Source organism: Staphylococcus sp. GDY8P47P (assembly GCF_016892225.1).
Lineage (GTDB): Bacteria > Bacillota > Bacilli > Staphylococcales > Staphylococcaceae > Staphylococcus > Staphylococcus borealis.
The window spans coordinates 1-57671 of sequence record NZ_JAFENV010000005.1 but is presented as its reverse complement, the minus strand read 5'-3'; the positions used below and the strand labels follow the sequence as shown (position 1 = coordinate 57671).

46 protein-coding genes and 3 pseudogenes are annotated in these 57671 nt (G+C 33.7%); 47 read left to right on the top strand and 2 right to left on the bottom strand.

Features of this window, described 5'->3' with window-relative positions:
- The first annotated feature begins 24 nt into the window (after positions 1–24).
- The 25 genes and pseudogenes from JVV30_RS00310 to rny all read left to right on the top strand — a co-directional run bounded on the left by JVV30_RS00310 (position 25) and on the right by rny (position 30825).
- Positions 25–4341, top strand: a complete 4317-nt coding sequence (locus JVV30_RS00310) for a PolC-type DNA polymerase III (RefSeq protein WP_204192906.1) — start codon at positions 25–27, stop codon at positions 4339–4341.
- Positions 4342–4516: 175 nt separating this feature from the next.
- Positions 4517–4984 carry a ribosome maturation factor RimP gene (gene rimP, locus JVV30_RS00305; RefSeq protein WP_070855537.1) on the top strand — a complete coding sequence of 156 codons (468 nt, stop codon included), beginning with the start codon at positions 4517–4519 and terminating at the stop codon, positions 4982–4984.
- Positions 4985–5004: 20 nt separating this feature from the next.
- A complete protein-coding gene (gene nusA / locus JVV30_RS00300; protein ID WP_053029313.1) occupies positions 5005–6237 on the top strand; it encodes a transcription termination factor NusA in 1233 nt (410 codons plus the stop codon).
- A 25-nt stretch (positions 6238–6262) separates the two neighbouring features.
- Positions 6263–6547, top strand: coding sequence for an RNase P modulator RnpM (rnpM, locus tag JVV30_RS00295; RefSeq protein WP_011275933.1), 285 nt, complete (start codon positions 6263–6265; stop codon positions 6545–6547).
- Positions 6544–6861: a YlxQ family RNA-binding protein gene (locus tag JVV30_RS00290; RefSeq protein WP_053029325.1), complete on the top strand. Its 318-nt coding sequence runs from the start codon at positions 6544–6546 to the stop codon at positions 6859–6861. The genes rnpM and JVV30_RS00290 overlap by 4 nt, the downstream gene beginning before the upstream one ends.
- A gap of 4 nt (positions 6862–6865) precedes the next feature.
- Positions 6866–9019, top strand: a complete 2154-nt coding sequence (gene infB / locus JVV30_RS00285) for a translation initiation factor IF-2 (protein ID WP_070855538.1) — start codon at positions 6866–6868, stop codon at positions 9017–9019.
- A gap of 478 nt (positions 9020–9497) precedes the next feature.
- Positions 9498–10094, top strand: a complete 597-nt coding sequence (locus JVV30_RS00280) for a DUF5780 domain-containing protein (protein WP_070855539.1) — start codon at positions 9498–9500, stop codon at positions 10092–10094.
- Between the two features lie 136 nt (positions 10095–10230).
- Entirely contained in the window at positions 10231–10581 is a 351-nt protein-coding gene (gene rbfA, locus JVV30_RS00275; RefSeq protein WP_053029328.1) for a 30S ribosome-binding factor RbfA, read from the top strand.
- 316 nt (positions 10582–10897) lie between these two features.
- A complete protein-coding gene (gene truB / locus JVV30_RS00270; RefSeq protein WP_053029329.1) occupies positions 10898–11815 on the top strand; it encodes a tRNA pseudouridine(55) synthase TruB in 918 nt (305 codons plus the stop codon).
- Positions 11816–11829: 14 nt separating this feature from the next.
- A complete protein-coding gene (locus JVV30_RS00265; RefSeq protein WP_204192904.1) occupies positions 11830–12801 on the top strand; it encodes a bifunctional riboflavin kinase/FAD synthetase in 972 nt (323 codons plus the stop codon).
- A 112-nt stretch (positions 12802–12913) separates the two neighbouring features.
- Positions 12914–13183, top strand: a complete 270-nt coding sequence (gene rpsO / locus JVV30_RS00260; RefSeq protein ID WP_053018906.1) for a 30S ribosomal protein S15 — start codon at positions 12914–12916, stop codon at positions 13181–13183.
- 135 nt (positions 13184–13318) lie between these two features.
- Positions 13319–15421, top strand: a complete 2103-nt coding sequence (gene pnp / locus JVV30_RS00255) for a polyribonucleotide nucleotidyltransferase (protein ID WP_204192902.1) — start codon at positions 13319–13321, stop codon at positions 15419–15421.
- 386 nt (positions 15422–15807) lie between these two features.
- Positions 15808–17481, top strand: a complete 1674-nt coding sequence (gene rnjB, locus JVV30_RS00250) for a ribonuclease J2 (protein WP_053029332.1) — start codon at positions 15808–15810, stop codon at positions 17479–17481.
- Between the two features lie 239 nt (positions 17482–17720).
- Positions 17721–18531: pseudogene (locus tag JVV30_RS13520) on the top strand (cell division protein FtsK); the annotation flags it as partial.
- Positions 18532–18680: 149 nt separating this feature from the next.
- Positions 18681–20138 (top strand): annotated as a pseudogene (locus JVV30_RS13515) (DNA translocase FtsK); the annotation flags it as partial.
- A 3-nt stretch (positions 20139–20141) separates the two neighbouring features.
- Positions 20142–20858, top strand: a complete 717-nt coding sequence (locus JVV30_RS00240) for a GntR family transcriptional regulator (protein WP_070855674.1) — start codon at positions 20142–20144, stop codon at positions 20856–20858.
- 25 nt (positions 20859–20883) lie between these two features.
- The gene (yfmF, locus tag JVV30_RS00235; protein WP_204192898.1) at positions 20884–22158 is read left to right on the top strand and encodes an EF-P 5-aminopentanol modification-associated protein YfmF; all 1275 of its coding nucleotides are present in this window, start codon (positions 20884–20886) and stop codon (positions 22156–22158) included.
- The gene (gene yfmH / locus JVV30_RS00230) at positions 22158–23447 is read left to right on the top strand and encodes an EF-P 5-aminopentanol modification-associated protein YfmH (protein WP_053029335.1); all 1290 of its coding nucleotides are present in this window, start codon (positions 22158–22160) and stop codon (positions 23445–23447) included. Before yfmF ends, yfmH begins: the two co-directional genes overlap by 1 nt.
- Positions 23447–24151, top strand: coding sequence for an elongation factor P 5-aminopentanone reductase (gene ymfI, locus JVV30_RS00225; protein ID WP_070855543.1), 705 nt, complete (start codon positions 23447–23449; stop codon positions 24149–24151). The genes yfmH and ymfI overlap by 1 nt, the downstream gene beginning before the upstream one ends.
- 129 nt (positions 24152–24280) lie before the next feature.
- Entirely contained in the window at positions 24281–25111 is an 831-nt protein-coding gene (locus JVV30_RS00220) for a YmfK family protein (protein WP_016930681.1), read from the top strand.
- Between the two features lie 21 nt (positions 25112–25132).
- Positions 25133–25525: a helix-turn-helix domain-containing protein gene (locus tag JVV30_RS00215; protein WP_070855544.1), complete on the top strand. Its 393-nt coding sequence runs from the start codon at positions 25133–25135 to the stop codon at positions 25523–25525.
- A 33-nt stretch (positions 25526–25558) separates the two neighbouring features.
- Complete coding sequence (gene pgsA / locus JVV30_RS00210; RefSeq protein WP_070855545.1) at positions 25559–26134, top strand: CDP-diacylglycerol--glycerol-3-phosphate 3-phosphatidyltransferase; 576 nt, start codon at positions 25559–25561, stop codon at positions 26132–26134.
- Between the two features lie 157 nt (positions 26135–26291).
- A complete protein-coding gene (locus JVV30_RS00205; RefSeq protein ID WP_070855546.1) occupies positions 26292–27434 on the top strand; it encodes a CinA family nicotinamide mononucleotide deamidase-related protein in 1143 nt (380 codons plus the stop codon).
- Positions 27435–27609: 175 nt separating this feature from the next.
- Positions 27610–28653, top strand: a complete 1044-nt coding sequence (recA, locus tag JVV30_RS00200; RefSeq protein WP_204192895.1) for a recombinase RecA — start codon at positions 27610–27612, stop codon at positions 28651–28653.
- A 612-nt stretch (positions 28654–29265) separates the two neighbouring features.
- Positions 29266–30825 (top strand): ribonuclease Y, encoded by a 1560-nt coding sequence (rny, locus tag JVV30_RS00195; protein ID WP_070855547.1) that lies wholly within the window; start codon positions 29266–29268, stop codon positions 30823–30825.
- A gap of 327 nt (positions 30826–31152) precedes the next feature.
- Here rny and JVV30_RS00190 read toward each other — a convergent pair whose 3' ends face one another.
- Positions 31153–31368: a hypothetical protein gene (locus tag JVV30_RS00190; RefSeq protein ID WP_053029342.1), complete on the bottom strand. Its 216-nt coding sequence runs from the start codon at positions 31366–31368 to the stop codon at positions 31153–31155.
- Positions 31369–31527: 159 nt separating this feature from the next.
- Here JVV30_RS00190 and JVV30_RS00185 point away from each other — a divergent pair, with 159 nt between their 5' ends.
- From JVV30_RS00185 to hfq, 17 genes are all read left to right on the top strand, one after another.
- A complete protein-coding gene (locus JVV30_RS00185) occupies positions 31528–32322 on the top strand; it encodes a TIGR00282 family metallophosphoesterase (RefSeq protein ID WP_053029343.1) in 795 nt (264 codons plus the stop codon).
- A gap of 133 nt (positions 32323–32455) precedes the next feature.
- A complete protein-coding gene (locus tag JVV30_RS00180) occupies positions 32456–34216 on the top strand; it encodes a 2-oxoacid:acceptor oxidoreductase subunit alpha (protein ID WP_070855548.1) in 1761 nt (586 codons plus the stop codon).
- Positions 34217–35083: a 2-oxoacid:ferredoxin oxidoreductase subunit beta gene (locus tag JVV30_RS00175; RefSeq protein WP_053029345.1), complete on the top strand. Its 867-nt coding sequence runs from the start codon at positions 34217–34219 to the stop codon at positions 35081–35083.
- 219 nt (positions 35084–35302) lie between these two features.
- A complete protein-coding gene (locus JVV30_RS00170; RefSeq protein ID WP_070855549.1) occupies positions 35303–35929 on the top strand; it encodes a poly-gamma-glutamate hydrolase family protein in 627 nt (208 codons plus the stop codon).
- A 45-nt stretch (positions 35930–35974) separates the two neighbouring features.
- Positions 35975–36271: a thiamine-binding protein gene (locus JVV30_RS00165; protein ID WP_053029347.1), complete on the top strand. Its 297-nt coding sequence runs from the start codon at positions 35975–35977 to the stop codon at positions 36269–36271.
- A 314-nt stretch (positions 36272–36585) separates the two neighbouring features.
- Complete coding sequence (miaB, locus tag JVV30_RS00160) at positions 36586–38130, top strand: tRNA (N6-isopentenyl adenosine(37)-C2)-methylthiotransferase MiaB (protein ID WP_070855550.1); 1545 nt, start codon at positions 36586–36588, stop codon at positions 38128–38130.
- Positions 38131–38496: a YlbF/YmcA family competence regulator gene (locus tag JVV30_RS00155; protein WP_070855551.1), complete on the top strand. Its 366-nt coding sequence runs from the start codon at positions 38131–38133 to the stop codon at positions 38494–38496. It abuts the gene before it with no gap.
- 21 nt (positions 38497–38517) lie between these two features.
- Entirely contained in the window at positions 38518–39009 is a 492-nt protein-coding gene (gene thiW, locus JVV30_RS00150) for an energy coupling factor transporter S component ThiW (protein WP_053029350.1), read from the top strand.
- A gap of 258 nt (positions 39010–39267) precedes the next feature.
- Positions 39268–41916 carry a DNA mismatch repair protein MutS gene (mutS, locus tag JVV30_RS00145; protein WP_070855552.1) on the top strand — a complete coding sequence of 883 codons (2649 nt, stop codon included), beginning with the start codon at positions 39268–39270 and terminating at the stop codon, positions 41914–41916.
- A 12-nt stretch (positions 41917–41928) separates the two neighbouring features.
- Positions 41929–43962: a DNA mismatch repair endonuclease MutL gene (gene mutL / locus JVV30_RS00140; RefSeq protein WP_070855553.1), complete on the top strand. Its 2034-nt coding sequence runs from the start codon at positions 41929–41931 to the stop codon at positions 43960–43962.
- A 14-nt stretch (positions 43963–43976) separates the two neighbouring features.
- Entirely contained in the window at positions 43977–44510 is a 534-nt protein-coding gene (locus tag JVV30_RS00135) for a glycerol-3-phosphate responsive antiterminator (protein WP_053029353.1), read from the top strand.
- Positions 44511–44738: 228 nt separating this feature from the next.
- A complete protein-coding gene (locus tag JVV30_RS00130) occupies positions 44739–45557 on the top strand; it encodes an MIP/aquaporin family protein (protein WP_053029354.1) in 819 nt (272 codons plus the stop codon).
- Between the two features lie 117 nt (positions 45558–45674).
- Positions 45675–47174: a glycerol kinase GlpK gene (glpK, locus tag JVV30_RS00125; protein WP_053029355.1), complete on the top strand. Its 1500-nt coding sequence runs from the start codon at positions 45675–45677 to the stop codon at positions 47172–47174.
- A 152-nt stretch (positions 47175–47326) separates the two neighbouring features.
- Entirely contained in the window at positions 47327–49000 is a 1674-nt protein-coding gene (locus tag JVV30_RS00120) for a glycerol-3-phosphate dehydrogenase/oxidase (RefSeq protein WP_053029356.1), read from the top strand.
- Between the two features lie 456 nt (positions 49001–49456).
- Positions 49457–50380 (top strand): alpha/beta fold hydrolase, encoded by a 924-nt coding sequence (locus tag JVV30_RS00115; protein ID WP_204192893.1) that lies wholly within the window; start codon positions 49457–49459, stop codon positions 50378–50380.
- Positions 50381–50395: 15 nt separating this feature from the next.
- Positions 50396–51394, top strand: coding sequence for a tRNA (adenosine(37)-N6)-dimethylallyltransferase MiaA (gene miaA, locus JVV30_RS00110; RefSeq protein ID WP_070855555.1), 999 nt, complete (start codon positions 50396–50398; stop codon positions 51392–51394).
- Positions 51348–51590, top strand: a complete 243-nt coding sequence (gene hfq, locus JVV30_RS00105; protein ID WP_053029359.1) for an RNA chaperone Hfq — start codon at positions 51348–51350, stop codon at positions 51588–51590. The genes miaA and hfq overlap by 47 nt, the downstream gene beginning before the upstream one ends.
- Before the next feature lie 186 nt (positions 51591–51776).
- Here the strand turns inward: hfq and JVV30_RS00100 are convergent, their stop codons facing one another.
- Positions 51777–52253 (bottom strand): glutathione peroxidase, encoded by a 477-nt coding sequence (locus JVV30_RS00100; protein WP_070855556.1) that lies wholly within the window; start codon positions 52251–52253, stop codon positions 51777–51779.
- Between the two features lie 121 nt (positions 52254–52374).
- Between JVV30_RS00100 and hflX the strand changes: the two genes are divergently transcribed.
- From hflX to JVV30_RS00075, 5 genes and pseudogenes are all read left to right on the top strand, one after another.
- Positions 52375–53604, top strand: coding sequence for a GTPase HflX (gene hflX / locus JVV30_RS00095; protein ID WP_371106765.1), 1230 nt, complete (start codon positions 52375–52377; stop codon positions 53602–53604).
- 16 nt (positions 53605–53620) lie between these two features.
- Positions 53621–54859, top strand: a complete 1239-nt coding sequence (locus JVV30_RS00090) for a methionine gamma-lyase family protein (RefSeq protein ID WP_204192891.1) — start codon at positions 53621–53623, stop codon at positions 54857–54859.
- Positions 54860–55245: 386 nt separating this feature from the next.
- Entirely contained in the window at positions 55246–55611 is a 366-nt protein-coding gene (locus JVV30_RS00085; protein ID WP_053029363.1) for a MerR family transcriptional regulator, read from the top strand.
- A gap of 20 nt (positions 55612–55631) precedes the next feature.
- The gene (gene glnA, locus JVV30_RS00080) at positions 55632–56972 is read left to right on the top strand and encodes a type I glutamate--ammonia ligase (protein ID WP_070855558.1); all 1341 of its coding nucleotides are present in this window, start codon (positions 55632–55634) and stop codon (positions 56970–56972) included.
- A gap of 123 nt (positions 56973–57095) precedes the next feature.
- Positions 57096–57671, top strand: a pseudogene (locus JVV30_RS00075) (minor capsid protein); the annotation flags it as partial.

Below are 57671 nucleotides of genomic sequence, written 5' to 3'. Positions count from 1 at the left end.
TAAATATAAGGGTGGTTATCTGTCATGGCAATGACGAATCAAGAAAAATTTAAAGTACTTGCGGACCAAATTAAAGTTTCCAATCAACTTGATCAAACAATTATTGAACAAGGTGAATTAACGCGAGTAGATGTGTCAAATAAAAATAGAACGTGGGAATTTCAAATTACATTGCCATATTTTCTATCACACGAAGATTATTTAATTTTTACAAATGCAATTACTGAAGAATTTAAAGACATTGCCAAAGTTGATTGGCATTTTACAATTCAAGATACAAGTAACCAAGATGAACATGCCATTAAATATTTTGGTCATTGTATTGAACACACTGCACTATCGCCTAAAGTGAAAGGTCAGCTTAAACAGAAACGTTTAATTATGTCAGGCAATGTGCTCAAAGTAATGACCTCAAATGACATCGAAAGAAATCACTTTGATAAAGTATGTAATGGTAGCTTAGTAAAAGCATTTCGTAAATGTGGTTTTGATATAGATAAAGTCGTATTTGAAACAGATGACTCAAGTTCTTATGATGATTTAGCCTCACTTGAAGCGCATATTCAAGAGGAGGATGAGAAGAGTGCGCGTGAAGCTACCGAAAAAATCGAAAAAATGAAAGCTGAGAAAGCGAAACAACAAGATAATAACGAAAGCAATGTTGAAAAATGCCAAATTGGTAAACCAATACAAGTTGAAAATATTAAACCTATTGAGTCAATTATTGAAGAAGAATTCAAAGTTGCAATTGAGGGTGTTATATTTGATATTAACCTTAAAGAATTGAAGAGTGGCCGTCACATTGTTGAATTAAAAGTGACAGACTATACGGACTCTTTAGTGCTTAAAATGTTTACACGAAAAAATAAAGACGATTTAGATCACTTTAAGGCACTTAGTGTTGGTAAATGGGTTCGTGCTCAAGGACGTATTGAAGAAGACACATTTGTCAGAGATTTGGTTATGATGATGTCTGATATTGAAGAAATCAAAAAGGCGCCAAAGCAAGATAAAGCAGAAGAAAAACGAGTAGAATTCCATTTGCATACATCAATGAGCCAAATGGATGGCATTCCTAACATAAGTGCGTATGTTGATCAAGCTGCTAAATGGGGACATAAAGCGATAGCAGTTACTGACCATAATGTCGTGCAAGCATTTCCCGATGCGCATGGCGCAGCTGAAAAAAACGGCATCAAAATGATTTATGGTATGGAAGGTATGCTTGTAGACGATGGAGTACCTATTGCTTATAAACCTACAGACCGAGATCTTAAAGAAGCTACATATGTCGTGTTTGATGTTGAAACGACAGGACTGTCAAACCAATATGACCAAATTATAGAATTGGCTGCTGTTAAAGTAAAAGATGGAGAAATTATTGATAAATTTGAACGTTTCAGTAATCCACATGAGAAATTATCAGAAACGATTATAAATTTAACGCATATTACTGATGATATGTTAACAGATGCGCCTGAAATTGATGAAGTACTAACAGAATTTAAAACGTGGGTTGGCGACGCTATATTTGTAGCGCATAATGCATCATTCGATATGGGCTTCATCGACACAGGATATGAAAGACTTGGGTTTGGCCCATCAACGAATGGTGTCATTGATACATTAGAATTATCACGTACGATTAATACTGAATATGGTAAACACGGTTTAAACTTTTTAGCTAAAAAATATGGTGTAGAACTAACACAGCACCATAGAGCCATTTATGATACTGAAGCTACGGCATATATTTTCATTAAAATGGTCCAACAAATGAAAGAATTAGGCGTAACAAACCACAAAGACATCAACCAAAAACTATCGAATGAGGATGCATATAAACGTGCACGACCAACACATGTAACATTAATTGTTCAAACACAAGAAGGTCTAAAAAACTTATTTAAGATTGTAAGTGCTTCTTTAGTTAAATATTACTATCGTACACCAAGAATTCCACGATCATTATTAAATGAATATCGTGAAGGTATCTTGGTAGGAACTGCATGTGATGAAGGTGAATTATTCACGGCTGTTATGCAAAGAGATCAGTCAGAAGTTGAAAAAATTGCTAAGTATTATGACTTTATTGAAGTCCAACCACCAAAACTTTATCAAGATTTGATTGATAGAGAGCTGATTAGAGATACAGAAACACTATACGAAATCTATGACCGTATCTTGAAAGCTGGAGAAAGTACTGGTATTCCTGTTTTAGCAACAGGTAACGCACATTATTTATATGAGCATGATGCCATTGCACGTAAAATATTGATTGCCTCACAACCCGGTAATCCTTTAAATCGCTCAACATTACCTGAAGCACATTTTAGAACAACAGATGAGATGCTAGATGAGTTCCACTTCTTAGGTGAAGAAAAAGCACACGAAATTGTAGTTAAAAACACCAATGACTTAGCAGACCGAATAGATAAAGTTATTCCGATTAAAGATCAGCTATTCACACCACGCATGGATGGTGCGAATGAAGAAATACGTGAATTAAGCTATACAAATGCTAAAAAATTATATGGTGAGGATTTACCACAAATTGTAATTGATCGACTTGAAAAAGAACTTGCAAGTATTATCGGGAATGGATTCTCAGTTATTTATTTGATCTCTCAACGTCTTGTGAAAAAATCATTGGATGATGGTTATTTAGTAGGTTCACGTGGTTCGGTAGGCTCAAGTTTTGTGGCGACGATGACAGAAATTACTGAAGTTAATCCGCTCCCACCTCACTACATTTGCCCTAATTGTAAAACAAGTGAGTTCTTTGATGATGGTTCTGTAGGTTCAGGATTTGATTTACCTGATAAAAAATGTAGTACTTGTGGTGCCGATCTTATCAAAGAAGGGCAAGATATTCCGTTCGAAACGTTCTTAGGATTTAAAGGGGATAAAGTACCTGATATTGACTTGAACTTTAGTGGTGAATATCAACCTAACGCACATAACTACACTAAAGTGCTGTTCGGAGAAGACAAGGTATTCCGTGCTGGAACAATAGGTACTGTTGCTGAAAAAACAGCGTTTGGTTATGTTAAAGGTTATTTAAATGATCAAGGTATCCACAAACGTGGTGCTGAAATCGATCGCCTTGTTAAAGGATGTACAGGTGTCAAACGTACAACCGGTCAACACCCTGGTGGTATTATTGTTGTTCCGGATTATATGGACATTTATGATTTCACGCCAATCCAATTTCCAGCAGATGATCAAAGTGCTTCTTGGATGACGACACATTTTGACTTCCATTCTATCCACGATAATGTGTTGAAACTAGATATACTTGGACACGATGATCCTACAATGATTCGTATGCTACAAGATTTATCTGGTATAGATCCAAAGACCATTCCGGTCGATGATAAAGAAACGATGCAAATCTTTAGTAGTCCGGAATCATTGGGTGTAACTGAAGAAGATATTCTTTGTAAGACAGGGACATTTGGTGTGCCTGAATTTGGAACAGGGTTTGTTCGACAAATGCTGGAAGATACTAAGCCAACGACGTTTTCAGAATTAGTTCAAATCTCAGGATTATCTCATGGTACCGATGTATGGTTAGGTAATGCACAAGAATTAATCCGAACAGGTATTTGTGATTTATCAAGCGTTATAGGCTGTCGTGACGATATAATGGTTTATTTAATGTATGCAGGATTAGAACCTTCTATGGCCTTCAAAACGATGGAGTCAGTGCGAAAAGGTAAAGGGTTAACTGATGAAATGATAGACGCTATGAAAGAGAATGATGTACCAGACTGGTATTTAGATTCTTGCTTGAAAATTAAATACATGTTCCCTAAAGCCCATGCGGCTGCATATGTATTAATGGCAGTGAGAATTGCATACTTTAAAGTGCATCATCCACTTTATTATTACGCAGCATACTTTACAATTCGTGCTTCAGACTTTGATTTGATTACAATGATTAAAGATAAAGAAAGTATTAAGAATACAGTGAAAGATATGTATTCTAGATACATGGACCTCGGTAAAAAAGAGAAAGATGTGCTTACTGTGTTAGAAATCATGAATGAAATGGCGCACCGTGGTTTCCGTATGCAACCGATTAGTCTCGAGAAAAGTCAGGCATTTGACTTTATTATTGAAGGAGATACGTTAATCCCTCCATTTATTTCTGTGCCTGGACTTGGAGAGAATGTTGCTAAACGTATTGTAGAAGCACGAGAAGATGGTCCTTTCTTATCTAAAGAAGATTTAAATAAGAAAGCTGGATTATCTCAAAAAATCATCGAGTACCTTGATGATTTAGGTTCGTTACCTGACCTACCAGACAAAGCACAGTTATCTATCTTTGATATGTAAACGAACTTATGTTGTGAACATTTGATTTCATTTCGTCAATCCTATTGACACAGTTAGTATACATTTGTTTAAGGAATTAAAGTGTGATATACTTATTGTGCGTAAAAAATTAGACTCAGGCAGAAAGAGTGGGCATATACCCGCTCTTTTCTATTTGCCGAAAAAGGAGGCCTGTATGAGTAAAATCACTGAGGAAGTAGAAACAATCATAACTCCTGTTTTAGACGAATTGAATTTTGAATTAGTAGAAGTTGAATACACTAAAGAGGGGAAAGATCATTTCTTAAGAATCTCAATTGATAAAGAAGGCGGTGTCGATTTAAATGATTGCACACTTGCCTCTGAAAAAATCAGCGAAGTAATGGATGAAAATGATCCAATTCCAGAAATGTACTACTTAGACGTTGCATCACCGGGTGCAGAACGTCCAATAAAAAAAGAAAAAGATTATCAAAATGCAATTGAAAAACCAGTGTTTGTATCATTATATGCGCCAATTGAAGGCGGTAAAGAATGGCTCGGTATTTTAAAAGCTGTTAATGATGATGTAATTACTATGGAAGTTAAAGAGAAAGCTAAAACAAAACAAATTGAAATACCAAGAAATAAAATTGCAAAAGCACGTCACGCTGTTATGATTTAACGTGATGAGGAGGAATAATTGTGGCAAGTAATGAACTTTTATTAGCAACTGAATATTTAGAAAAAGAAAAGAAAATTCCAAGAGAAGTATTAATTGATGCGATTGAAGCAGCTTTAATTACTGCATATAAAAAGAACTATGATAGTGCTAGAAACGTACGTGTAGAGTTAAATATGGATGAAGGTACATTCAAAGTTATTGCACGTAAAGATGTTGTCGAAGAAGTATTTGATGATAGAGATGAAGTAGATTTAAGTACTGCACTCGTTAAAAATCCAGCTTATGAAGTTGGCGATATTTACGAAGAAGATGTTACACCAAAAGATTTTGGCCGTGTTGGTGCACAAGCAGCTAAACAAGCTGTAATGCAACGATTACGTGATGCGGAAAGAGAAATTTTATACACTGAATTTATTGACAAAGAAGACGATATTTTAACAGGTGTTATCGACCGAGTTGATCATCGTTATGTATATGTAAATTTAGGGAGAATTGAAGCGGTTTTATCTGAAGCTGAAAGAAGTCCAAATGAAAAATATATTCCTAACGAACGCATCAAAGTTTATGTTAACAAAGTAGAACAAACAACTAAAGGACCACAAATTTATGTTTCTAGAAGTCATCCTGGCTTATTAAAACGTTTATTTGAACAAGAAGTACCTGAAATTTATGATGGTACAGTGATTGTAAAATCAGTAGCTCGTGAAGCCGGTGATCGTTCTAAGATTAGTGTTTATTCTGATAATCCAGACATTGATGCAGTAGGCGCATGTGTAGGTGCTAAAGGTGCGCGTGTTGAAGCTGTAGTTGAAGAACTTGGTGGAGAAAAAATTGATATTGTTCAATGGAATGAAGATCCAAAAGTATTTGTACGTAATGCTTTAAGTCCTTCACAAGTATTAGAAGTTATCGTTGACGAAGACAATCAATCTACTGTTGTTGTTGTTCCTGACTATCAATTATCATTAGCTATTGGTAAAAGAGGTCAAAATGCACGATTAGCTGCGAAATTGACTGGATGGAAAATTGACATTAAATCTGAAACTGATGCGCGCGAAGCGGGAATTTACCCTGTGATTGAATCAGAAGCATTAGCAGATGATATTGTTTTATCTGATTCTAATGATGAAGATATTGAAATTGATGATGTTGATTTAGAAGAATCGAATTTAACTACTGCAGAATTAGCAGCAGAAATCGATGAACCTTCTGAAAATACTGATGAAGTAGACAGTGAAGACAAAGACGTATAAGCAAATAATTGGGGTGAGTAATTAAGTGAAGAAGAAAAAGATTCCAATGCGCAAATGTATTATTACAAATGAAATGCGTCCCAAGAAAGATATGATTCGCGTTGTAATTAACAAAGAAGGCGACATTTTTGCTGATGGTACTGGCAAACAACAAGGTAGAGGCGCTTATGTTTCAAAAGATGTACAAAGTGTAGAAGCAGCTCAAGAAAAGGGCGTACTTGAAAGATATTTTAATGCAGATTCTGAAAAGCTAGACCCTGTTTATAAAGAAATTATACGTTTGATTTATAGAGAAGAGATTCCTAAATGAATAAAGAACAAATTTTAAATTTTTTAGGTTTAGCAATGAGAGCGCGTAAAGTGAAATCTGGCGAATCTGTATTGCTTACTGAGATTAAGAAAAATAATATTAAACTTGTTATCATGGCATCGGATGCCTCAGAAAACACTTTGAAAAATATAAAAAATAAATGTGAAACGTATCATGTCCCATTTAGGATTTTTAGTACAAGAGCAGAATTAGGACAATCTTTAGGTAAGTCGGAACGTGTAAACATAGGAGTTATAGACTCTGGGTTTGCGTCTAAGCTTACGTCGATGATAGATGAATATTGTAAGGAGTGATTATATGAGTAAAAAAAGAATTTACGAATATGCGAAAGAATTAAATGTAAAGAGTAAAGAGATTATAGATGAGTTAAAAAGTATGAATGTTGAAGTTTCTAACCATATGCAAGCGTTAGAGGACGATCAAATTAAATCGCTTGATAAAAAGTTTAAACCACAAGAAAGTGGTAATGATACGAAACAAAACACTCAAAATAATCACCAAAAACAACAAAACAATAACAATAATAAAAATAATAAACAAAATAACAAAGGTAACGTGAATCAAAAAGGCAATCATAACAACAAAAATAACAATAACAAAGGCAATAACAAAAATAATAAAAACAACAAGAATAACAAAAACAATAAAAATAATAAAGGTAACAAAAACAATAAGCCGGCAGCAGAACCAAAAGAAATGCCTTCTAAAATCACATATGAAGAAGGTATCACAGTTGGCGAATTAGCTGATAAACTTAATATTGAATCAGCAGGAATTATTAAAAAGTTATTCTTATTAGGTATTGTTGCCAATATTAACCAAGCGTTAGATGAAGAAACATTAGAATTAATTGCCGACGATTATGGTGTTGAACTAGAGAAAGAAGTCGTAGTGAACGAAGAAGATTTATCAATTTATTTTGATGAAGAAGAAGATGATTCTGATGCAATTGAACGTCCAGCGGTAGTTACTATTATGGGACACGTTGACCATGGTAAAACAACATTACTTGATTCAATTCGCCACACTAAAGTAACAGCAGGAGAAGCGGGTGGAATCACACAACATATCGGTGCTTATCAAATTGAAAATGCAGGCAAAAAAATCACATTCCTTGATACGCCAGGACACGCAGCATTTACTACAATGCGTGCGCGTGGTGCGCAAGTAACAGATATTACAATTTTAGTTGTTGCAGCCGATGATGGTGTAATGCCACAAACAATTGAGGCAATTAACCATGCTAAAGAAGCTAATGTTCCTACAATTGTAGCAGTGAATAAAATTGATAAACCAACTGCAAACCCTGATCGTGTAATGCAAGAATTAACAGAATATGGTTTAATTCCTGAAGATTGGGGCGGTGAAACAATCTTTGTTCCACTTTCAGCATTAAGTGGTGACGGTATTGATGATTTATTAGAAATGATTGGTTTAGTTGCTGAAGTGCAAGAATTAAAAGCGAATCCTAATAAACAAGCGATTGGTACAGTAATTGAAGCAGAATTAGATAAATCTCGTGGTCCTGCCGCTTCATTATTAGTTCAAAATGGTACTTTAAACGTCGGAGATTCTATCGTAGTAGGTAATACATTTGGACGAATTCGTGCAATGGTTAACGATTTGGGCCAAAGAATTAAATCAGCTGGTCCTTCTACGCCTGTTGAAATTACAGGAATTAATGATGTACCATTAGCTGGGGACCGCTTCGTTGTCTTCAAAGATGAGAAACAAGCGCGTCGTATTGGTGAAGCGCGCCATGAAGCTAGCGTTATTCAACAACGTCAAGAAAGCAAAAATGTATCATTAGATAATTTGTTCGAACAAATGAAACAAGGTGAAATGAAAGACCTTAATGTTATTATCAAGGGTGACGTTCAAGGTTCAGTTGAAGCACTTGCCGCTTCTCTTATGAAGATTGATGTTGAAGGCGTTAACGTGCGTATTATTCATACGGCAGTTGGTGCAATTAATGAATCAGACGTTACATTAGCTAATGCGTCAAATGGTATTATCATTGGTTTCAATGTGCGTCCTGACGCTGGTGCTAAACGTGCTGCAGAAGCAGAAAATGTTGATATGAGACTTCATCGTGTTATTTATAACGTTATTGAAGAAATTGAATCAGCTATGAAAGGTTTACTTGATCCTGAATTTGAAGAACAAGTTATCGGACAAGCTGAAGTACGTCAAACATTTAAAGTGTCTAAAGTTGGTACAATTGCAGGCAGTTATGTTACAGAAGGTAAGATTACTCGTAACGCAGGTGTACGTATTATTAGAGACGGAATTGTGTTATTCGAAGGTGAATTAGACACATTGAAACGTTTCAAAGATGATGCTAAAGAAGTAGCCCAAGGTTATGAATGTGGTATCACAATTGAAAAATTCAATGATATTAAAGAAGGCGACATTATCGAAGCATTCGAGATGGTTGAAATCGAAAGATAAAACGATGAGTTATGAAGTGGACTGAGTCTGGGACATAATTTCATCAATATAGCCAGTAAATGAGTTTTTATAAATTCATTTACTGGCTTTTTCATTTTACAATACCTCGTATGATAGGCGCGCTTGCCCAACTTGCTTAGTTTGTGAAATCTCTTTTCAAGATTTTTTATATTGGAGCTCGCGTTCAACTACATTTCATTATCCTTTTAGATTTACTTACTTAAGTACTAGTGTGTTTATTTTCATGAAATTAATGCTTCTAAAAAACAGTCTCGACAAAATGCTTCTTTATGCATAGACAAAATCTAAGTTCTCAAATCCCAAAATAGAAAATCACTTTAAAACTTTCTTATCTATTTATATTTTAAGATAAAAAAGTAAATAAATAAGAAAAAGTTATATAGTAATAAAAATGAAAAATTTGATATTATATATTCATTATAAAAATGAAAAATTTGAGATTTCAAAGGGGAAAACTATGAAAAAATTTGCAAATTTAACAATAGGCTGTTGCTTGAGTGGGGTTATACTATTATCAGGATGTAATTCTGTAAAAGCTGGAAAAGAAGGTGGAATGTTAACTTCATATAATGCAACATCACTTGATAAAAAATTAAATAATCAAGATGTGCACGTCGGGACAGTAAAGTTTATTGATAAAGACACTAATGATGGATATGTACGTGCGTTTGATCAATTAAATCCAATTATAGTAAATGAGAGTAATAAAGATATTAAAGAAGTGACTGTAGCAGTAGCAGCATGGGACAAAAACGGTTTACCGGTTAAACCTGAGTTTGCTATGGCTCTTAGTGGTGATTCTTATATTAACAATTACGTAGATGAAGAAATTAATTTGACCGGCCATGGAGATAGTAAGAAAGAAATATTTAATTTAAAAGATGATAAAGATATTGAAACATATAAGTTTATTGTTTCTGAATATAAAGATTTTGAAGGCCACACTTGGAAGAATCCACTTTATGATAAATTTGAGAAAATTTATGGTCAAAAACGATTAAAGGATATTAAAGGAAGCAAAAATACAACGATTTCAATTGATAATGAACATTAGAAATTTTGTTTTTAGCGCTAATAAGATATAATAAAATAATGAATAAATTTTATGATAAATTTAGTTTCTATGTCTTTACGAGCATAGTTATAAGGGTATAATGAAAAGACAAATTTTTTAAAGAGGTGAAATATCCATGAGTAACATGAGAGCAGAACGCGTTGGCGAACAAATGAAGAAAGAAATTATGGATATCGTAAATAATAAAGTTAAAGATCCTAGAGTGGGCTTTATCACAATTACAGATGTTGAATTAACAAACGACTTATCACAAGCCAAAGTGTACCTTACTGTGTTAGGTAGTGAAAAAGAGGTTAATGATACATTTAAAGCATTAGATAAAGCGAAAGGATTCATTAAATCTGAATTAGGTTCAAGAATGAGACTACGAATTATTCCAGAATTATTCTTTGAATATGATGAATCAATTGAGTATGGTAATAAAATTGAGAAAATGATTCAAGATTTGCATAAGCAAGATAGATAATTGTCTATTAACTAAGTTATAGCAATATACTTTGTTATTTTATTAACATTACAAATATAAATTGAACGAGAAATAGAATAAACACTAATTTTTAAGCTATTCAAAATAATCGTCGCCTATACGGGGGTGGGACAATAAATTCAAATCGAATGATGTTCCACTCCCGTCTCATTTTGAGTTTCAAGGGAATATTGATAGTAAGTGAAAAGTGTGATTTGCTAAGTCAATTTAAGTTATAACAATTAATTTTCATAACACATATTCAGTCAGATAAGTTATGATACATAGAGGTAGTTAAAATGAAGGACGTGAAAAAATGTATAACGGTATTTTACCCGTTTATAAAGAACGTGGATTGACGAGTCATGATGTCGTCTTCAAACTAAGAAAGATTTTAAAAACTAAGAAGATTGGTCATACTGGAACCTTAGATCCTGAAGTGTCAGGTGTATTGCCTATATGTATTGGTCCTGCAACGCGTGTAAGTGATTACGTCATGGACATGGGTAAATCCTATCATGCGACCATTACATTAGGAGAAAGTACTACTACTGAAGACCAGACGGGTGAAGTTATAGATAAAGTTGAGGTTCTTGAAAATGAGGTTAATACAACCGACATAGATGACGTTTTGAGAACTTTTGAAGGCCTTATAGAACAAATTCCACCCATGTATTCATCTGTTAAAGTCAATGGGAAAAAGTTATATGAATACGCAAGAAATGGTGAAACAGTTGAAAGGCCAGTGCGTCAAGTGAAAATTGATTTAATTGAGCGTACATCTGATCTCCAATTTGAAAATAAGAAATGTCATTTTAATATTAAGGTGAAATGTGGTAAAGGAACTTATATTCGTACACTCGCTACGGACATCGGTAAACAATTAGGTTATCCGGCACACATGTCTTTATTAACGCGAACGAATTCAGGTGGTTTTGATGTTGAGGATAGTCTCACATTAGAGCAAATTTCTCAATTACATGAGCAAGACGCATTACAATCGCAGCTTTTTCCTATAGAATATGGTTTGAAAAGTTTGCCGAAAATCAACATTTCTGATGAGAATATGAAAAAAAGAATATTAAATGGACAAAAGTTTAATAAAAGACTTTTTAATCAAATCATTGATGAACAATTAGTTTTTGTTGATTCTGAAACTCAGAAAGTAATGGCAATTTATGTTCAACATCCAGATAAAAAATATGAAATTAAACCTAAAAAAGTATTTAATTAAAGGAGTCAAAAGTTATGAAAGTGATAGAAGTAACCCATCTAATTCAAGAAGATCAATTGATAAAAGAAGACGTTGCGATGGCATTTGGCTTTTTTGATGGCATGCATCGTGGTCATCATAAAGTGTTCGAAGCGTTGGATGAGCGTGCTGCAGCGCGAAATCTAAAAAAGGCAGTTACAACATTTGATCCTCACCCTTCTGTCGTGTTAAATCCAGAACGTAAACGTACGGACTATTTAACACCACTTTCAGATAAACTTGAGATGATTGAACAACATGATGTAGATTATTGTATTGTAATCAATTTTTCATCACGCTTTGCGAGTGTAACCGCAGAAGAATTTGTCCAAGATTATATTATTAATAATCATGTGCAAGAAGTAGTTGCTGGATTTGATTTTACATATGGTAAATTCGGAAAAGGTAACATGTCTGTATTAAATGAAATGAATGAATTTAGCACAACCATTGTTGGTAAACAAGAGATGGAAACCGAAAAAATTTCTACTACAGCGATTAGGGAAGCTTTAAAAGAAGGTAATTTAAAAAAAGCCAATGAGCAATTAGGTTATCTTTACAGAATTAAAGGAACAGTAGTACAAGGGGAAAAACGAGGTCGTACTATTGGATTCCCAACCGCAAATGTTCAACCAAGTGATGACTATGTATTACCTAAAAAAGGTGTTTACGCTGTAAGTATGGCAATTGGTGCCGAAAATAAAATCTATCGTGGTGTCGCTAATGTTGGTGTGAAACCTACTTTCCATGACCCATCAAAAGCTGAAGTAGTAATTGAAGTTAACATTTTTGATTTTAATGACAATATATATGGTGAGCGTGTCATAGTATATTGGCATCATTACTTGAGACCAGAAGTGAAATTCGATGGTATCGATCCTTTAGTTGAACAAATGAACAATGATAAAGAAAAAGCTAAATACCTACTATCGGTTGATTTTGGTGATGATGTATCGTATAATATCTAAAGTTGAGTTCTAAGAAATGGAATTCACTACTATTATTCCTTTATCTTGGCGGGTTGAGACTCCGACGCCTAGCTCAGATTAAGGTGTATACAAATTTAGGAGGGATTTAATTATGGCAATTACACAAGAACGTAAAAACGAAATTATCAAAGAATATCGCGTGCACGAAACTGACACTGGTTCACCAGAAGTACAAATCGCTGTTTTAACTGCAGAAATCGCTGCATTAAACGAACATTTACGTGAACACAAAAAAGATCACCATTCACGTCGTGGATTATTAAAAATGGTAGGTCGTCGTCGTCACTTATTAAACTACTTACGTAGTAAAGATATTCAACGTTACCGTGAATTAATTAAATCATTAGGTATTCGTCGTTAATTCTAATATATTAAGAGGAAAGCACCATTTAGTTTGGTACTTTCCTTTTTTTATCGTTTAATATTAAACACTAATATAAAATTTTAAAAATAAATGATATGATGTAGTTAATAGATTTCAGAGAGGAGATTCATAATGTCTCAAGAAAAAAAGGTATTTAAAACTGAGTGGGCTGGAAGATCGTTAACGATTGAGACAGGGCAACTAGCTAAACAAGCTAATGGTGCAGTGCTAGTACGCTACGGAGATACTGTCGTATTATCAACTGCCGTTGCATCTAAAGAACCACGTGATGGTGACTTTTTCCCATTAACAGTTAACTATGAAGAAAAAATGTATGCTGCTGGTAAAATTCCAGGAGGATTTAAAAAACGTGAAGGTCGTCCAGGGGATGAAGCAACATTAACAGCACGTCTAATCGATAGACCGATTCGACCACTATTCCCAAAAGGATACCGTCATGATGTTCAAATTATGAACACGGTGCTTAGTGCAGACCCAGATTGTTCACCAGAAATGGCAGCAATGATAGGTTCTTCAATGGCATTAAGTGTTTCAGACATCCCATTCCAAGGACCAATTGCTGGTGTGAACGTAGGTTATGTTGATGGTAAATATGTCATTAATCCTACCGTTGCAGAGAAAGAAGTTTCGCGCCTAGATTTAGAAGTTGCTGGACATAAAGATGCAGTAAACATGGTAGAAGCTGGTGCAAGCGAAATAACTGAGAAAGAAATGTTAGAAGCTATCTTCTTTGGTCATGACGAAATCAAACGTTTAGTAGCATTCCAAGAAGAAGTGATAGCACACATTCAACCAGTTAAGAAAGAATTCGTTCCTGTAGAACGTGATGAAGCATTAGTATCAAGAGTTAAAGCATTAACCGAAGAAAAAGGTCTAAAAGAAACTGTTTTGACTTTTGATAAGCAACAACGTGATGAAAATTTAGACACGTTAAAAGCTGAGATTGCAACTGAATTTATTGACGAAGCAGATCCTGAGAATGAATTGTTAATTGATGAAGTTTATGCAATTTTAAATGATTTAGTTAAAGAAGAAGTGCGTCGTCTTATCGCTGATGAAAAGATTAGACCAGATGGACGAAAACCAGATGAAATTAGACCGCTTGAATCAGAAGTTGGATTATTACCACGTGCACATGGTTCAGGGCTGTTCACACGTGGACAAACACAAGCTTTATCTGTGCTCACATTGGGTGCCTTAGGCGATTATCAATTAATTGATGGTTTAGGACCAGAACAAGAAAAACGTTTCATGCATCATTATAATTTCCCTAATTTCTCAGTAGGTGAAACTGGTCCAGTGAGAGCACCAGGTCGTCGAGAAATTGGACATGGTGCTTTAGGTGAAAGAGCATTAAAATACATTATTCCAGATACATCTGAATTCCCATATACTGTTCGTATTGTAAGTGAAGTATTAGAATCTAATGGTTCATCATCACAAGCATCTATTTGTGGTTCAACATTAGCTTTAATGGATGCAGGTGTGCCAATTAAAGCACCTGTTGCTGGTATAGCTATGGGGTTAGTAACACGAGAAGATAGTTATACAATACTTACAGATATTCAAGGCATGGAAGATGCATTAGGCGATATGGATTTCAAAGTGGCTGGTACAAAAGATGGTATCACTGCGATTCAAATGGATATTAAAATTGACGGTTTAACACGTGAAGTCATTGAAGAGGCTTTAGAGCAAGCTAGACAAGGTCGTTTAGCAATTATGGATCACATGCTACAAACGATTGATCAACCACGTAAAGAACTAAGTGCTTATGCACCTAAAGTGGAAATCATGCATATTAAACCTGAAAAGATTAGAGACGTTATTGGACCAGGTGGTAAGAAAATTAACGAAATCATCGATGAAACTGGTGTTAAATTAGACATTGAGCAAGATGGTACAATCTTTATTGGTGCAGTTGATCAAGACATGATCAATCGTGCGCGTGAAATTATTGAAGAAATTACACGTGAGGCTGAAGTAGGTCAAGTTTATAACGCAAAAGTTAAACGTATTGAAAAATATGGAGCATTCGTTGAATTATTTGCTGGTAAAGATGCATTACTACACATTTCTCAAATTTCAAAAGAACGCATTAATAAAGTAGAAGATGTATTGAGTATTGGAGATAAAATCGAAGTTAAAATTACTGAAATTGATAAACAAGGTCGCGTTAACGCATCTCACAAAGTATTAGATGAAAATAAATAAACAGTAAAGCGCTTGTTAGAAACGCATGTTTAACTTAGTCAATAACTGTTATTTTACTAGTATGAGAGTCTAGGATATAAAAAATATAATAATGCTATTTTGCAAATTAAAGTAGCTGACAGAACTGAGAAGGCATTTAGATCAAATTTTTCTCTGTTCTAGTCATCCATACGAGGGTGGGACACGAATTTAAGAAAAATTCTGTCCCACTTTCTTTTGTTTTGCGCGATTTAATAAATCAATCCCTATTTTTTTATTAAATACTAAATTCAATCATGACTATAATGCCCTGAGAAACACTTTAATAGTGTACATCCAACATAAATTAAATTATAATAAATTATGAGTTTATATGGACGGGGATTTTTATAATAGGAGGTAACATTTTGAGTTTAGTGAAAAAAAAGAATGACGATATTCGTATCATCCCACTTGGTGGTGTGGGCGAAATCGCAAAAAATATGTATATCGTTGAAGTAGACGATGAAATGTTTATGTTAGATGCGGGGTTAATGTTCCCAGAAGATGAAATGTTAGGTGTAGATATCGTTATTCCTGACATCCAATATGTCATTGATAATAAAGATAAATTAAAAGGAATCTTTTTAAGCCATGGTCATGAACATGCTATCGGTGCGGTTAGCTATATTTTAGAACAAATTGATGCACCTGTGTATGGTTCTAAATTAACGTTAGCGCTTGTTAAAGAAAATATGAAGTCTCGTAACGTTAAGAAGAAAGTTCGTTATTATACAGTTAATCACGATTCAGTTATGCGATTTAAAAATGTTAATATTACGTTCTTTAATACTACACATAGTATTCCTGATAGTTTAGGTATTTGCATTCACACGTCATACGGTTCTATCGTATATACTGGTGAATTTAAATTTGACCAAAGTTTACAAGGACACTATGCACCTGATATCAAACGTATGGCTGAAATTGGTGAAGAGGGTGTCTTCGCATTAATTAGTGATTCTACAGAAGCTGAGAAACCAGGCTATAATACACCTGAGAATGTAATTGAATCGCATATTTATGATGCGTTTGCGAAAGTGAAAGGTCGTTTAATTGTATCTTGTTATGCTTCTAATTTTATTAGAATTCAACAAGTATTAAATACAGCAAGTAAATTGAACCGTAAAGTTTCATTTTTAGGTCGTTCATTAGAAAGTTCTTTTAATATTGCACGTAAAATGGGATATTTTGATATTCCTAAAGACTTACTAATTCCAATTAATGAAGTAGGAAATTATCCTAAAAATGAAGTCGTAATTATAGCTACTGGTATGGAAGGCGAACCTATCGAGGCATTGAGTCAAATGGCGCAACATAAGCATAAAATTATGAATATCGAAGAAGGAGATTCTGTATATTTAGCGATTACTGCATCAGCGAATATGGAAGTAATTATTGCTGATACATTAAATGAATTAGTGCGTGCAGGTGCATATATTATTCCTAATAATAAAAAAATTCATGCATCTAGTCATGGTTGCATGGAAGAATTAAAAATGATGATTAATATCATGAAACCTGAATACTTTATCCCTGTTCAAGGTGAATTTAAAATGCAGATTGCACATGCTAAATTAGCTAATGAAACTGGCGTAGCACCGGAGAAAATTTTCTTAGTTGAAAAAGGTGACGTTATACACTACGACGGTAAAGACATGGTATTAAACGAAAAAGTTAATTCTGGCAATATTCTCATCGATGGTATCGGTGTAGGAGATGTTGGTAATATCGTTTTAAGAGATCGTCATTTACTTGCAGAAGACGGTATTTTTATCGCAGTTGTTACATTGGATCCGAAAAACAGACGAATTGCTGCTGGTCCAGAAATTCAATCACGTGGATTTGTATATGTCCGTGAAAGTGAAGAATTAATGAAGGAAGCAGAAGAAAAGGTTCGTGAAATTGTTGAAGCAGGTCTTCAAGAAAAACGTATTGAATGGTCTGACATTAAACAAAATATGCGAGATCAAATCAGTAAATTGCTATTTGAAAGTACGAAACGTCGTCCAATGATTATACCAGTCATTTCTGAAATATAAGATATATTCAATCAAAAAGAGGTCGGGACAACATCACAGTTGTGTAATAATTTTAAAGGCAACGTTTGAGAATAGCCTTAATTATTCACTTTATTTTATGACGCTTTGAGTCTAAATGTGGTATGTATTGTTCCAACCTCTTTCGTACTTTTAAAAATATTAATAATACATATCGGAAAAATGAGAATTAGATGTTTTACAAAGAGTTACTAAGTGAGAAATAAAGAAGGTGTACGATTTTGCCACAAACTAAGAAAAAAACTACAACCCGTAAAAAGGGCGCAACAACCCGTAAATCGACTAAAAAAAAGCAACAGAAGAAGGACAGTTCTTTACGCTATGTTATTGCAATCATAATAGTCATTTTGTCGATTTTAGGAATGTTCCAATTAGGCATTGTGGGTCGAATGATAGATAGCTTTTTCAATTATTTGTTTGGAATGAGTCGCTATTTAACATACATATTACTCAGTTTAATTACGGTTTATATTGCAATGCAAAAGCAATTCCCTAAGACAAGACGTACTTTCGGATTGATATCGCTACAATTTGTGTTATTGATTACAACACAAATTATTTACCATTTTCAAAAAGGGGCGGTATCTCAAAGAGAGCCAGTTCTATCTTATGTATATAAGGCTTATGAACATAGTCATTTTCCAAATTTCGGTGGTGGTTTAATAGGATTCTATTTACTTAAAATATTTATTCCACTTATTTCCATTGCAGGTGTCATCATCCTCACATTAGTTTTATTAAGTTCAAGTATTATACTATTGCTTAAACTTAGACATAGAGATGTTGTCAAATCTTTAATTGATAAAATGAAAAATTCGAGTCAAAGTGCGTCATCTAATTTGAAAGAAAAAAGAGCACAAAATAAACTCAAAAAAGAAGCGCGCCAACGTGAAAAAGAAGCAGAGCGTGAGCGTCAAAGACAAAATGAATTTGAACAAGAACAACTTGAGTCAGAGCAAATTAAAGATGTAAGTGATTTTCCAGAAGTTAATCCAGAACCGGAAGACATTCCTATTTATGGTCATAGTGAGTCGCAAGAAAATAAACAACCTCCTGTTAACAAGCGCAAGAAAAGACAATTTGGTATTAATAACGAAGATCATGCTAAAGAAGAAAATCAAAATAACGACAACTATCAACATCATAATACAAAGTCAGATTCAGCTTCTAATAATGATCATCAAATGAACGGTTCAATTTCTGAAGCGGGAGAAGAGGCTAATGCTGCATATCACATTCCGCCATTATCATTACTTAATCAGCCAGCTAAACAACAAACAACGTCTAAGGCTGAAGTTCAACGTAAAGGCCAAATACTTGAATCTACAATGAAAAACTTTGGTGTTAATGCTAAAGTGAAACAGATTAAAATTGGGCCAGCCGTAACACAATATGAAATTCAACCTGCTCAAGGCGTTAAAGTAAGCAAAATTGTGAACTTACATAATGATATTGCACTTGCATTAGCAGCAAAAGATGTACGTATTGAAGCGCCAATACCTGGACGTTCAGCAGTAGGCATTGAAGTGCCAAATGATAAGATTTCATTAGTTACCCTTAAGGAAGTGCTTGAATCTAAATTTCCAGCAAGTAACAAATTAGAAGTAGGTCTTGGTAGAGATATTTCTGGTGAACCAATGACAATTCAATTGAATGAAATGCCACACCTTCTTGTCGCCGGTTCAACAGGTAGTGGTAAGTCTGTATGTATTAACGGTATTATTACTAGTATTCTATTAAACGCTAAACCACATGAGGTTAAGCTCATGTTGATTGACCCTAAGATGGTAGAATTAAATGTGTATAATGGGGTGCCACATTTACTAATACCAGTAGTGACCAATCCACATAAAGCCTCTCAAGCCTTAGAAAAGGTAGTGGCAGAAATGGAACGACGCTATGATTTATTCCAACATTCGTCTACACGTAACATTGAAGGGTATAATAAATTTATACGACGTCAAAATGAAGAACTCGATGAGAAACAAGCAGAATTACCATATATCGTAGTTATTGTAGATGAATTAGCTGATCTGATGATGGTTGCAGGTAAAGAAGTTGAGAATGCCATTCAACGTATTACTCAAATGGCCAGAGCAGCAGGCATTCATTTAATCGTTGCAACACAAAGACCATCAGTAGATGTAATCACTGGTATTATTAAAAACAACATTCCTTCACGTATTGCATTTGCCGTAAGTTCTCAAACTGACTCTAGAACAATTATTGGCTCTGGTGGAGCCGAAAAGCTACTCGGCAAAGGTGATATGCTCTATGTAGGTAATGGAGAGTCATCTCAAACGCGTGTACAAGGTGCTTTCTTAAGTGACCAAGAAGTTCAAGATGTTGTTAATTATGTTGTTGAACAACAAAAAGCGAATTACGTGAAAGAAATGGAACCAGATGCACCTGTAGACAAATCAGAAATGAAGAGTGAAGATGCTCTATATGATGATACCTATATATTTGTTATTGAGCAGCAAAAAGCAAGTACGTCGCTATTACAGCGCCAATTTAGAATTGGCTATAATCGTGCTTCTAGATTAATGGATGATTTAGAACGAAACCAAGTTATCGGACCGCAAAAAGGTAGTAAACCAAGACAAGTATTAGTAAATTTAGATGATGAAGAGGTGTAAATGATGACAGAGACAAATGCAGCTTTTAAAGTTAAGGAGTATATTCTTAAGCAAATTAAAGAACAATCTTTAAAACCTGGTGATAAACTACCTAGCAATTTATCTATTGCCAGAGAATTGAATGTGAAAACAGACGATGTCTATGATGCAATTGGTGAACTCATTACTGAACAAGTTTTGACTGATAACTTTGAAGAAGGACCAAGTGTAAAGTCATTACACCCCTTCTTCTATCCATTAAATAAATTATTCAGCATTAACGATATGATTCAAGAAGCAGGTTACCACTCAGGAACTGAATATTTGAGTTTAGAGGAACAACCTGCCTCCATATTAGATGCACAAATGTTAGGCATTGAAGATAAACAACCAATTACAATTATCGAGCGTCTACGCACTGCAAATCATCAGCCAGTTATTTATTGTTTGGATAAAATTTCAAAAAATTATCTTACCTGTACTGATTATCAAATCAGTGATGGTTCCATGCTAAATGCAATTGAGACGAATACCGGTCATAAAGTTGCTTCTGCTGAAACAGAAGTTGAAGCAATTAGTTATGAGCCACATATTTCTGATATTCTGAACGCTTCTCCACATGAAGGTTTAATGCTATTAAAGGTTGTACACTATGATGAATTGGGTAAACCTATTTTATATTCTTTAAATTATGTGAAGAGCAGTTTAGTTAAATTTAAACTGACACGTACAAAAATATAGATTTGATATTAAGGAGTGTGGATGAATGTTAGAACAACAAATCAATCAAGACCAACACATACATATCGATGTGTTACCTACAGATAAATTTAAGACAACTATGATTACTTTCAAATTTATGGCACCTTTAGATTACGAAACCATCACAGCACGATCTTTACTTAGTAAATTATTAGTTCGTGCTACACAAAAATGGTCAAATGATAAAGCGTTTAGTAAACAACTGTCAGAATTATATGGTGCTTACATACATAGTTTTGTTTCTAAATTTAAAGATAAACATGTGATCACTATCTCATTAGAAATTGTTAATGAACGTTACCTCAAAGATTCAACACCACTTTTTGAAAAAGGACTGAATGTCTTATATGAAGTAATCAATAAACCACTCATTGAAAATAGTGCGTTTAACGAAACATTTGTTAATCAAGAAAAATCTTTACTAACTAAAAAAATTGAAGCTATTATCGATAATAAGGCGCAATATTCATTTTTAAATTTATTAAAATACATGTTTAAAGATGAACCGTATCGCTACTTAGCGACAGGGCAAATTGAGAAAATAAATACAATTACACCTGAAAGCTTATATCATACATATCAAAATATGATTAACAATGATCAATGTTCGGTTTATGTTGTTGGCAATGTAGATGAACAAGAGGTTAAGCAATTAATCAAATCGAAATTTATAATTAAACCATTTGAAATGACGCAATCTAATGAACCGTATTTAATGGATTCAAACTCAGAACCACAATATATTGTTGAAGAGGATGAAGTGGATCAAGCAAAATTAAATATGGGTTATCGCTTTCCAACGCGTTTTGGGGCACAAGATTATTATGCATTAGTAGTATTAAATACGATGTTTGGTGGGGACCCATCATCCGTTTTATTTAATGAAGTACGTGAAAAACAAAGTCTAGCCTATTCAATCCATTCACAATTAGATGGTAAAAATGGTTATCTCTTTGTATTAAGTGGTGTATCAGCAGATAAATTTGAACTTGCTAAAGATACAATCTTGGAAGAGTTTGATAAATTTAAACGTGGTGAGTTTGACGAGGATAAATTAGAACTCGCCAAAAAAATTATCATCTCTCATAGACATGAGATTGCCGATCGACCTAAAAGTATTATCGAAGTTATGCAAAATCAGTTACTTTTAGAACGTGTGCAAACAGATGAAAACTATATTAATCACATCCAAAAAGTTACTAAAGAAGATGTGGTAACTATGGCCAATAAAGCAAAACTTGATACGATTTACGCACTTACGAAGGGTGGTCATTCTTAATGAAAGAAACATATTATGAACTCATTGATGAGCGTGTATTTGAACATGAATTAGCTAATGGGTTACGTTTATTCGTTATTCCCAAAAAAGGGTTTCAAAAAACATTCGTAACGTATACGACTCAATTTGGCTCTCTAGATAATACTTTTAAACCACATAATCAAGATGCGTTTGTAACTGTACCAGATGGCGTTGCTCACTTTTTAGAGCATAAATTATTTGAAAAGGATGACACTGAAGATTTATTTACTGCATTTGCAAGTGATAATGCGCAAGTCAATGCATTTACTAGTTTTGATCGTACTAGTTATTTATTCAGTGCCACAGATAATGTTGAAAGTAATATTCTAAGATTATTAGAAATGGTAGAGACACCATTTTTTTCGAAGGAAACGGTTGATAAAGAAAAAGGTATTATCGCTGAAGAAATAAAAATGTATCAAGAACAACCTGGCTATAAAATTATGTTTAATACGCTACGTGCGATGTATCAAAATCATCCAATTAAAGTGGATATAGCTGGTAGCGTAGAGAGTATCTATAATATTACAAAAGATGACTTATATCTATGTTATGAAACATTTTATCATCCATCGAATATGGTGTTATTTGTAGTTGGCGATGTGAATCCAGAAAATATACGCGATATTGTTGAAACGCATGAAAATAAAAGAGATAAAACGAATCAACCTAGTATTGAAAGAGCGACTATTGATGAGCCAACTAAAGTGATAACACCTTTTGTAACTGAAGAAATGAAGCTACAGTCACCTAGGTTAATGTTAGGATTTAAAAATGAACCAACTAAGGCATCACCACAACAATATGTACAACATGATTTAGAAATGACGCTATTTTTCGAATTAGTATTTGGTGAAGAAACGGATTTCTATCAAACATTATTGAATGAAGATTTGATTGATGAATCATTTGGCTATCAATTTGTGCTCGAACCTACCTATTGTTTTTCAATCATTACGAGTGCGACACAACATCCAAATAAGTTGAAAGAAGTGTTATTAAATGAACTCAACATGCATCGCGGTAAATTGAAAGACCAAGAAGCATTTGATTTATTGAAAAAACAATTTATTGGTGAATATATTTCAAGTTTAAATTCTCCTGAATATATAGCGAATCAATATGCTAAATTATATTTTGAGGGTGTTAGTGTGTTCGATATGTTAGATATTATTGAGAATATAACATTAGACAGTATTAATGAAACAGCATCTAAGTTTTTAAATATTGATAATATGGTTGATAGTCGTTTGGAGCTTAAATCTTAATGAGAGCATTAGTACTAGGTGGCTCAGGAAGTATTGGTACAGCAATTGTAGAACGGTTATTAGAGGAAGGTAACGAAGTCATTGTTCAATATTTTCAATCTGATATAAATACGTTACAAGCTAAGTATGAAGGAGAAGCTGTTGAATTTATACAAGCTGATTTATCACAAGATATTGATTTGGAAGAAACGTTTGGCCATGTGAAACATATTGATTGCTTGATATATAGTAGTGGTACAGCTTTGTACGGCTTACTACAAGATATGTCAGATGAAGATATTGATCATAGCTACAATCTTCATGTTAAGCAATTAATACGATGTTGTCGTTACTTTATAGACACAATACGTCATAGTGAATATGGTCGAATTATTGTTATTTCGTCCATTTGGGGGGAAACAGGTGCAAGCATGGAGACCATTTATTCTACAATGAAGAGTGCTCAAATTGGCTTTGTTAAAGCGCTAAGCCAGGAATTAGCAATGACGAATGTCACTGTCAATGCAGTTACGCCTGGTTTTGTAAGTGGTAATATGGCACAATCATTTAATTCAGACGATATGGCGTCTATTTTAGCAGAGTTACCACAACAGCGAATGATAACTCCTGATGAAATTGCTCATACATGTGCTTATTTGTGGAGTCCACTTGCAAAAAGTGTTACTGGAACAATTCAAAAAGTCAATGGTGCTTGGTATATCTAATTTGAGACAGATTGAAAACGAAGAATAAAAAAATTTGTGTTTGTATTAAGTTCTAAATGCTATAATATGATTACTAATTTTTAATATTCCAATGGTAGGTTACCATTTTAAAACAAGGGGCGGATATTGATGACAGTAGCCGAAAAAAAAGAATGGTATCTTGAGTATGAAATCACGGTTAACCGAGCAGGTTTACTAGGTGATATTTCAAGTTTACTTGGCATGTTAGGCATAAGCATTGTTACGATTAATGGGGTAGATCAAGGCCGACGAGGTTTATTAATTAAAACAGATAGTCTTGAAAAAGTTAATCGCTTTGAACATATAATCAATGAACTTAGTGAAATAGAAATAACCAAATTAAGAGTGCCTGAATTGCGTGATAGATTAGCTGTAAGGCATGGACGTTATATTGAACAAGATGCTGATGATAAAAAGACATTTCGTTTTGAACGTGAAGATTTAGGATTATTAGTTGATTTTTTGGCTGAACTTTTCAAAGAGGAAGGTCATAAGTTGATTGGTATCAGAGGTATGCCACGTGTAGGAAAAACGGAATCTATAGTAGCTGGAAGCGTATGTGCTCACAAACGTTGGTTATTTATAAGCTCTACTTTAATTAAGCAAACTGTACGCAGTTCACTTATTAAAGGGGAATATGATTCAAATCATGTCTATATTATTGATGGCGCTGTCACTGCTAGAGAATCAAATCCTAAGCATCAAGAATTAGTTCGTGAAGTCATGACATTACCATCAATTAAGGTGGTTGAACATCCTGACTTATTTGTAGAATCAGGGAACTATAGCATGGATGATTTTGATTATATTATTGAATTGCGAGAGAATGAAAATCAAGAAATTGAATATGATCAAATGAAGCAACAAACGGTTAAAAGTAAAAATTCGCTAGACTTTGGAGAAGACATGTTTGGCGGAGGTTTTGGATTTTTTGAATAGTGGTTGTGGAGGCTTTTGAAAGTGAAGACAATTGGTGAAACATTGAAAGGTAGACGCGAAAGATTAGGTATGACTTTAGCAGAGTTAGAAGAGCGTACTCAAATTAAACGTGATACGCTTAAATTAATCGAAGAAAACCGCTTTGATGAATTAGCGAAAGTGGACTATGCAGAGGGATTTATTCGCCGATATGCGAGTGTAGTAAATATAGATTCACATCAATTGATACAAGCGCATCGTGAGGAAATACCGGATAGTCAACATCAATTAAATGAACTTCTGAACAGATACCATAATGATGAAGCGCCTACATATCGCACTAAAGATAAAGAACCTCTACAATTAATGATATTAATTGGCGGTATTATTGTAATTACGTTTATCTTATGGGTCTTAGCTGTGTTACTATTATAAAATAAGAGATAAAATTAGAAATGAGGCTTTAACATGAATATACCAAATCAAATCACGATTTTTAGGGTAATATTAATTCCAGTTTTCATTTTATTTGCTCTAGTGAACTTTGGATTTGGCAATGTATCTATTTTAGGTGGATATGACATCCGCATTGAGCAATTTATTGCTGCAATTATCTTTATTGTAGCTTCTTTAAGTGACTTTCTTGATGGATACTTAGCTAGAAAATGGCAACTTGTAACGAATATGGGTAAATTTTTAGATCCTTTAGCCGACAAATTACTCGTTTCAAGTGCATTAATAGTTATGGTCCAATTAGGACTTACGAATTCTGTCGTAGCCATTATTATTATCGCACGTGAATTTGCAGTTACAGGATTACGATTATTACAAATTGAGCAAGGTTTTGTAAGTGCGGCAGGACAATTAGGCAAAATTAAAACTGCTGTGACTATGGTTGCAATTATCTGGATTTTACTGGGTGATTTATTAGCAACTTGGATAGGCATTCAAATAGGCCAAGTATTACTTTATATTGGTGTTTTATTTACGATTTTATCTGGTATTGAATACTTTTATAAAGGTAGAGATGTTTTTAAACATTAAATTAGTGAAAATATAACCAAGAATACTAGTGAATAGAAAGACAACGCTATTCCTAGTTATTCTTGGTTTTTTAAGTTTAAATTTTAGAATAAGCGTCATTCGATGCATTATAATAATAGATGTCGTGTAAGAATTATCACTATAGGGAGAAATGAACATGAATATTTCAATTATTGCTGTAGGTTCAGAACTTTTATTGGGCCAAATTGCCAATACAAATGGACAATATTTATCAAGATTATTTAACAGTATTGGAAAAAGTGTCGTTGAACATACGGTTATTGGAGACAATCCGCAAAGATTAGAACGTGTAATTAAAGACGGGTTAAAACGATATGACACAATTGTGTTCACTGGAGGATTAGGACCTACGAAAGACGATTTAACAAAGCATACTGTTGCAAAAGTGCTTGGTAAAAATCTAGTAACTGATGCTACAGCATTAGAATATATAGAAAATTATTTTAAAGAACAAGGTCAAGAAATGACGCCGAATAATAAACAACAAGCGTTAGTTATTGAAGGTGCTAAAGTATTACAAAATCACTATGGAATGGCACCAGGTATGTTAGTGGAAATAGAAGATAAGAAAGTTATTTTGCTACCTGGTCCGCCAAGTGAAATGAAACCAATGGCTAAAAATGAATTATTACCTTGTTTAATGGATGATGATAGCGTTATTTTTTCAGAACAATTGAGATTTGCTGGAATTGGAGAATCTAAAGTTGAAACTGAATTAATGGATTTAATCGATCATCAAGATAACCCAACCATCGCACCGTTAGCTGGTACGCATGAAGTATATATAAGATTAACTGCCAATGCCGATACGAAAAATGAATGTAAACACTTAATTGAACCTACTAAGAATGCAATTCTTGATAGAATTGGGAAATATTATTATGGTTCAGATGATATTGTAATTGAACAAGCACTAATGAATGCTATGGATACACGCTTTAGTCTATATGATGGTGTGACTAATGGCGCACTGTACACACGATTAAAAAATTATGATACCAATCATCTTTTAGAGGGACAATTACCAGATTCACGTGTCTTTATCTCTGAGATAGATAATATTGAAGATAAACTCAAATACGCAACACAATATGTAAAAGATTTATATAAAACTAAATTGGGTATAGCGTTATTACATGATCAAGAGCAAGTTTATCTTGGATATAGCGATGAACGTGTATTTAAATTTGAAACATTTAAAATGCCGTTAAAACGAAATATATTACAAAACAGAAGTCAAAATTATGCCATGATAAAATTATTAAATTGGTTTAAATAATGTTTCTTTTTGAAAATATGAGCACTTATTGAGTACGTTTGTTCGATTTTGTGATTAGACACTTCAATAAAAGCGAACAAATATTCGCAAAAAACTTGTAATTAGATTCAAATGAATGTATAGTATTAGTTAAGATATTAATACGAGGATTAACTCATTAATAGGAGGTTTCGCTTTGGATAATGATCGTCAAAAAGCTTTAGATACAGTTATAAAAAATATGGAAAAATCTTTCGGTAAAGGTGCCGTTATGAAACTAGGCGACAACAAAGGACGTCGTGTTTCAAGTGTATCAAGTGGCTCAGTTACTTTAGATAATGCACTTGGTGTAGGAGGTTATCCTAAAGGTAGAATCATTGAGATTTATGGTCCAGAAAGTTCTGGTAAAACTACAGTAGCTTTACATGCTATTGCTGAAGTACAGAAGAATGGTGGCGTTGCTGCATTCATCGATGCCGAACACGCATTGGATCCAGTATATGCTGAAGCACTAGGTGTAGATATTGATAATTTATATCTATCACAACCAGACCATGGTGAACAAGGTTTAGAAATTGCCGAAGCTTTTGTTCGAAGTGGCGCAGTAGATATAGTAGTAGTTGACTCTGTTGCAGCATTAACACCTAAAGCAGAAATTGAAGGTGAGATGGGTGACACACATGTGGGACTTCAAGCCCGTTTAATGTCACAAGCACTACGTAAATTATCTGGTGCCATTTCAAAATCGAATACTACGGCTATATTCATTAACCAAATACGTGAAAAAGTTGGTGTTATGTTTGGTAACCCTGAAACTACACCAGGTGGACGTGCGTTAAAATTCTATAGCTCTGTACGTTTAGAAGTTCGTCGTGCTGAACAGTTAAAACAAGGACAAGAAATTGTTGGTAATAGAACTAAGATTAAAGTTGTAAAAAATAAAGTTGCACCTCCATTTAGAGTTGCCGAAGTAGACATCATGTATGGTCAAGGTATCTCTAAAGAAGGTGAATTGATTGATCTTGGTGTTGAAAATGATATCGTAGATAAATCAGGTGCATGGTATTCTTATAACGGTGATCGCATGGGTCAAGGTAAAGAAAATGTAAAAACGTATCTTAAAGAAAATCCACAAGTTAAAGAAGAAATTGATCGTAAATTACGAGAAAAACTTGGTATTTTTGATGGTGATGTTGAGGATAAAGAAGATGCGCCTCAAACATTATTTGATGAAGAATAGCGTTTAAAACTTTAATTTTGAATTAAACACAGGTATATTAATTTACTTGAAACGTATGAGTAAACAAAACGATTCATTTAAATAGTTGCTTGAAACATGATAAGAGTCTTCTACATTTGATAAGCTACTTTCGTTATGGACAATGAAAAAAGTGTCAACAGAAGTAGTGTATCAGTGAAAATGTAGTAGACTTTTTGTTATATAAAAATAGAACTTTCAATGAATACATAGTTTGAGAAAACGTTATAAATAGTGATAGCAATTTGCTGTATGGCATAGAATTTAACAAACACTTAAATAAAGTGAATTCAATTAAATAGATATCCCGGTTGTACATGACCCAACACAAGAAATCACATCAAGCAATTCAACAAGCAAAGCAAGCTGGGGATTGGGGGCCCAGCAAAGAGAATTTCCATAAGAAATTCAACAAGCAAAGCAAGGTGGGGATCGGGGATTGGAATGAATGACCATCACACCAGTGCAATTTCATATCTTGACACTAACAAGTTAATAAACGTACAATTGATATGTATAATTATTATACATTCATAAAAATCATGAAGAGATTTTGATATACAAAGCAAATACCTAGAAAAAGGAGGTGTTTATGTGAATTTATTAAACCTCCTACTCATTTTGCTGGGGATTATTCTAGGGGTTGTTGTGGGGTATATTGTAGCCCGAAATTTATTGCATCAAAAGCAATTACAAGCTAGACAAACTGCTGATGATATTATTAAGCAAGGTCAAAAAGAAGCTGATAATATCAAAAAAGAAAAATTATTAGAGGCAAAAGAAGAAAACCAAATCATAAGAGAACAAACTGAATCAGAACTACGTGAAAGACGTGGTGAGCTTCAAAGACAAGAAGCCCGACTTCTTCAAAAAGAGGAAAATTTAGATCGAAAATCTGATCTTCTTGATAAAAAAGATGAGATTTTAGAACAAAAGGAATCTAAACTTGAAGAAAGACAACAACAAGTAGATGCAAAAGAGAGTAGTGTTCAAACATTAATAATGAAGCATGAACAAGAATTAGAACGCATCTCCGGTCTCACTCAAGAAGAAGCTGTTAATGAACAACTTCAAAGGGTTGAACAAGAACTGTCACAAGATATTGCTGTACTTGTTAAAGAAAAAGAAAAAGAAGCTAAAGAAAAAGTTGATAAAAAAGCAAAAGAATTATTGGCTACTACCGTACAACGTTTAGCTGCTGATCATACGACAGAGTCAACAGTTTCAGTAGTTAATTTACCAAATGATGAGATGAAAGGTCGCATAATTGGTAGAGAAGGTAGAAATATTAGAACTTTAGAAACATTAACAGGTATTGATTTAATCATTGATGATACACCAGAAGCAGTCATTTTATCTGGTTTTGATCCAATTAGACGTGAAATCGCGCGTACTGCATTAGTTAATTTAGTCTCAGATGGACGTATCCATCCAGGCAGAATAGAAGAAATGGTTGATAAAGCTAGAAAAGAAGTAGATGACATTATAAGAGATGCTGGTGAACAAGCCACATTTGAAATTAATGTTCATAACATGCACCCAGACTTAGTTAAAGTTTTAGGTCGTCTTAATTATAGAACAAGCTATGGTCAAAACGTCTTAAAACATTCAATTGAAGTAGCGCATTTATCTGGAATGTTAGCTGCTGAACTAGGGGAAGATGTCAGCTTAGCCAAACGTGCTGGATTGCTTCATGATGTAGGTAAAGCCATCGATCATGAAGTTGAAGGAAGTCACGTAGAAATTGGTGTTGAACTAGCTAAGAAATATGCAGAAAATGACACTGTCATTAATGCAATTCATTCACATCACGGTGATGTAGAACCTACGTCAATCATATCTATTTTGGTAGCAGCTGCTGATGCATTATCTGCAGCAAGACCAGGTGCTCGTAAAGAGACATTAGAGAATTATATACGTAGATTGGAACGTTTAGAAACACTTTCTGAAGGTTATGATGGTGTTGAAAAAGCATTCGCAATCCAAGCAGGTCGAGAAATAAGAGTCATTGTATCACCTGAGGAAATAGACGACTTGAAGTCACACAGGTTGGCTAGAGACATTAAATCACAAATTGAAGATGAACTACAATATCCTGGTCACATCAAAGTGACAGTTGTAAGAGAGACAAGAGCAGTAGAGTATGCGAAATAATTTTTAACAGATCCAATTTTTGGATCTGTTTTTTTATGCCTTTAAAGCGTCATTTAAAAGTTAAAAATGAGGTCATACCGTAAAAGAAGTACCAGGTGAACTTTAACATATATGAAAGGGAGAACTTGAAAATTAATTGATCATTTGTCATACTTCAAGTTTAAGATATAAAAAGGAGCAAGATAAATTTTTTTATCTCACTCCGAACCAATGATTGAACATTAGTGCAAATGTACAACTTAACACTTAAAATTCAATCACTTATAATAATTGTTAAATGTAAACTTAAAATATTTTTGTGTTTTACTTAATTGATGATTTAATAAATTATTTAAGTTGTAAATCAGTTTTTTTCAATTCAGAAATAATTTCTGCTGTATCATAACAATTAGTAGCAATATTTGAGTATCTTTCCGCTAAACGATAAGCATTGATGTATAATTCAAGACTTTCTTTAGCAATGTCTTCTGCATCTTCTGATTTAGACGGATTAGATTTTACCACTAATTCTGCAAACTTCTCTGGATCAATATTAATTGACATGTAAATTTTACAACTCCTATTATTTTTGTTAAATCTATCTTAACATATGTTGTATACATGCTAAAGTAAATAGATATCTAATTTAAAAAGAGTGAGAATATCCTCTTTTATTATAGCCCTATATGAATTAAACTATTTTTATGAGAGGATGAACATTCAATGAGAATATTATTTATTGGCGATATCGTAGGAAAAGTTGGAAGAAATGCGATTGCTGAATATTTACCTAAAATTAAACAATCTTATAGACCGACTGTAAGTATCGTTAATGCTGAAAATGCAGCACATGGTAAAGGTTTAACTGAAAAATTGTATAAACAATTATTAAGAGATGGTGTAGATTTCATGACAATGGGCAATCATACATATGGACAACGTGAAATTTATGATTTTATTGATAATGCAAATAGAATGGTTAGACCAGCAAATTTCCCTAGTGAAGCACCTGGTGTAGGTATGAGATTTATTCAAATTAATGATATTAAATTAGCGATTATAAATTTACAAGGACGTTCATTTATGCAAGATATAGATGACCCTTTTAAAAAAGCTGATCAACTAATTGAAGAAGCTAAAAAAGAAACGAATTACATTTTTGTGGATTTCCATGCGGAAACGACATCAGAAAAAAACGCAATGGGATGGTATTTAGATGGCAGAGTCAGTGCGGTAGTGGGAACGCATACACATATTCAAACATCGGATGAACGTGTGCTTCCTAATGGTACGGGTTATATCACAGATGTAGGTATGACAGGGTATTATGACGGAATACTCGGAATTAATCGTGATGAAGTCATTGAACGATTTATCACAAGCTTGCCACAACGTCATGTTGTGCCGAATGATGGCAGAAGTGTTCTTTCAGGTGTTATTATAGATTTAGATAAAGAAGGAAAAACTAAGCATATTGAAAGAATACTCATCAACGACGATCATCCTTTTAATAAATAATTTGAAACCATTCATAGACGATTGGATATAGTCCATTAGTATGAATTTAAATAATTGCCACTGTTGTCATAGTAAGACGGTGGTTATTTTTGTTATGATTTATTATGAATTAATTCCACAGGAGGCATATGATATGAAATCACAAATATCATGGAAAGTGGGCGGACAACAAGGTGAAGGTATCGAATCGACAGGTGAAATTTTTGCCACAGCGATGAACCGTAAAGGATATTATTTATACGGATATAGACATTTCTCAAGCCGTATTAAAGGCGGACACACTAATAATAAAATTAGAGTATCCACTACACCTGTACATGCAATTAGTGATGATTTGGACATTTTGGTGGCTTTTGACCAAGAAACAATTGAATTGAACCATCATGAAATGCGCGAGGATAGTATTATTATTGCTGATGCAAAGGCAAAACCGACGAAACCTGAAGCGTGTCGTGCTCAACTTATTGAATTACCATTTACTAGCACAGCTAAAGAACTAGGTACTGCACTTATGAAGAATATGGTTGCTGTTGGTGCAACGTGTGCCATCATGGATTTAGATACAACTACATTCGAAACGCTTATAACAAATATGTTTACCAAAAAAGGTGAAAACGTTGTAGCAATGAATATTGAAGCTTTAAATCAAGGTTATGCATTGATGAAAGCACAAATAAATGATTTACAGTTAGATTTTAAATTGCAACCAACGGATAAAGATCCTCATTTATATATGATTGGTAATGATGCAATAGGGTTAGGTGCTATTTCAGCGGGCTCTCGTTTCATGGCTGCCTATCCAATTACACCTGCATCTGAAATAATGGAATATATGATTGCGAACGTACCTAAAGTAGGCGGTACAGTAGTACAAACTGAAGATGAAATTGCTGCAGCTAATATGGCAATCGGTGCTAATTATGCAGGTGTTAGAGCATTTACTGCCAGTGCAGGACCAGGTCTTTCACTTATGATGGAAGCTATAGGCCTTTCAGGTATGACGGAAACACCATTAGTAATTATTAATACACAACGTGGTGGACCATCAACGGGTTTACCAACTAAACAAGAACAATCTGATTTAATGCAAATGATTTATGGTACGCATGGGGATATACCAAAGATTGTCGTAGCCCCTACTGATGCTGAAGATGCTTTCTATTTAACGATTGAAGCGTTCAACTTAGCTGAAGCATATCAATGTCCAGTAATAGTATTGAGTGATTTACAATTATCATTAGGTAAACAAACGGTTGAACATCTTGATTATAATAAAATTCACATTCAACGAGGCGAATTATTGCAATCTGATATTGAACGTGAAGAGGATGACAAACAATACTTTAGAAGATATGCGTTAACAGGAAATGGTGTATCACCTAGACCTATACCTGGAGTTAAAGGTGGTATACATCATGTAACTGGCGTAGAACACAATGAAGAAGGTAAACCAAGTGAAGCGGCTGAAAATAGACGTCAACAAATGGACAAGAGAATGCGTAAAACAGCAAATCTATTAATAGAAAAGCCAGTTGAATTAAATGAACAACACGAAGAAGCCGATATTTTATTTATTGGATTTATATCTAGTAAAGGTGCGATTCAAGAAGGCGCTGAAAGACTTAATGCGCAAGGTTTAAAAGTGAATACTATGCAGATTCGTCAACTTCATCCTATGCCGAAAGATGTTATTCAATCAGCTATTAATAAAGCATCTAAAGTCATTGTTGTTGAACATAATTATCAAGGGCAACTTTCAAATATCCTTAAAATGAATACAACAATTCAAGATAAATTGATTAATCAAACTAAATATGATGGTACACCTTTCTTACCTCATGAAATTGAATCTAAAGGGCAAGAAGTAGTAAGTGAAATTAAGGAGTTGGTTTAATTGGCTACATTTAAAGATTTTCGTAATAATGTGAAGCCAAATTGGTGTCCAGGTTGTGGTGATTTCTCAGTTCAAGCAGCTATTCAAAAAGCAGCTGCCAACGTCGGATTAGAGCCTGAGGAAGTAGCAATCATTACTGGTATTGGCTGTTCAGGCCGATTATCTGGTTATATTAATTCATACGGCGTACACGGTATACATGGACGCGCATTACCACTAGCACAAGGGGTTAAAATGGCGAACAAGGATTTAACTGTCATTGCCTCTGGTGGCGATGGTGATGGATACGCTATTGGTATGGGACATACTATTCATGCATTAAGACGTAATATGAACATGACGTATATTGTTATGGACAATCAAATTTATGGCTTAACTAAAGGGCAAACCTCTCCATCATCTGCAGTAGGTTTCATAACAAAATCTACGCCTAAAGGTAATATCGAGAAGAATGTTGCACCACTTGAATTAGCATTATCATCAGGTGCAACATTTGTAGCCCAAGGGTTCTCTAGTGATATTAAAGCGCTAACTAAGCTCATTGAAGATGCGATTAATCATGATGGCTTTTCATTTGTAAATGTCTTTTCACCATGTGTTACTTATAACAAAGTAAATACGTATGATTGGTTTAAAGAACATTTAACAAGCTTAGATGACATAGAAGGCTATGATACGTCTGATAAACAATTAGCTATGAAGACTGTTTTAGATCATGAGTCTTTAGTCAAAGGTATCGTGTATCAAGACACTGAAACCCCGTCATATGAATCTCAAATAGAAGAACTAAATGAAAGTGCATTATCTAAGCGAGATATTCATATAACTGAAGAAGATTTCAACAACTTAACTTCTCAATTTGTATAAAAATTTAATTCACTCACTTCTAAACAACGTATGTTTGGAGGTGAGTTTTTTGTATAACGACCTATTCATTACATATTTTTTGAATCATACATTAGTATTTAGATACTATTAAAAGTATTTAGTTTAAGTAATCATTATTAAATTTTAGATAAATACTTTTTAGGAATAAAATGAAGGGAAAAGAAAAGTAATAATAATTTACTTAAGTGAGGTTTCAAAATGGATAAATATCAGTCTATGAGAGAATTGCAAAGTGAAACGATTGAGAATGAAGATTGGGAAATTGTCACTGATAATAGAGATAGCGAAATAACAATTCTAGCGATACATGGCGGTGGAATAGAACCTGCTACTACTGAACTTGCGCGTGTTATTGCTAATGATGGACAATTTAATTATTTTGCATTTAATGGTATGCGAACAAAAGGAAACAATGAGTTGCACGTAACATCTATTAATTATGATAATGACATTGCTATGGATTTAGTAAAAACAAGTGAACGTGCAATCACAATTCATGGATGTCTTGGTGAAGATGAAATCGCTTATATCGGTGGTAAAGATAATCTTTTAAAAGAGCGTATTGTTGAAGAATTAAGTCAAATTGGTATAGAAGTAAAAGAAGCACCTAGTCATATGTCTGGTACTCAAGATAATAATATCGTGAATTGTACAAAAAATGGTGTAGGTGTGCAAATAGAGTTAACGTCTAGTTTGAGAAAATCTTTATTCAAAAATAATAAGAGCAACCGTAAAAGTAGGTTGGACGAATCGAATTGGGACGATAAGATGTTTGATTTTAGTAAAGCAATTAATATAGCAATTACTGAAGGCAATTTTAATTAATGCGTGGTAGAATTAAAGTAATAGAATAGACTGAGGTGATTATTAATGCAAGATACATTAATGAGTATTCAAATCGTTCCAAAAACGCCTAACAACGAAGACGTTATACCGTATGTAGATGAGGCTATCAAAATCATAAATGATTCTGGTCTACATTTTAGAGTGGGTCCTCTTGAAACCACAGTTCAAGGCGATATGAGTGAATGTTTAATCCTAATTCAGAAATTACATGAACGAATGGTTGAATTAGAATGTCCAAGTATTATTAGTCAAGTTAAGTTTTATCATGTACCAGCTGGTATCACAATTGAAACGTTAACAGGAAAATATGATAGTGAATAAATGGCTTTTGAAGGGGCTAGGACATAAATAATATAATGATGTTATTTTGTAAATTCGCAGTAGCTAACTGAACTGAGAAGGCGCTTTAATCAAGCTTTTCTCAGTTCTAGTCAAGGGCCCCAACAAGTAGAGCATCATTAAGAATACTACAAGCAAAGCAAACTAGGAGTGGACGATGAATTTTAAAAGAATTCTGACTCACTCCTTTTTAAAATGACAAATTTATTAACTATTTTAACTCTTTTTGCACTTTATAATTAATTTTAATATAATGAACTAATGATATTAGGGCATATAGAAAGGAATTTTTTAAAGTGAATGAAGAACAAAGAAAAGCTGGTACGATAAATATCTTAAATGAGCGCGATAAGAAAGTAGAAAAAGATTATAGTAAATACTTCGAAAAAATTTATCAACCACCTAGTTTAAAAGAAGCACGTAAACGAGGTAAACAAGATATTAATTATAATCGCGATTTTCATATAGAAGACAAATACCAAGGAATGGGAAAAGGGCGTACATTCTTAATTAAAACATATGGTTGTCAAATGAATGCACACGATACAGAAGTAATGGCTGGGATTTTACAAGCTTTAGACTATACAGCTACAGATGATATAAATGAAGCGGATGTTATTTTGATTAATACTTGTGCAATTCGTGAAAATGCTGAGAATAAAGTTTTTAGTGAAATTGGTAACCTAAAACATTTAAAAAAGAATAGACCTGAAGCATTAATCGGTGTTTGTGGATGCATGTCTCAAGAAGAGTCAGTCGTAAATAAGATACTTAAGTCATATCAAAATGTAGATATGATTTTTGGTACACACAATATCCATAAATTACCAGAAATATTAGAAGAAGCATATCTTTCTAAAGCAATGGTTGTAGAAGTTTGGTCTAAAGAAGGCGACATTATTGAAAACCTACCAAAAGTTCGTGAAGGCAGTACGAAAGCATGGGTTAATATTATGTATGGTTGTGATAAATTCTGTACATATTGCATTGTGCCATTTACTAGAGGAAAAGAACGTAGTCGTAGACCAGAAGATATCATTGACGAAGTTCGTGGTTTAGCACGAGATGGTTATAAAGAAATCACTTTGCTTGGTCAGAATGTGAATTCATATGGTAAAGATATTAAGGATCTAGATTATGGATTAGGAGATTTATTAGAAGATATTTCTAAAATTGATATCCCAAGAGTACGTTTTACTACAAGTCATCCATGGGACTTTACGGATAGAATGATTGAAGTTATAGCTCAAGGTGGAAATATAGTGCCACATATCCATCTACCTGTGCAATCTGGAAATAATGCTGTATTAAAAATTATGGGACGTAAATATACGAGAGAAAGTTATTTAGATTTGGTACATAGAATTAAAAATGCCATTCCGAATGTCGCATTAACGACAGATATAATTGTTGGATATCCTAACGAAACCGAAGAACAATTCCAAGAAACACTATCATTATATGATGAGGTCCAATTTGAACATGCATATACGTACCTATATTCTCAAAGAGATGGTACGCCAGCTGCTAAAATGAAAGATAATGTACCTGAAGATGTGAAAAAAGAGCGCTTGCAACGTTTAAATAAAAAAGTAGGTCATTATTCTGAAAAAGCGATGAATCAATATGAAGGGCACACAGTAACTGTCTTATGTGAAGGTGTTAGTAAGAAAGATGATACGGTTCTAGCCGGTTATACTGAGAAGAATAAATTAGTAAACTTTAAAGGTCCACGTGAGGCAATCGGAAAATTAGTAGACGTTGAAATTGATGAAACAAAACAATATTCATTAAATGGTACATTCAAAGAATTTCATAGTGCGCCAATGGTGACTAATTAAATGTATAGCAAAGATGAAATTTTAAAACAAGCCGATCAACTCACAAATAAAATTAAAGATTTAGACCTTATAAAATCATATCAAAATATAGAAAAACAAATTCATGACAATCGTAATATTGAAAATAAAATGAACCGTTTAAAAAAACAACAAAAGCAGTCAGTTAATTTTCAAAATTACGGTAAACAACATGCCTATCAACAATCAGAAGATGAGATTGAAGCTTTAGAACATGAAATTAATGAATTACCAATAGTTGAGGAATTTCGCTCTGCACAATATGAAGCGAATGATTTATTACAACTGATGATAAGTACTATGGAAGATCGTTTAAACGAACATAATGAAGATGAACATAAGGAATAATATAAGAAAGGGATAAGCACTATGAACAATAGAAAACTAACACTTACAGCATTGTTGATTGCCACTAACGTTGTGTTAAGTAGTTTTATTATCATTCCATTGGGACCTATAAAAGCAGCACCTGTGCAACATTTTATCAATGTATTATGTGCAGTATTTGTGGGACCATGGTATGGTTTAGCTCAAGCACTCATCTCATCGATCTTAAGAAATTTATTTGGCACTGGTAGCTTTTTCGCATTTCCAGGAAGTATGATTGGTGTACTTTTAGCCAGTGTGTTTTATATGTACAGGAAACATATTTTTATGGCTGCTGTTGGTGAAGTAATTGGTACTGGTATAATAGGAAGTTTGTTATGTATTCCAATGGCATGGTTCTTAGGCATGCAAGATTTCTTTGTTAAACCATTAATGATAGCGTTTATTATTTCAAGTTTTATAGGTGCTGCGATTAGTTATTTCTTACTTTTTATGTTGAAAAAACGAGGATTACTGGATAAGTTTAAAAAATAATACTTTGTGAATGAAGAGTTGTTTTAATTAATTTGAGATTATCATTTTCAAAAGAAAGAGGCAGACGTATAAAAAATGTCTATATTCTTAATTTTGTTATGATAATCTTTTTTTATTGATCATTGTGATAAATAAATTTTGCAATATTATATAAAGTTAAATTAAATGAACTCACGAGCGTTGTAACATTTCATATGTTAAAATATATAAGTTAAAAGTACGTTATAATTCGGAAAAATATAGTAAGGTTGTGAAAATATGTCGAATACGACACCGATGATGCAACAATATTTGAAAATTAAATCGCGATACCAAGATTGTTTATTATTCTTTAGATTAGGCGATTTTTATGAAATGTTTTTTGAGGATGCAAAAGAAGCGTCTAGAGTATTAGAAATTACATTGACTAAAAGAGATGCTAAAAAAGAAAACCCAATTCCTATGTGTGGCGTACCTTATCACTCTGCGAATAGCTATATTGAAACGTTAATAAATAATGGCTACAAAGTAGCAATATGTGAACAAATGGAAGATCCTAAGCAAACGAAAGGTATGGTAAAACGAGAAGTAGTTAGAGTAGTAACACCTGGAACAGTAATGGAACAAGGTGGTATGGATGAGAACCAAAATAACTATATTTTAAGTTTTATTAAACAAGATAGTAACTATGCCTTAAGTTATTGTGATATTTCAACTGGTGAATTAAAAGCTACTCAAATTGAAGATGAAGATACTTTAATAAATGAAATTGTAACGATAAATCCTAACGAAATCGTTGTTAATCAAGAAATTGATGAAAGCCTTAAAAAACAAATCTATTTAACAACAGAAACAATAACTGTTAGAGAAACAATTTCGGATGCTTCATATGAGGTTAATCAACTAACTGATCATCATACGTATCAAGCTACTCAATTATTACTCGACTATGTATATCATACACAAAAGAGAGATCTATCTCATTTAGAGAGTGCAATCACATATGCTGCAGTTGATTTCATGAAGATGGATTACTACGCTAAAAGAAATTTAGAATTAACTGAAAGTATAAGATTAAAATCTAAAAAAGGCACGCTTTTATGGTTAATGGATGAAACGAAAACACCAATGGGGGCGCGTCGACTTAAGCAATGGATAGACAGACCTTTAATTAATAAAGAAAGAGTAGAAGAGAGACTAAATATAGTTGAATCATTCATGAATCACTTCATTGAAAGAGATACGTTACGAGGTTATTTAAATCAAGTTTATGATATAGAACGATTAGTTGGTCGCGTAAGTTATGGTAACGTCAATGCACGTGATTTAATTCAACTTAAACATTCAATTTCTGAGATTCCTAATATTAAAGCACTTCTCGAAAGTATGAATGACGTTGCAACAAACCAATTTAGTTCTCTTGAACCATTAGAAGATTTATTACAGGTATTAGAAGACAGTTTAATTGAAGAACCACCTATTTCCATTAAAGATGGTGGCTTGTTTAAACATGGCTTTAGTAAACAATTAGATGAATTCTTAGAGGCCTCTAAAAATGGTAAAGATTGGTTGGCACAGTTACAAGCTAAAGAACGAGAGCGAACAGGAATTAAATCACTTAAAATTAGCTACAACAAAGTATTTGGATATTTTATAGAAATTACACGAGCAAACTTACAAGGATTTGAACCGAATGAATATGGTTATCACCGTAAGCAAACTTTATCAAATGCTGAGCGTTTTATAACAGATGAGTTAAAAGAAAAAGAAGATATTATTTTAGGTGCTGAAGATAAAGCAGTAGAACTTGAGTATCAACTTTTTGTTCGTTTAAGAGAACATATTAAAACTTATACGGAAAGACTTCAAAAGCAGGCTAAAATTATTTCTGAACTTGATTGCTTGCAAAGTTTTGCTGAAATTGCACAAAAATACAACTATGTTAGACCTGAATTTAGTGATAATAAAACATTAAAATTAGAAAACTCACGTCACCCTGTGGTTGAACGTGTAATGGACTATAATGACTACGTTCCTAATGATTGTGAATTAGACAAAGACAACTTTATTTATCTTATCACTGGTCCTAATATGTCAGGTAAGTCAACTTACATGAGACAGGTTGCAATCATCAGTATTATGGCTCAAATGGGGGCATATGTTCCATGTGATAAGGCAACATTGCCAATATTTGATCAAATCTTTACTCGAATTGGTGCTGCAGATGATTTAGTATCAGGGAAAAGTACATTTATGGTAGAGATGTTAGAAGCACAAAAAGCATTAACATATGCGACTGAAAATAGTTTAATCATTTTCGATGAAATTGGTAGAGGTACTTCGACGTATGATGGCTTAGCTTTAGCCCAAGCCATGATTGAGTATGTTGCTCAAACGTCTCACGCAAAAACGTTATTCTCAACGCATTATCATGAATTAACTACATTAGATCAAGCACTACCAAGCCTTAAAAATGTACATGTTGCCGCTGATGAATATCAAGGAGAGTTAATCTTCTTACATAAAGTAAAAGATGGGGCTGTTGATGATAGTTATGGTATTCAAGTAGCTAAACTGGCTAACCTACCAGATGAAGTGATTAATCGTGCGCAAGTTATTTTAGATGCTTTCGAACAACATCAAAACGCCAATGATTATGAAGAAACTAGTAATTCAGTGCTTAAGGAATCGGTGTCAGTCGATAGCCACGATATTAACGCTACACAAAATAAAAAAGATAGCGATAAAAAAGTACAAACTGACAATCATGCAACAAGCAATGAATTTGAACAAGCATCATTTAATCTATTCGATTCAGAACCAACAGTAAGTGAAATCGAAGAAGAGATTAAAAAACTTAATATATCAAATATGACACCGATTGAAGCATTACTTAAACTAAGTGAATTACAAAATCAATTGAGATAGAGGTGTTGGAAAATGGGCAAAATTAAGGAACTACAAACGTCTCTTGCGAATAAAATAGCAGCTGGTGAAGTAGTAGAGCGTCCAAGCTCAGTTGTGAAAGAATTGTTAGAAAATGCAATCGATGCACAATCTACTGAAATTAATATTGAAGTAGAACAATCAGGCATTTCTTCTATCAGAGTCGTAGATAATGGTACTGGTATTGAACAAGATGACTTAGATTTAGTATTTCATAGACATGCAACAAGTAAGTTAGATGCAGATGATGATTTATTTCACATTAGAACATTAGGTTTTCGTGGTGAGGCATTAGCAAGTATATCTTCAGTAGCTAAAGTTACGCTTAAGACGTGTACAGATAGTGAGAATGGTCATGAAATCTATGCCGAAAATGGCGAAATTTTAAGTCGTAAACCAGCTAAAGCTAAAAAAGGTACCGACATCACAGTAGCATCACTATTCTACAATACACCAGCTCGCCTAAAATATATAAAAAGTTTATATACAGAGTTAGGCAAAATTACAGATATCGTCAATCGTATGGCAATGAGTCATCCCGATATACGTATTTCTTTAATATCAGATGGAAAAACATTGTTGAAAACTAACGGTTCCGGTAAAACAAATGAAGTTATGGCTGAAATCTATGGTATAAAAGTTGCAAAAGATTTAGTACATATTCAAGGTGATACGAGTGATTATCACTTAGAAGGTTTCGTAGCTAAACCAGAGCACTCAAGAAGTAATAAGCATTATATTTCAATATTTATTAATGGCAGATATATTAAAAACTTTGTACTCAATAAGGCAATTATTGAAGGGTATCATACACTACTTACAATTGGACGTTATCCGATTTGTTACTTAAATATCGAAATGGATCCAATACTTGTAGATGTGAATGTTCATCCAACGAAATTAGAAGTCAGATTATCAAAAGAAGAACAATTATATCAATTAATTGTTGAGAAAATTCGAGAGGCTTTCAAGGATAGAATTTTAATTCCGCAAAATAATTTGGATAGAAGACCTAAAAAAAATAAAGTATTAAATCAATTTGAACAGCAAAAAATAGACTTTGAGAGACGTCAACAGAAATTGAATCAAGAGACTGCGACTCCAACCTATAAGACATCTAGTGATTTTAATGACGATAACTTAAATGAAGCAAATTATGAGTACGATGGTCCAGATAATAAAGATAGCATAAATGAAAGTACGAAAAGCATCGTTCACAATAATAAACGCGCCGATGACAAAGATTACTTCCAAATTCAAAAAGAAATTTTGAATGAAATGGATAGTGATACGACTAACCCAGATAATCAGGATATAAATTACGCAACAAAAGGCGCATCAGAAGCCAATATGAGTGATGAAATAGCGCCAAAAGATCTACAAGCACTATATCAACCACAAGATAGCAATGATATTAAAGGAAAGGTAAGTAACACACCATCGCGACGTGTTCCATATATGGAAGTTGTCGGCCAGGTACATGGTACATATATTATTGCGCAAAATGAAAACGGCATGTTTATGATTGATCAGCATGCTGCTCAAGAACGTATTAAATATGAATATTTTAGAGAAAAAATTGGCGAAGTGACGAATGAAGTCCAAGATTTGTTGATACCATTAACCTTTCACTTTTCAAAAGATGAACAAATGATTATAGACCAATATCAGGAAGAATTAGACAAAGTAGGCGTTCATTTAGAGCACTTTGGCGGTCATGATTATATCGTGAATAGTTACCCTGTTTGGTTCCCAAAAGCGGAAGCGGAAGAAATTATTCAAGATATGGTTGAATTGGTATTAAATGATAAAAAAATAAGTGTAAAAAAAATGCGTGAAGATGCTGCGATTATGATGAGTTGTAAGAAATCAATTAAGGCAAATCATTATTTAAAAAATAATGAGATGGCGGATTTGATTGATCAATTACGTGAAGCGGAAGACCCATTCACATGTCCGCACGGCAGACCTATTATCATCAACTTCTCGAATTATGAACTAGAAAAACTATTTAAACGCGTCATGTAGAGAGGAAAATGCTTATGAAAGAATACGTTTTACCTGCGATACGGAATATGAAAGACTTAGAGAAATTAATAAAAACAGATTATAAAATATGTGTGCTATTAGATATGCATATTGGTCATTTGAAAAGTGTTATGGCGCTGTTAAAGGCGAATCAAATTGAAGCCTATATTCATATCGATTTAATTAAGGGTATGGCTGTCGATGAATATGCTTGTGAATATATCATTCAAACATATAGTCCTAAAGGAATCGTTTCTACCAAATCTAAAGTAATTCAAAAAGCTAAATCGTTAAATAAGTTAACGATTTTCAGGGTGTTTATTATAGATAGTCAAGCCTTAAGTAGAAGTATTAACTTAATTAAGAAAGTTGAGCCTGATTATGTAGAAGTATTACCTGGTATAGCGCATAAAGTTGTTAAAATCATTGATGAAGAAACTGCTTCAAAAGTCATTGCTGGTGGTTTGATTAATGAAGAAAGCGAAATAACTCAGGCACTTAATAGCGGTGCGAGCTACGTTACAACCAGTAACCGTGCATTATGGTAATTCGTACCGCCATCAATCCAACTTCCTTCTTAATTTTATAAAAATGAGAACAATCAATTTTTAGGATTACTTAAATGTGACAAAATTTCAACGAAAGTATTGACAACGCTTACAAACTTTCTGTATGATTTAAACAAGTTAATATTAAGATTAAGAGACGAAGAGATTTCTGCAATGCCTTTATTAGCGCTTTTGTAGGAATCTTTTTGTCTTATAGGAGGATTCATCATGAATGTTTATTTAGCAGAATTTTTAGGTACTGCTATTCTAATTCTTTTCGGTGGTGGCGTTTGTGCTAACGTTAATTTGAAGCGAAGCGCTGGTCAGGACTCTGACTGGATCGTTATTGCAGCAGGTTGGGGACTAGCTGTATCAATGGGTGTTTACGCAGTTGGAAAATTTTCAGGAGCACATTTAAATCCAGCGGTGACTATTGCTTTAGCGATGGACGGCGGTTTTAGTTGGGCGCAAGTACCAGGTTACATAATCTGTCAAATGCTTGGAGGTATTGTAGGTGGTGTGCTCGTTTGGTTAATGTATTTACCACATTGGAAAGCAACAGAAGATAAAGGTGCGAAGTTAGGTGTATTTTCTACAGCGCCAGCAATTAAGAACTATTTTGCAAACTTTTTGAGTGAAATTATTGGTACAGCGATTCTTTGCTTAGGTATTTTATTTATTGGTGTTAATAAAATTGCCGATGGATTAAATCCGCTTATCGTTGGTGCCTTAATCGTTGCAATTGGGCTAAGTTTAGGTGGTCCTACTGGATATGCCATCAATCCTGCACGTGATTTAGGACCAAGAATTGCACATGCAATGCTACCAATAGCTGGTAAAGGTGGTTCTAACTGGGGCTATGCTATAGTACCTGTATTGGGGCCTATTGCAGGAGGCATGTTAGGAGCAGTTATTTATAAAGTCTTCTACAAAGGACAATTTGATTTGATTTGTGCAGTTGGTATTTTACTAGTTATCGTTACATTAGTGCTTGGTTTGGCACTGAATAAAGCTAATAAATCAAATGATATTGAATCAATTTATTAATTAATATCTTACATTTATGATTATTTTTTTGGAAAAGTGCTATAACTATAGTACACTTCCTTAATATTTAAATTCTTTAACAATTGTTTATTCATATAGCAGAAAGGGAGAAAATTTATGGAAAAATACATCATGTCGATAGACCAAGGAACAACAAGTTCAAGAGCTATCTTATTTGATAAAGAAGGCGACATCAAAGGTGTTGCACAAAGAGAATTCAAACAATACTTCCCTAAATCAGGTTGGGTAGAACACGACGCTAATGAAATTTGGACTTCAGTATTAGCAGTTATGGCAGAAGTGTTAAATGAAAATGAAATTAACGCTGATCAAGTTGAGGGTATTGGTATTACAAACCAACGTGAAACGACAGTTATTTGGGATAAAAATACAGGACGTCCAATCTATCATGCAATTGTATGGCAATCTCGTCAAACACAAGCAATCTGTCATGAATTAAAAGAGCAAGGACATGAAGAAACGTTCCGTAATAAAACAGGTTTATTATTAGACCCATACTTTGCTGGAACGAAGGTGAAATGGATTCTTGATAACGTTGATGGCGCTAGAGAAAAAGCGGAAAATGGCGACTTATTATTTGGTACAATTGATACTTGGCTCGTGTGGAAATTGTCTGGTGGAGAAGCACATATTACAGACTATTCAAATGCAAGTCGTACACTAATGTATAATATTTATGATTTAAAATGGGATGAAGAACTTCTTGAATTATTAAGTGTACCTAAACAATTGTTACCAGAAGTTAAACCATCTAGTGAAATTTACGCACATACAAGAGACTATCATTTCTTTGGCCAAAAAGTACCGATTTCAGGTATCGCTGGTGACCAACAAGCTGCACTATTTGGACAAGCATGTTTCGAACGTGGAGATGTGAAAAACACGTATGGTACTGGTGGCTTTATGTTAATGAATACTGGCGAAGAACCAGTTAAATCTGAAAGTGGATTATTAACTACTATTGCGTATGGTTTAGATGGTAAAGTTAATTATGCACTTGAAGGCTCTATCTTTGTTTCAGGATCAGCAATCCAATGGTTACGTGATGGTTTAAGAATTATAAATTCAGCGCCTCAATCTGAGAACTATGCGACTCGCGTTGATTCTACTGATAATGTTTATTTCGTACCAGCATTCGTTGGATTAGGTACGCCTTACTGGGATTCAGAAGCAAGAGGTGCCATCTTCGGTTTGAGCCGTGGTACTGAAAAAGAACACTTCATTCGAGCAACATTAGAATCATTATGTTATCAAACACGTGATGTTATGGAAGCGATGTCTAAAGATTCTAAAATTGAAGTGAACAATTTACGTGTTGATGGCGGTGCAGTTAAAAATAACTTTATCATGCAATTCCAAGCAGATATTGTTAATACTGCAGTAGAGCGCCCAGAAATTCAAGAAACTACAGCATTAGGCGCTGCTTATTTAGCGGGGTTAGCAGTTGGTTTCTGGGATAGTAAAGATGAAATCGCAAATAGATGGCAATTAGAAACAGAATTTACACCACAGATGTCTGAAGAAGACAGAACTAAGTTATATAAAGGTTGGAAAAAAGCAGTTGAAGCTACTCAGGTCTTTAAATTAGAAGATTAATCTCTAAACATGGCTTAGTTTATTGAAGTGTGATATGATTAAATTAAGTTAATAAATTAGTCGAGATTTGAGAGACCTGTTTCATATAGTTTGATTCTGTATGGATAGGTCTCTCTTTTTTCACAAAAATAAAATGTCGGAGGGGTATATTTATGGCTTTATCAACTTTAAATAGAGAAGTAATTAAGAAAAATTTACAAAATGAAGAATATGATGTCGTAATCATCGGAGGCGGTATCACAGGTGCAGGGATTGCGTTAGATGCGTCTCAACGTGGTATGAAAGTAGCATTAGTAGAAATGCAAGATTTTGCTCAAGGTACAAGTTCACGTTCTACTAAATTAGTTCATGGTGGATTAAGATATTTAAAACAAGCACAAATCAAAGTTGTAGCTGAAACTGGTAAAGAACGTGCGATTGTTTATGAAAATGGTCCACACGTAACGACACCAGAATGGATGTTACTACCAATGCACAAAGGTGGTACTTTCGGTAAATTCACAACAAACTTAGGTTTAACAGCATATGATCGCTTAGCCGGTGTAAAAAAATACGAACGTAAAAAAATGTTGAGTAAAAAACAAACATTAAACAAAGAACCATTAGTGAAAAAAGATGGTTTAAAAGGTGGCGGTTATTATGTTGAATACCGTACTGATGATGCGCGTTTAACAATTGAAGTTATGAAACGTGCCGAAGAAAATGGTGCAGAAGTTTTAAATCATACGAAATCAACCGATTTCATTTATGATGCAAAATCTAAAGTGAGAGGTATTGAAGTTCAAGATTTATTAACTGGTGAAATGTACCAAATCAATGCTAAAAAAGTCATTAACGCTGCAGGCCCTTGGGTAGATGAAGTTCGTAAAAAAGATTACACGCGTAACAATAAACAATTACGTTTAACTAAAGGTGTTCATGTTGTCATTGATCAATCTAAATTCCCGTTAAGACAAGCGGTTTATTTCGATACTGAAAAAGATGGACGAATGATTTTTGCCATTCCACGTGAAGGTAAAGCGTATGTCGGAACAACCGACACGTTCTATGATAATGACAAAACAAAACCATTAACAACACAAGAAGATAGAGACTATCTTATTGATGCAATTAACTATATGTTCCCAGACGTAAATGTAAAAGATGAAGATATCGAATCAACTTGGGCCGGAGTTAGACCGTTAATATTAGAAGATGGAAAAGATCCTTCTGAAATTTCACGTAAAGATGAAATTTGGGAAGGTAAATCAGGTCTTTTAACAATTGCTGGTGGTAAATTAACAGGTTACCGTCACATGGCTTTAGAAATTGTCGATTTATTAGCAAAACGTTTAAAACAAGAATACAAATTAACATTTGATGATTGTAAAACGAAACATACACCGATTTCTGGTGGTGATGTAGGCGGAAGTGCAAACTTTGAAAATTACGTAGCACGTAAAGTTGAAGAAGGTAAGGCAATTGGTCTTCAAGCTGATGTTGCTGAACGTTTAGCTTCTAAATATGGTTCTAACGTTGATAAATTATTTAACATTGCACAAATAGCACAAGACAAAACACTAAATTTACCACTAGAAATGTACGTTGAATTAGTATATAGCGTTCAAAATGAAATGGTTTATAAACCAACAGATTTCTTAATTCGTAGAACAGGTAAATTGTATTTCAATATTAACCAAGTAAAACAATATAAAGATGCAGTCGTTGAAGAGCTTGCTAAATTACTGAATTATACTCAAAGTCAACGCAATGAATTTACTAAAGAAATTAATATTGCGATTGAAGAAGCAACACACGGCAATGAACAACTTGCGGTTCTAAAATAAAATTTAAAATAGATGTTTTAAGAATTTAACACATATATGCGTGTATTAAATGAAACATCAAAGTCATTAAAAATATGAATATTTAGTAACTGACTGAACTGAGCGCGTACTTAAATTAAGGTTTCTCAGTTCAAGTCATCCTTGCGGGGGTAGGACAACGATTTTAAAAAATTCTGTTCTACTCCCGCTTTAGTGTTTTAAAAGTAAGATTATTGGCGGAGACATCTCACTTAAGAGAATTTCACTGGAAAATGTCACTAATATAGAGTGATTTTACAGGCAAAATAAGATGGGGAGGACAACGATTTCAAGATGAATTCAGACTTGCTCCTATAAAGATGCAATTGAAGTTGTTAAAATGAGTCTAACAATTTGATAACATTAAGAATGACAGGTATATTTAAAGGAATATAGGACATTAAGGTTAAGTAATTAATTTTGCAAGGAGGCATATGCGTGAGTCAACAATCATTCAAAATTACCGTTGAAGACGGCACTATGATAGAAGTTAAAGTAGATAAAGCGAAGATAGCAACATTTGGTGTCGTTCATATCTTTCACGGAATGGCTGAGCATATGGATCGTTACGAATCACTTGTGCAGGCATTAACGCATCAAGGATACGATGTGATACGACACAATCATCGAGGTCACGGTATCGATATAGATGAAAGTGAAAGAGGTCATTACAATGACATGCATACCATAGCCCAAGATGCTTATGAAATAGCTCAAACACTCCATAGTTCAGATAGCAATATTCCATATATCATTTTAGGACATTCAATGGGTTCAATTATTGCTCGTTTGTTCGTAGAGAAATATCCAGATGTTGCACAAGGCTTAATACTTACAGGTACTGGTCAATATCCTAAATACAAAGGAATTCCAGCTATAATTTCGTTAAAATTAATCACACTTATTTGTGGAAAGCGTAACCGATTAGAGTGGATGAATCAATTTGTTTATAAATCATTTAATAAGAAAATAGATCAACCTGAAACAAAGAGTGATTGGCTATCCTCTAAGCGTGATGAAATTAACAAATTTGTTAACGATGATTATACGGGTTTCTTAGTATCTAACCAATTAATCTATCAAACAGTGAAACATATGATAAGTACGGCTAATAATAAGCAACTCAAAAAAATGAACGCTCAGTTACCAATACTACTTATCTCTGGTAAGGAGGATCCATTTGGTGACTATGGTAAAGGTATACGGAAGTTGGGAAAAAAATTCAAACGTGCAGACATCAATCATATAACAGTTCAACTTTATGCGAATAGAAGACATGAAATTTTATTTGAAGATGATAAGGAAATGATATGGACGCATATGTTTGACTGGATTCAGAAACAAGTAATAAAGAAAAATTGAAGTGAGGGATAACGATTGAACGACGTCAATAAACCATTTTTAGTGGTTATAGTCGGACCAACCGCGTCTGGTAAGACAGAATTGAGTATTGAATTAGCAAAACGCATCAATGGTGAAATCATTAGTGGGGATTCTATGCAAGTATATAAACAAATGGATATCGGTACAGCTAAGGTGACGAATGAAGAAATGGATGGCATCCCCCATTATATGATTGATATTTTAAATCCAGATGACTCATTTTCAGCGTATGATTTCAAACAACAAGCACAAAGTTTGATTAAAGATATAACTGCTAGGGGCAAGGTTCCTATTATAGCTGGAGGTACGGGATTATATATTCAATCATTAATTTATGATTATCCATTCGAAGATGAGTCCGTTTCAAAAGAAGTTGAAGTGCAAACCAAGTCTAAATTGCAAGCATTAGAACCATTGACTAATCAAGAAGTGCATGATTATTTGGCGACATTTGATCCACAATCAGCACAAGATATACATCCCAATAATAGAAAAAGGGTGTATAGAGCGATTGAATATTACTTAAATACAAAAAAACTTATAAGTTCTCGCAAGAAAGTGCAACAATTTACAGAAAATTATGATACATTATTAATAGGGATTGAAATGTCGCGCAAAACATTATATTCAAGAATAAATAAACGTGTAGATATTATGTTGGGCCACGGATTATTTAATGAAGTGAAGAACCTAGTAGAACAGGGTTATGAATCTACTCAAAGTATGCAAGCAATTGGATATAAAGAGCTGGTACCTGTTGTAAATGGTGAGTTATCAATAGACCAAGCAGTTGAAACATTAAAACAACATTCAAGACAATATGCTAAGCGACAATTGACATGGTTCAAGAATAAATTACATGTTCAATGGTTTGATAGAGAGACAATGACACTTCAAATGATGTTAGATGAGATTACAACCCAAATAAATAAAAGGAGTTCTAAACATGATTGCAAACCACAACATCCAAGATCAAGCACTAGAGAACTTTAAAGCACAACAAACAGAAGTTACAGTTTTCTTTTTAAACGGCTTTCAAATGAAAGGTGTTATTGAAGACTTTGACAAATATGTTGTCAGCTTAGTTTCTCAAGGTAAACAACATTTGATATACAAACATGCGATCAGCACATTTACTGTGGAAACTGAAGTTACAGATTCTAATGAACCAGTAAATAGTGAAGAATAAGTTGTAATTAAAGTGCAACGTTGCAAGTTCTTAAGAGCGTAGACAACGGTCTTAATGACAGTGTGACTTGTAATAAACTCATCATATTTTAGCACTTTTGACAAATAGAGGAATGTTTGTAATATAAAAAGCTACATTATAGAGNNTATAATGTAGCTTTTTATCGTAGTTTAATTAAATGTTAATCTATAATAATTTTTCGATATCTTTTTCAATTTGAACTGGTTTCTTTTGAGGAGAGAAACGACTCACGACGTTTCCTTCACGATCAACTAAAAATTTTGTGAAGTTCCATTTAATTTTTTCGCTTAACATACCTTTAGCTGCATCAGTTAAGAAGCGGAATAAAGGATGTTGATTTTCCCCTTTAACGTCTACTTTTTCATGGATTGGGAATGTTACGCCATAGTTAATTTTACAATTTTGGTTAGCTTCAGCACCTGAACCAGGTTCTTGCCCACCAAATTGATTACATGGAAAACCTAAAATAACAAAACCCTGGTCTTTATATTTCTCATACAATGCTTGTAAACCCTCAAATTGTGGCGTGAAACCACATTCACTTGCAGTGTTAACAATTAGCATTACTTTGCCTTTGTATTCTTCTAATTTATAATCTTCACCATTAGATTTTTGTACCACAAAGTCATATATATTTTCCATAGTATCACCCTTTCGATATAAGAATAATGTAACATAATTTTAGTAGATAGTCTTTGAATAGACACTGTGATAGAATATTTGAGAAACACATTAGAAGGAGATGTATAACGTGACACAGCGTATGACACACGCGACAAAGAAAAAGTTGGAAACTGCTGTATTAGTCGGTGTACATGCTCAAAATGATAATGAATTTAATTTCGATTCAACAATGGAAGAATTAAAAGCTTTATCATTAACTTGTCAGCTTGATGTTAAAGGACAGGTCACTCAAAATAGAGAACAAGTCGATCATAAGTATTACGTTGGTAAAGGTAAAATTGACGAATTAAAAGCTTTTATTGAGTTCCATGATATAGATGTCGTAGTGACCAATGATGAGTTAACTACCGCACAATCAAAAACATTAAATGATAATTTGGGCATAAAAATTATCGATAGAACACAGTTGATTTTAGAAATTTTTGCATTGAGAGCAAGTAGTCGTGAAGGTAAATTGCAAGTAGAGTTAGCGCAATTAGATTATTTATTACCAAGACTTCAAGGGCATGGTAAAAGCTTATCACGACTTGGTGGTGGCATAGGTACACGAGGTCCTGGTGAGACGAAATTAGAAATGGATAGACGTCACATTCGTACACGTATGAATGAAATTAAACATCAATTACAAACTGTAGTGGAACATAGGGAACGTTACCGTAATAAACGCGAACAAAATCAAGTCTTTCAAATTGCGCTCGTTGGTTATACGAATGCAGGTAAGTCATCGTGGTTTAATGTATTGTCAGGTGAAGAAACATTTGAGAAAGATTTACTCTTTGCGACGTTAGATCCTAAAACACGTCAAATTCAAATTAATGAAGGATTTAATTTAATTATTTCAGATACTGTTGGATTTATTCAAAAATTACCAACGACATTAATCGCTGCCTTTAAATCTACGTTAGAAGAAGCAAAAGGTGCGGATTTATTATTACATGTCGTAGATGCGAGTCATTCAGAGTACCGTTCTCAATATGATACAGTTAATCAATTAATTAATGATTTAGATATGAGTCACATACCTCAAGCAGTTATATTTAATAAGAAAGATCAATGTAGTGACAGTGATGATAGTCCAGTATCTGCATCACCATCCATTTTTGTCTCTAGTCGAGTTGAAGGGGATAAATCAAAGGTTAAGGCGTTTTTAATCGCGCAAGTGAAAGCCGCATTGTCATATTATGAAGAGAAGGTTCCTAGTACAAATGCAGATAGACTTTATTTCTTGAAGCAGCATACGCTAATTGAAGAAATGAATTTTGATCCTAAAAATGAGGATTATGTGATTACTGGATATAAAAAACAATAAAAGGAAGTATGTAAGAATGTCAGATATTTCATCATTGGTTAAAGACGTAGAGGAAACGTTATCACCATATTTTAAACAAATAGAAGAAATTGCATATTTAAATCAAGAAAAAGTTTTAAATGCCTTTCATTACGTTAAAGCTACAGAAAGTGATTTAGTAGGGAGTACAGGCTATGGATATGATGATTTTGGTCGGGATCATCTTGAAGATATCTATGCCCATACATTTAAAGCTGAAGATGCGATTGTACGCCCACAAATAATTTCAGGCACACATGCGATTACTTTAGCGCTGCAAAGTACACTTAAATTCGGCGATGAACTATTATATATTACTGGAAGTCCATACGATACGTTACTTGAAGTGATTGGTGTAAATGGTAATGGTATTGAAAGTTTAAAAGAACATGGAATTGAATATAATGAAGTACCTTTAAAAGAAGGGCAAATAGATATTCAGTCCACACTTGAAGCAATTTCAGAAAAGACAAAAGTAGTAGCCATTCAACGTTCCAAAGGCTATGACCAAAGACCTTCCATCGCTATCAAAGAAATTGAGACAGCAATTCAAGCTATTAAAGCACGATACCCAAATATTATAATCTTTGTGGATAATTGTTACGGAGAATTTGTCGAAGAACGTGAACCTATTGAAGTTGGTGCAGACTTGATAGCAGGTTCATTAATTAAGAATCCAGGTGGCGGTTTAGCTAAGATAGGTGGTTATATCGCAGGACGTAAAGATTTAATCGAACGTTGTGGCTATCGATTAACAGCGCCAGGAATTGGTAAAGAAGCAGGTGCATCATTGTATTCGTTACAAGAGATGTATCAAGGCTTCTTCTTAGCACCACATGTAGTTAGTCAAAGCTTGAAAGGTGCATTGTTTACGAGCTTATTATTAGAAAAAATGAATATGCAAACAGTTCCTAAATATAATGTCAAACGTACGGATTTAATACAGACCGTACAATTTGATACGAAAGAACAAATGATAGCATTTTGCCAAAGTATACAACACGCTTCACCAATCAATGCACATTTCAGCCCGGAACCAAGCTATATGCCGGGTTATGAAGATGATGTAATTATGGCTGCTGGTACTTTTGTTCAAGGGTCTTCAATTGAATTGTCAGCAGATGGACCGATAAGACCGCCATATGAAGCATATGTTCAAGGTGGATTAACTTATGAACATGTTAAACTAGCTGTTACTCGTGCAGTTACTAATTTGAAGGAACAAAACTTAATATAGATGCTTAATGGGAGTGGTACAGAATTTTTTACATTCGTCGTCCGCTCCCATCTTGCTTTACTTGTGGAATTTCTTAATGAAATTCTCTTTGTTGGGGCACCGCCCGCAAGGATAACTAGAACTGAGAAAAGCTTGATTAAAGCGCCTTCTCAGTTCAGTCAGCTACTGCGAATTTGCGAAGTAGCACCATTATATTATTTATGTCACAGCCTCTTTTTTTAAAAAATATTATATAAATGAGTCTATATTACCTATTGAAAAGAGCTTGAAATTAATATTAAATTTAGTTTTAAAATTTTCATGTAAGAAAACCTAACATATTTTTGTAATACGATTAAAACTATGCTAAATTAATATCAAGTTCAAAAGTAGAGGTGAGGTTATGAATGTCTAACGATAAAATCAGACGTAATATGGCCGTGTTCTCTATGAGTGTTGTTTGTAAATTAACAGAACTCACTGCAAGACAAATCCGCTACTATGAAACACATGAACTTGTCATGCCCGAGCGTACAGAAGGAAACAAGCGATTATTTTCGTTAAATGATTTAGAACGTCTTCTTGAAATTAAATCTTTGATTGAGAAAGGATTTAACCTTAAAGGGATTAAGCAAATCATAACTAATAATCAAGGGCATCTTACATCAGATGAACAAGAGATTAGAAAAAGAATGATTGTTGACGCAACGCAGAAACCACACGGTGAAGCTTTGCCAATAAATCGTGGCGATTTATCACGGTTTATTAAATAAATTTTTGGAGGATTTCTACCATGCCTAAACGTACATTTAGTAAAGACGATATTCGTAAGTTTGCAAAAGAAGAAAACGTTAGATACTTAAGATTACAATTTACAGATATCTTAGGTACAATCAAAAACGTTGAAGTACCAGTTAGCCAATTAGAAAAAGTATTAGATAACGAAATGATGTTTGATGGTTCATCAATCGAAGGTTTCGTACGTATCGAAGAATCTGACATGTATTTATGCCCAGATTTAGATACTTGGGTTATCTTCCCTTGGACTGCTGGTCAAGGTAAAGTAGCTCGTTTAATTTGTGATGTATATACGACTGATGGTGAACCATTTGCTGGTGACCCACGTAACAACTTAAAACGTGTGTTAAAAGAAATGGAAGATATGGGCTATACAGATTTCAACTTAGGGCCTGAACCTGAATTCTTCTTATTTAAATTAGACGAAAAAGGTGAACCAACATTAGAACTAAATGATAATGGTGGTTACTTCGATTTAGCACCAACAGACTTAGGTGAAAATTGCCGTCGTGACATCGTATTAGAACTTGAAGATATGGGATTCGATATCGAAGCAAGTCACCACGAAGTTGCGCCAGGACAACATGAAATTGACTTTAAATATGCAGATGCGATTACTGCTTGTGATAATATCCAAACATTTAAATTAGTTGTTAAAACAATCGCACGTAAGCATAATTTACATGCAACATTCATGCCAAAACCATTATTCGGTGTTAACGGAAGCGGAATGCACTTCAACGTATCATTATTTAAAGGTAAAGAAAATGCATTCTACGATCCAAATGGTGAAATGCAATTAACTGAAGATGCTTATCACTTTACTGCAGGTATCTTAAATAATGCACGTGGATTTACAGCTGTGTGTAACCCATTAGTAAACTCTTATAAACGTTTAGTTCCTGGTTACGAAGCACCTTGTTATATCGCTTGGAGTGGTAAAAACCGTTCACCATTAGTACGTGTGCCATCTTCAAGAGGCTTATCAACTCGTATTGAAGTACGTTCAGTAGACCCAGCTGCTAACCCTTACATGGCATTAGCAACAATCCTACAAGCTGGTTTAGATGGTATTAAGAACAAAACTAAAGTTCCAGAACCAGTTAACCAAAATATTTATGAAATGAACCGTGAAGAACGTGAAGCTGTAGGTATCCAAGACTTACCTTCAACACTTTACACTGCTTTAAAAGCTATGCGTGAAAATGACACAGTTAAACAAGCGTTAGGTAATCACATTTACAATCAATTTATAAACTCTAAATCAATTGAATGGGATTATTACCGTACTCAAGTGTCTGAATGGGAACGCGATCAATACATGAAACAATATTAATTCGCTAAGCAAATCGGGGAAAGACTTAGTGGTATAAGGAGTTAAGGCATTTTGCCTTAGCTTCTTTTTTTGTATAAAAAGTGGGCAACTAATAGATAAAATAGTATTCTCTTATACTAAAATGGCAACTACTGGACAACTAGATTATGGCAAGATATGGCTTTAGTTCAAAAAGAAGTGGAAAAAACGACGAGCAATGTATTACTTAGAGGGAGACATCCTAATGAGTATGTATCTGAGTTTAAAAAGCAAACCAATTCCACTACTTATAATGCTGGTAGATTATTAGTTACTGAATCAGCACGTGTTCAGGCTGAATCACAGAAGCTAACTTATCTAAAAGAATTAGGTGAAGATGGCGAATATAAATATGTGGCCAAAATAGACAAAAAAACATCTAAAATATGCCACTCTTTAAATGGCAAAGTATTTAAAGTTAAAGATATGATACCTGGCATAAATGCTCCACTATGCACCCTTGGTGTGGAAGTACTACAGTACCGCATGTGGGAAACTGGCGGGATAAATTCTATACTGAACGTAAAGATAAATATCGGATACAGGATAATGTAATAGAAAAGAAAAATTACAAGGAAAGCAAAAAAAGCTTGATATAATACGTAGTGGTAAAATAAAAGTAGAAATTAATCTAGAAAAACAAAATAGACATTGTAAAAATCAGTCAAGTCCAGACTCCTG

Excerpts from the sequence above, each read along its gene's own strand:
- JVV30_RS00310 (WP_204192906.1), top strand. The coding sequence starts at position 25 with ATGGCAATGACGAATCAAGAAAAATTTAAAGTACTTGCGGACCAAATT.
- JVV30_RS00100 (WP_070855556.1), bottom strand. The coding sequence starts at position 52,253 with ATGGAAAATATATATGACTTTGTGGTACAAAAATCTAATGGTGAAGAT.
- rbfA (WP_053029328.1), top strand. The coding sequence starts at position 10,231 with ATGAGTAACATGAGAGCAGAACGCGTTGGCGAACAAATGAAGAAAGAA.
- JVV30_RS00190 (WP_053029342.1), bottom strand. The coding sequence starts at position 31,368 with ATGTCAATTAATATTGATCCAGAGAAGTTTGCAGAATTAGTGGTAAAA.
- JVV30_RS00265 (WP_204192904.1), top strand. The coding sequence starts at position 11,830 with ATGAAAGTGATAGAAGTAACCCATCTAATTCAAGAAGATCAATTGATA.
- yfmF (WP_204192898.1), top strand. The coding sequence starts at position 20,884 with ATGTTAGAACAACAAATCAATCAAGACCAACACATACATATCGATGTG.
- JVV30_RS00085 (WP_053029363.1), top strand. The coding sequence starts at position 55,246 with ATGTCTAACGATAAAATCAGACGTAATATGGCCGTGTTCTCTATGAGT.
- JVV30_RS00155 (WP_070855551.1), top strand. The coding sequence starts at position 38,131 with ATGTATAGCAAAGATGAAATTTTAAAACAAGCCGATCAACTCACAAAT.
- rimP (WP_070855537.1), top strand. The coding sequence starts at position 4,517 with ATGAGTAAAATCACTGAGGAAGTAGAAACAATCATAACTCCTGTTTTA.
- JVV30_RS00130 (WP_053029354.1), top strand. The coding sequence starts at position 44,739 with ATGAATGTTTATTTAGCAGAATTTTTAGGTACTGCTATTCTAATTCTT.
- JVV30_RS00180 (WP_070855548.1), top strand. The coding sequence starts at position 32,456 with ATGAAATCACAAATATCATGGAAAGTGGGCGGACAACAAGGTGAAGGT.
- JVV30_RS00280 (WP_070855539.1), top strand. The coding sequence starts at position 9,498 with ATGAAAAAATTTGCAAATTTAACAATAGGCTGTTGCTTGAGTGGGGTT.
- JVV30_RS00290 (WP_053029325.1), top strand. The coding sequence starts at position 6,544 with ATGAATAAAGAACAAATTTTAAATTTTTTAGGTTTAGCAATGAGAGCG.
- ymfI (WP_070855543.1), top strand. The coding sequence starts at position 23,447 with ATGAGAGCATTAGTACTAGGTGGCTCAGGAAGTATTGGTACAGCAATT.
- JVV30_RS00120 (WP_053029356.1), top strand. The coding sequence starts at position 47,327 with ATGGCTTTATCAACTTTAAATAGAGAAGTAATTAAGAAAAATTTACAA.
- mutS (WP_070855552.1), top strand. The coding sequence starts at position 39,268 with ATGTCGAATACGACACCGATGATGCAACAATATTTGAAAATTAAATCG.
- JVV30_RS00165 (WP_053029347.1), top strand. The coding sequence starts at position 35,975 with ATGCAAGATACATTAATGAGTATTCAAATCGTTCCAAAAACGCCTAAC.
- glnA (WP_070855558.1), top strand. The coding sequence starts at position 55,632 with ATGCCTAAACGTACATTTAGTAAAGACGATATTCGTAAGTTTGCAAAA.
- pnp (WP_204192902.1), top strand. The coding sequence starts at position 13,319 with ATGTCTCAAGAAAAAAAGGTATTTAAAACTGAGTGGGCTGGAAGATCG.
- thiW (WP_053029350.1), top strand. The coding sequence starts at position 38,518 with ATGAACAATAGAAAACTAACACTTACAGCATTGTTGATTGCCACTAAC.
- hfq (WP_053029359.1), top strand. The coding sequence starts at position 51,348 with ATGATTGCAAACCACAACATCCAAGATCAAGCACTAGAGAACTTTAAA.
- yfmH (WP_053029335.1), top strand. The coding sequence starts at position 22,158 with ATGAAAGAAACATATTATGAACTCATTGATGAGCGTGTATTTGAACAT.
- JVV30_RS00220 (WP_016930681.1), top strand. The coding sequence starts at position 24,281 with ATGACAGTAGCCGAAAAAAAAGAATGGTATCTTGAGTATGAAATCACG.
- pgsA (WP_070855545.1), top strand. The coding sequence starts at position 25,559 with ATGAATATACCAAATCAAATCACGATTTTTAGGGTAATATTAATTCCA.
- truB (WP_053029329.1), top strand. The coding sequence starts at position 10,898 with ATGTATAACGGTATTTTACCCGTTTATAAAGAACGTGGATTGACGAGT.
- JVV30_RS00240 (WP_070855674.1), top strand. The coding sequence starts at position 20,142 with ATGACAGAGACAAATGCAGCTTTTAAAGTTAAGGAGTATATTCTTAAG.
- mutL (WP_070855553.1), top strand. The coding sequence starts at position 41,929 with ATGGGCAAAATTAAGGAACTACAAACGTCTCTTGCGAATAAAATAGCA.
- JVV30_RS00135 (WP_053029353.1), top strand. The coding sequence starts at position 43,977 with ATGAAAGAATACGTTTTACCTGCGATACGGAATATGAAAGACTTAGAG.
- JVV30_RS00170 (WP_070855549.1), top strand. The coding sequence starts at position 35,303 with ATGGATAAATATCAGTCTATGAGAGAATTGCAAAGTGAAACGATTGAG.
- hflX (WP_371106765.1), top strand. The coding sequence starts at position 52,375 with ATGACACACGCGACAAAGAAAAAGTTGGAAACTGCTGTATTAGTCGGT.
- JVV30_RS00090 (WP_204192891.1), top strand. The coding sequence starts at position 53,621 with ATGTCAGATATTTCATCATTGGTTAAAGACGTAGAGGAAACGTTATCA.
- glpK (WP_053029355.1), top strand. The coding sequence starts at position 45,675 with ATGGAAAAATACATCATGTCGATAGACCAAGGAACAACAAGTTCAAGA.
- JVV30_RS00205 (WP_070855546.1), top strand. The coding sequence starts at position 26,292 with ATGAATATTTCAATTATTGCTGTAGGTTCAGAACTTTTATTGGGCCAA.
- rpsO (WP_053018906.1), top strand. The coding sequence starts at position 12,914 with ATGGCAATTACACAAGAACGTAAAAACGAAATTATCAAAGAATATCGC.
- infB (WP_070855538.1), top strand. The coding sequence starts at position 6,866 with ATGAGTAAAAAAAGAATTTACGAATATGCGAAAGAATTAAATGTAAAG.
- JVV30_RS00185 (WP_053029343.1), top strand. The coding sequence starts at position 31,528 with ATGAGAATATTATTTATTGGCGATATCGTAGGAAAAGTTGGAAGAAAT.